Here is a 57,671-nt window from a genome sequence, read left to right as displayed (position 1 = left end):
TCTGTTCGATGCATCGCTTGCTGAACTGGGACAGGAATTCCGCTGCGAGTACGTGTACAAGGCAGCCATTGCCAACCGCATTGTCTTCGGCAGGCATAGCCCTCGCACCTCCAGCATGAGCATCGAGCTCGGCGTCGCTGGTTCCATCATCGATGTGGCCGTTTTCAACGGAACTTCGACGGCCTACGAGGTCAAGACCGAATACGACAGCCATCGACGATTGAACACGCAAACACCTGCGTATCTTCGAGCCTTCGATAGCGTCTACGTGGTGACACATCCAGACCTCGCCCGGCGCTATGCATCACTGGTCGACGAACGTGTGGGCATCCTTTGCCTTACCGACAAGGGCAGCCTCCGAGAGGTGCGTAAGTCCGTCCGTGACATTTCTCGCATTGAGACCGCGGTCGTCTTCCGCATGCTGCGCCGTCAAGAGTACATGGACGCGGTTCACAAACACTTCGGGCCTCAGCCAGCAATGCCCAATGGGCGTCTCCATCAGCATTACGAGCAGCTCTTCTGCCGCCTGACTAGTCCGCAAGCGCACAAGGTACTCGTCTCCACCATGCGTGCGCGCACGACTGACGAAGATTCGGTGGCGTTCGTTTCCTCCCTGCCGCAGAGCCTGCGCGTATTGGCGTACGAGACGCCGCTTTCACGATCTAAGCGACAGCGCCTTTTGGATGCGCTTGCCGAATCAATTTAGCCCCATTACATTTACTCCTAACTATTAAATTTCGTAACGGATACGAGATTGGGGGGGGCCATGTATTTCCCGTTTGTCTACGGGCGTCGTTCCGAATTCCTAGCCTTGCGCGCCATGCTGGACGACCATAGGTCGCTCAAGGCTCTGGTGCCGGTGATAGAGCCGGTCAAGCGCAATAGCTCAGACCTTGCTAGATGCATCAAGGAGTTCGGCAAGGCCGGCCAAACATTGGCAGTCATCCTCAACCCAGACAAGCATGAGCTGAAACCCAAAGGCGAGGCAAAAGCATGGCTCAAAGAGGTCCTGGAGGTCGTTGATGAGCACGATTCCATCTTGCCGACTTTCCGATGCGTATCAACTACGACGCTCGCCCATGTTTCGTCCTTCCGCAAGCGCTTTGCCGGGCGAAAGGTCGCACTAGCCTACTCAAGCCCGGCCTTGACTGACGCTGAGCTAAAGACGCTTGCCGACGATGCGAACGTGCGTTTCCACATCGTGTTGAACGAGAAGATGACCGTAGCTCAGCAGACGCTCCTGCCGTCTGCCAGGCGGGTTGACATCCGCGATTATTTCAACAAATTGGACCGCAACTCCGACTACGACGGCGCTGAGCTCTTCACCGACCGGTACAAGACGTTCAAACCCTCGTGGGTGGGGTTCGGCGACTATGCAGCCATTGGCTCGGCGTTCACGCCAGGTGGCGGTCAGCCTGCGGCCGTAGCGATTCACGCCGTCTACAAGCACAAGTCCAGCGACGTATGGATTGAGCACTTCGTGTCTGACGACACCGACAAGGATGTCGGGAGCACCGAAGACAAGTTCCTCCAGGCCGCCCGCAAGCTCGTGAAGGCTGCGAAGACCCGCCCCAAGGAATTCGGCACAAATTTCGCGCTAGACGGGTACGCCAATCACGTCGCAGCGAGCCATTTCCCCGGGCTCGGTACCAACAAGGTTCTGCAGCTAGAACATCACATCTGCCTGATGCTGGACCTACTTGACGGCACTCTCTAAAGTCGGCACGAGCCTTCTGGGACCAGCCGTCCAAATGGTATAGCTTTCCCGCAGCAAAGATATCCCATGTTTGCAACCCCTTCTTGCCGGAGGAGGTGTGAGCAGTGTCGCCACTCCCCACCTCTGTTGGAGAACGTGTTGCACTTAGTTTCCAAGCCGCGACTGGTTTACCGCGCCGTAGACGTACAGGCATCGGAACGTGTTCGGCGGCTAGCAAGTAACTCAAGCCGGCTCAGATGGCTGTCCCGGACTGTTCCGCAGGCTAGGTCTGTTATCGCTGCACAGCAGACATAGGCCGCTGATGTTCGAACGGCCGCAATGGGTCGGAAATGGACCTATTCAACCCAATCAAAGATCGATGCTCTGACCACTTGAAAGTATCCATCCAACCAGATTGACCGGCACATGCAAGCATGCCCCTTCAACCAACGGCCGCGTCCTTGTCAGCAGCCATGTGCAGACTATCCAGGTAATCCGCCCACACCTGCATCATCTTCCGGCGTTCGGCCAGGTGCACGGTGCGGTTGTAAGCCCGGCCCAGCGGGTCGCGCACCGCATGCGCCAACTGGTGCTCGATGTAGTCGGGGCGGAAGCCCAGCACCTCGTCCAGGATCGTGCGGGCCATCGCGCGGAAGCCGTGGCCGGTCATGGTGTCGCCGTCGAAGCCCAGGCTGCGCAGGGCGACGTTGACGGTGTTCTCGCTCATCGGCCGGCGCGGGCCGCGCACGCTGGGGAACACGTACTCACCGCGGCCGGTGAGCGGTTGCAGGTCGCGCAGGATGGCGATGGCCTGGGTCGCCAGCGGCACCAAGTGCGGCGTGCCGGTCTTGCTGACGGCGAACCGCCACTCGGCCGCGTCCAGGTCGATGTCAGCCCAGCGCGCGCGGCGCAGTTCGCCGGGGCGCACGAACACCAGCGGCGCCAGCCGGAGTGCGCCGGTCATGACAGGCGATCCTCGGTAGCAGTGCAGCGCGCGCAGCAGTTCGCCGACCTTGGTCGGCTCGGTCAGGCTGGCGAAGTGCCGTGTCTGCGGCTGCGTCAGCGCACCGACCAGGTCGTTGGCCGGATTGCGGTCGGCGCGACCGGTGGCGATGGCGTAGCGGAACACCAGCCCGGCCAGTGCGCGGGCACGATGCGCTGTCTCCACGGCACCGCGTCGCTCGATCTTGCGCAGTGCCGCGAGCAGCGTGGGAACGCTCACCTCGGCCACCGGCAGGCCACCGATGGCAGCAAGATCCTTCTCGACCATCCGGCGCTCGCGCTTGACCGAACCGGGGCTCAGGCCTTCCTTCGCCCGCTTGGCTAGCAACTCCGCAGCCACGACCGCAAAGGTGGTAGCGGCCTGCTCCTGCTTCGCGGCGCGTTCGGTGCGGGCGACCTGGGTCGGGTTGGCGCCACCCTTTACCAGCGCACGCAGCCGGTCGCGTTCGGCGCGCGCCTCCGCAAGCGACACGATCGGGTACTCGGCGATCGTGATCATGCTCGGCTTGCCGTCGTGGCGGTAGCGATAGCGCCAGACCTTCGCGCCAGTGGGGCGAACCTCGATGCACAGCCCGTTGGTATCGGCGATGCGGTAAGGGGTCGCACGGGGCTTCAGCCCGCGCAATTTGGTGTCGGTCAGCATGTGAGTCAGCCATTTGTGAGTCAGGAGGCCTTGAACACTCCGGCTGACTCACAGCCTGACTCACACCCCACCGGGATTCAACGGGACACCCTGGGACGCCAGGAACGAAAAACCCCCTGATTTCAGGGGGTTTTGGCACCACATGGGATTTCCTGGGACTTCAGCGTGGTGGGCCCACCAGGACTCGAACCTGGAACCAAAGGATTATGAGTCCTCTGCTCTAACCGTTGAGCTATAGGCCCGCGTAGGAACGCGAGTGTAGTGGAGCGGCGAGGACCGCGGCCAGACCGCGAAGCGTACAAAAACGAAGGCCCCGCGGATGGCGGGGCCTTCTCCAGGGCACGGCATGGGCCGGGCCGGTCACTCCAGGTCGAGGAAGCTGCGCAACTGCTCCGAGCGGCTGGGGTGGCGCAGCTTGCGCAGCGCCTTGGCCTCGATCTGGCGGATGCGCTCGCGGGTGACGTCGAACTGCTTGCCGACCTCTTCCAGGGTGTGGTCGGTGTTCATGTCGATGCCGAAGCGCATGCGCAGCACCTTGGCCTCACGCGGGGTCAGGCCGGCCAGGACGTCGCGCACCGTCTCCATCAGGTTGATGTTGGTGGTGGTGTCGATCGGGGACTCCACGTTGGTGTCCTCGATGAAGTCGCCCAGGTGGGAATCCTCGTCGTCGCCGATCGGGGTCTCCATGGAGATCGGCTCCTTGGCGATCTTCATGACCTTGCGGATCTTGTCCTCGGGCATGTCCATCTCCTTGGCCAGCTCCTCCGGCGTGGCCTCGCGGCCGTACTGCTGGAGCATCTGCCGGGAGATCCGGTTGAGCTTGTTGATCGTCTCGATCATGTGCACCGGGATGCGGATGGTGCGCGCCTGGTCGGCGATCGAGCGGGTGATCGCCTGGCGAATCCACCAGGTGGCGTAGGTCGAGAACTTGTAGCCACGGCGGTACTCGAACTTGTCCACGGCCTTCATCAGGCCGATGTTGCCCTCCTGGATCAGGTCCAGGAACTGCAGGCCGCGGTTGGTGTACTTCTTGGCGATGGAAATCACCAGGCGCAGGTTGGCCTCGACCATCTCCTTCTTGGCCTTGCGCGCCTTGGCCTCGCCATAGGCCATCTGCCGGCCGATCTCGCGGATGTCGGCCAGGTCCAGGTACATGGCCTGCTCGATGGCGATGGTGGCCTCCTGCTCGGCGACGATCTGGTCCTTGACGTCGCGCAGCGCCGAGGACCACTTCTGCTTGCGCTTGAGCACCTCGTCCACCCAGCCCAGGTTGACCTGGTTGCCGTCCCAGGCGCGGATGAAGTCCCGGCGTGGCATGCGCGCCACGGTGGTGGCCAGGTACAGGACGCGGCGCTCGTGGTCCTTGATCTGGCCCATCACGTCGCGCAGCTTGCGCACCAGCACGTCGGTCAGCGGCAGCGGCAGCTTGAAGGAGACGAACTGCTCGGCCATCTCCGCGCGCATCTTCACCACGTTCTTGGCCTGCGAGCCGGCCTTGGCATGGGCCTTCTTGAACTTGGCGTAGTCGGCGGCCATCTGCTCCATGCGCCGCGCCACTTCGGCCGGGTCCGGACCGGTGGGACCGGCCTCGGCCTCGTCGTCGGCAGCCTCTTCCTCCTCCTCTTCCTCGTCCGAGTCGGCGGCCGAGTCGGAATCGGTGGCATCGTCGTTGGCGGCGGCGGCCGGCTCCGGGGTCTCGTCGAGCTGGTCGTTGAAGCCGACCACCAGTTCGGCCAGCCGCTTCTTGCCGGCCTTGTGCAGCTCGTACTCTTCCAGCAGCAGCTCGATCGTCCACGGGAAGCTGCCCAGGGCGGCCTGGACCTGGCCCAGGCCTTCCTCGATGCGCTTGGCGATGGCGATCTCGCCCTCGCGGGTCAGCAGCTCGACCGTGCCCATCTCGCGCATGTACATGCGCACCGGGTCGGTGGTGCGGCCGCCTTCCGAATCCAGCGCGGTCAGCGCGGCGGCGGCTTCCTCGGCGGCGGTGTCGTCGATCTCGCGGTTGCCGGTGTTGCCGTCGTTGAGCAGCAGGGTCTCGGCATCGGGCGCGACTTCATGGACATCGATGCCCATGCCGTTGATCATGCCGATGATGTCTTCGATCTGCTCCGGGTCGACCATGTCGTCGGGCAGGTGGTCGTTGACCTCGGCATAGGTCAGGTAGCCCTGCTCCAGGCCCTTGCTGATGAGCTGTTTGATTTCGGATTGGGCTGGACGTTCGTTGGCCATCTGGGGGGCGCCACCGGCATTGAAAGGGTGAAGAGAACCTAGCATTATAACAGGCTGCCACTCTGGCGGCCCGCTAGTCCTTGTGGATCAACCACTTGCGGCGCTTTCCGTTCAGCCGGAATCAGGTCCGCAGGAGAAAGGTGACCGGGCCGTCGTTGACCAGGCCGATCACCATATGGGCGCCGAAGCGGCCGGTTTCCACCCTGCCGGGGCGTTCCTGGCGGCAGGCCCGCACCAGGTGGTTGAAGGTGGATTCAGCCTCTCCGGGCGGGGCGGCGGTGCTGAAGCCCGGGCGCATCCCGGCGCTGGTGTCGGCGGCCAGGGTGAACTGGCTGACGAGCAGCAGGCCGCCATCGACGTCGGTCAGCGAGCGATTCATCTTGCCCGCATCGTCGGCGAACACGCGGTAGCCCAGCAGCTTCTTCGCCATGCGCTGCACTTGCGGCGCATCGTCGCCCGGCTGCACGCCGACCAGGGCAAGCAGGCCGGGGCCGATCCGGCCGACGGTCTGGCCATCGACCTGCACCGAGGCCTGGGTCACGCGCTGGATCAGGGCGAGCATGGGCGGGGTTTCCGGCGGGCGGGCGCCCAGCATCGGCAACCGGTCGCGGCTTGTCACCTGCCTCCCCGGCACGATGCCTTCGCCGCCAAGGCGCCGCCCCCTGCATCGCCCCCAAGGACGCTCCTGCGCGCGCCGCAAGCCGACGCCGAGCGGGCCTGGCCGCGGCGGCGGGAGGCTAGACTGCCGGCCATGTCCGCGCATCGCAAAGCACGCCTGCTCGTCGCTGCCGCCTCGCTGCTGGGGCGCCTGCCCTGGCCCTGGCTGTACCGGCTGGGCGACGCCGTGGCCGCATTGTGGCGCTGGCGCGATGCGCGCGAGAGCCGGGTGGCACGGCGCAACCTGGAACTGGCCTTCCCCGCGCTGGACGCCCCCGCGCGCGATGCGCTGCATCGGCGCGTCCTGCGCACCACTGCCCGGCAGGCGCTGGAGACCCTGAAGCTGTGGACCCGCCCGCCGGCGGACAACCTCGGCCGGCTCCTGCGCGAGCGCCACGGCGAGGCGCTGTACGACGCCGCGCTGGCCGCCGGGCGCGGGGTGATCGTGGCCGCGCCGCACTTCGGCAACTGGGAGCTGCTGAACCAGTGGCTGGCCTCGCGCGGGCCGATCGCCATCGTCTACCGGCCGCCGGAATCGGCCACTGGCGACGCCTTCCTGCAGCGGGTGCGCGGCCTGGACAACGTGCGCCAGGTGCGCGCCGAGGGCGCGGCGGTGCGCCAGTTGTGGAAGACGCTCAAGGACGGCGGCGCGGTGGGCATCCTGCCCGACCAGCAGCCCAAGGCCGGCGACGGCGAGTTCGCGCCGTTCTTCGGCGTGCAGGCGCTGACCATGACCCTGCTCTCGCGCCTGGCCGAACGCACCGGCGCGCCGGTGCTGCTGGCCTGGTGCGAGCGCCTCGGCGACGGCCCCGGCTTCGCCCTGCACGTGGAACCGGCCCCGGCCGCGATCGCCGGACCGGACCTGCGGGCCGCGGTCGCCTGCCTCAGCGGCGAGGTCGAGCGCATCGCGCGGCGCGACCCGGCGCAGTACCAGTGGACCTACAAGCGCTACACGCTGCGCCCGCCGGACAGCGGCGAAACCAGCCCCTACGCGTGAGCCCCGGCGGCCGCGGGCACGCCGCCGCCGTCCTGCCCAAGCGGCGCGCGAACGCTTACGATCGGTCCTCTCCCGCCGCCAAGGCACGCCGTGTCCGATTCGCCGAATGCTCCCGTGGCGCCCCCGCCGCTGCCCGCGCCGCTCCCTGCGGGTCCTGGCTGGCAGCCGCTGCCGCGGCGCGGCGCGGCGCTGTACGCCGCCGGGCTGGCCATCGGCCTGGCGGTACCCGCCGGGCTCATGGCGGGCGTGCTGCTGGCGGCGCTGGCGGGACAGCCGCGGTTCCTGGCCGCGGCGCTGGTCGCGCTGGCCGGCCTGGCGCTGGGCGCGGCGATCGGCGTGGTGCGCCACCGCCGGATCGGCTGGAAGCTGGACGAGGACGGCTTCGCCACCCGCCGCGGCGGCCTGTGGCGGAGCGAGACGCTGGTGCCGGTCTCGCGCGTGCAGCACCTGGACCTCGAGCGCGGGCCGCTGGAACGGCGCCTGGGCCTGGCCACGCTGGTGGTGCATACCGCCGGCACGCGGATGGCGGCGGTGAAGCTGCCGCTGCTGGCGCTGGCCGATGCCGAGGCGCTGCGCACCCACCTGGCGCGCCAGGTCGAGATCGACGACGCGCTGTGACCGACGCCCGCGCCACGCCGCCGCCGGCCGAACAGCGGCTGCATCCGTGGTCGTGGCTGTTCGTGCTGCTGCAGCAACTCAGGCAGTTCGTGGTGCCGCTGCTGGTGCTGCTGTTCGCCGGCCGGCGCGGCGACGCGGGCGACTTCGCCGAGTGGGCGCCGCTGGTCGGCGTCGGCGTGCTGGTCATGGTCGCGGTGCTGCAGTACTTCACCTACCGCTACCGCATCGGCGACGACGGCATCAGCATCCGCAGCGGCCTGCTGCAACGGACCCAGCGCGAGATCCCGTTCGCGCGCATCCACAACGTGGCCCTGCACCAGACCCTGCTGCACCGGATCTTCGGCGTGGCCGAAGTACGGCTGGAAGCGGCCGGCGGGCAGAAGCCCGAGGCACAGATGCGGGTACTGGGCCTGGCCCAGGCACTGGCGCTGGAGCGCCGGGTGCGCCACCGCGGCACGGCGGCCGCCGCGGGCGGCGGCGCGGAGGCGGCGAGCCCGGCCGGCGACACCCTGCTGGCCCTGTCCACCGCCGAGGTCGTGCGCCTGGGACTGGTGTCCAACCGCGGCATGATCGTGTTCGCCGCCGCCTTCGGCCTGTTGTGGCAGGCGTTCCCCGAGCGCGCGGCGGCCGACTGGCTGCAGGGCTTCTTCCGCGAGGCGATGGGCTACGCGGGAACGCTGCACCTGGGCTGGATCGGCATGGCCGCCGCGGCGACGGCCACGGTGGGCGTGTTCCTGGCCCTGCTGCGGCTGCTGTCGGTGGCCCTGGCGCTGAGCCAGTACCACGGCTTCCGGCTCAGCGAGCAGCGGCGCCGGCTGACCGTGGAGCGCGGCCTGTTCGCGCGCCTGCGCACCAGCGTGCCGCCCCGGCGCATCCAGGCCTGGTTCCTGCAGGAGACGCTGCTGCACCGGTGGCTGGGCCGGCGCAGCCTGCGCATCGACACCGCCACCGGCGGCCGCGAGGACGACCCGCGCAAACTGCGCGAGCTGGCGCCGATCGCCCCGCCCGAGGCCTGCGACCGGTTGATCGCGCATCTGCTGACCGAGGCGGCCTGGCCGCCGCCTCGGTGGACGCCGGTGCCGCGCCGCTGCTGGTGGCGGCTGTTCGCCGGGGGCGTGCCGTGGAACCTGCTGCTGACCACCGCGCTGGCCTGGAACTTCGGCCCGTGGGGGCTGCTGGCCCTGCTGTGGCTGCCGTGGTCGGCCTACGCGGCCTGGCGCCAGGCCGGGCGGCTGGGCTACGCGATGGATGCGCGCCTGGTGGCGGTGCGCGGCGGCTGGTGGTCGCGCTGGTGGCGCCTGGCCGAGATCGACAAGCTGCAGGCGCTGCGCCTGCGGCGCTCGCCGCTGGACCGCTGGCTGGGCACCGCCAGCCTGTGGCTGGACACCGCCGGCGCCGGGGCGATGTCGCCGCCGCTGTGCATCCGCTTCCTGCCCCAGGCGCAGGCGCGGGCGCTGTACGCGCAACTGGGACGGATGCTGGCGGCCCGGCGGCTGCGCTGGTGAAAGCCGCCGTAGGCGCCCGCCCTCGCCTGCCCGGAACGGCACCGCCGCGCACCGCCGCAGGCGCCACGGGCGCGGGCTACCGGCCCCAGTACCCCAGCTCGCGGCGGATCTGCAGCGCGCGCCAGCGCGCCGAAAGCGGCTTGCGCGCCAGAGGGCCGAGCGTGCCGGCCAGCAGCGCCTCGGTCGCCTCGATCACGCGTCCGGAAGAGCCGCCGTCGCGATAGGGGTGGATCGCGTCGGCATAGGCGGCGAGGGCCGCACGCAGTTCCGGCGCCGGGTCGAACGCGCGCTCCAGCATCCGCGGCAGCCGCGCCGGGTCGTCGAAGTCGAGCATGTGCGGCTTCGGCGCTCGGTTGCGGAAGGTGACCACCGGCTTGCGCTGGACCACGAACTCGGACACCACCGAGGTGGTATCGGCCAGCAGCACGTCGGCCGCGCGCTGGGCGGTGACCAGTCGCTCGGGTTCGATGAAGGCCGCGTTCGGCCCGGCCAGCGCGCGGTAGCGCTCGAACAGTTCCGGCGGGCACTTGGGATGCAGGGTCAGCAGCCAGTAGCGGCCGCCCTCGGCGACCTGCGCGGCGATGGCTTCCAGCAGGTGCGGCGCCGCGCTCAGGCGCTCGGTGAAGGTGGAGGCGAACATGGCCACCGGCCGCGCGCCGGCCGGTGCGCGCAGCGCCGCGGACGCGCCGCCGTCGTCGCGGAACAGCGGGTCCAGCTTCGGCCAGCCGGTCTGGACCACGGCGAAGTGGCGCAGCTTCCGCGACAGTTCCTGGAACGGCGCGGTCGTCGCCGGGCCCTGGGTGCAGTACAGGTCGAACAGGCCGCGCACGCGGAAATGGCCGCGGCCGTCGGCGCGCTTCTCCACGTTGAAGCCATGGAACAACTGGACCTTGGCCCCGCCCGCGAAGGTCGGCACCTCGTTGGATGCGCTGAACACCGCGCGCGGCCGCAATGCCGCCGCGCCGCGCGCGTCGACCGCGCGCACCGGCGCCGGCAGCGCCAGCCCCGCCGCGCCGCCGGCCAACAGCGCATGAACGCGGTCGCCGCGCGCGTGCAAGGCGTCGGCCAACGGCTGCAGAATGGGCAGCCCATACCTTTCGGTCGCAAACAGCAGGTAGTCCGCCATCGCCTCGTCCGCGCTCCCGTCGTCCTGTGCGTCACGTGCCGGCGCAGTGCCGCTTTCGGCCTGCATTATCGCGTTCAACGAGGCCGACCGCATCGGCGACTGCCTGGCATCGCTGTCTTTCTGCGACGAGATCGTGGTGGTGGACTCCGGCTCCACGGACGCCACGGTGCGCATCGCCGAGGCGATGGGCGCGCGGGTGCTGCAGCGACCGTTCGACGGGTTCCGCAGCCAGAAGCACTTCGCCGTCGAGCAGGCCGCCCACGACTGGGTACTGTGCCTGGATGCGGACGAGCGGGTGGGGGCGCAGTTGCATGCCTCGATCCAGGCGGCGCGCGCGGCCGGCTTCGACGGCGCGGCCGGCTACCGCTTCGCCCGGCTGTCGGACTACTTCGGACGCTTTCTGCGCCATGGCAACGCGTACCCGGACCGGGTGCTGCGCCTGTTCGACCGCCGCCGCGGCGGCTGGCGCGGCCAGCGCGAGGTCCACGAGGCGGTGAGCCTGGACGGCCCGGTCCGGCCACTGGCCGGCGACCTGATCCACTACCCCTACCGCTCGCTGGAACAGCAGGTGGCCAAGACCCAGCGCTATGCGCGGATGATGGCCGAGCACGAGTTCGCGCGCGGCCGGCGGGCGCGCTGGAGCAAGCTGGTGCTGGCCCCGGCCTGGCGCTTCTGGCGCGGCTACCTGCTGCGCGGCGGGTTCCTCGACGGCTGGCGCGGCCTGGTCTACGCCTACATGCGCGCCAACTACGTGCGGCAGAAGGCGATCATGCTGTGGCTGCTGCAGTACGGGCAGGCGGTGGCCGAACCGCCGCCCGCCGGCGACCCGCCGGCGTAGCGGCCGGGCAAGAGGCGGCGGCCCTGCCGGCCGGCCACTCCCGGGTTGCCGTGCTGTCGCCGATCGAATCGCTCCTATCAAGCGCATCCGCGCGTCCCGCCTTTACCTCTGGGAGCCGGGTACGGCCGGCGACCGCCATGCCGCCCGGACCGTCATTTCGAGGTTCAGCGCGGCGGCGCGGCCAGCTCCCGCTGGTCGAGGTAGCCATCGCCATCGGCGTCCTGGCGGTGGAAGCGCGCGGCCAGGCGCTGGCGATGCGCCTCCAGGGTGATCGGCGCGCCCTTGCCGCCGGGCTGCTCGGCCGGCGACAGCACGCCATTGCCGTCGCGGTCCATGCGCGCGAAGGCGTAGCCCATCCAGGCCAGGTATTCGTCCAGGGAGACGCGGCCGTCGCCGTCGGCGTCCATCCTTGCCAGGTAGTCGCCGGTGCGCTCGACCTGGGCATGGGCCGCCCACGGCCAGCACGGCAGCAGCGCCGCCAGCAACACGGCGGCGTACCAGGCGCCCGCCGGCCGCGCCGGCACAGGCGCGCGCGTACCGGCCATGGGCCACGGCGCGACGGCGCGCGCGCCATGGGCCGGAGGCATGGCCTGCTCCGCCGCCGTCGACATCGAAGGCCCGCGCCGGGTAGCGGCCGGTGGCGCTCCCGCCGGGCCGCCCTCCACGCCCGCCATGGACGCCCGAAGCCGCATCAGTGCGCCAGCGCGTAGCCCTTCAGGCGCATGGAGTATTCCTGCAGCGCGCGGATGCCGCTGGCCTCGGCCTCGTGGCACCAGGCCTGCAACTGGCGCAGGCGCTCGGCCGCGTCGTGGCTGCGCGCCTCCAGCAGCGCGGCCAGGCGCGCGCGGTGCTCCACCAGCGACTGGATGCGCGGCCGCTGCGCCACCCAGGCGCGCAACTGTTCGCGCGCGTCCGGCCCGAGCCAGCGGCCGTCGTCCACCAGTCCCTTGCGCATGCGCCGCGGCAGCAACTGGCGCAGCCGGGCGCCGGCCGCGGCCGCCTCCTCGCGCAGCGCCGGCACCAGCACGTTGCGCTGGTAGTCGGTCATGGCCAGGAAGCGGTGCGAGAGCAGCGCGCGCAGGGTCTCGGTGTCCGGCACGGCGATGTTGGGGCGGATGTCCAGGCTGGGCGCCACCCGCAGCACCCGGGCCAGGCCGAGCTTCTCCAGGCCCTTGATCGCGGCCCAGCCGATGTCCAGCTCCCAGCGCCGCATCGAGAAGCGCGCCGAACTCGGGAACGCGTGGTGGTTGTTGTGCAGCTCCTCGCCGCCGATCCATACCGCCCACGGCGTCAGGTTGGTCGAGGTGTCGGCCGACTCGAAGTTGCGGTAGCCCCACCAGTGGCCCAGGCCGTTGACCACGCCGGCCGCCCAGAACGGGATCCACGCCATCTGGATCGCCCACAGCGCGACGCCGGGCAGGCCGAACAGGCCGAAATTCACGAACAGCAGCACGCTCGGGCCGAGGTTGGCGTGCGGGGTGTAGAGGCGGCGCTCGATCCAGTCGTCCGGCGCGCCCTTGCCGTACTGGTCGATCGCGGCGCGGTCGGCGCGCGCCTCGCGGTACAGCTCCACGCCTTCCCAGAACACCTTGGCGATGCCGCGGGTCTGCGGGCTGTGCGGGTCCTCCTCGGTCTCCACCTTGGCGTGGTGCTTGCGATGGATGGCCACCCACTCGCGGGTGATCATCGAGGTGGTCAGCCAGGTCCAGAAGCGGAAGAAGTGGCTGACCGCCGGATGGAAGTCCACGCCCCGGTGCGCCTGGCTGCGGTGCAGGTACAGGGTCACCGCGAAGATGGTCAACTGGGTGAACACCAGCAGCACCGCCAGCAGGCCGAGCCAGCCCAGGCCGGTCACGCCGGAGGTGAGGAAGTGGAGCAGTGCGTCGGGCATGGCCGGATGACTCGCGAAGGGCGGAATCCGCCGGCACGCCACCGCGCCGGCGTAGGGACATGATGGGGCCTGATCCGGCAAACTTCACCTGCCGCCGCGCACGGCGTTCATCCGGGGCGCGGTCTTCACAGGAAATCCCCGCGCATGCCACCCCCTTCCCTTCCGGACGCGCCGGACGCCGGGCGTCCACCCCTGATCGAACTGGACCGCGCCAGCGTCGTCCGCGGCCAGGTCCGCGTCCTGCACGAACTCTCCCTGCGCATCGAGCAGGGCCAGCACACCGCCCTGCTCGGCCCCAACGGCTGCGGCAAGTCCACCCTGATCAAGCTGATCACCCGCGAGCTGTACCCGCTGGCCCGCGCCGACGGCACGCCGGCGGTGCGCCTGTTCGGCCAGGCGCGCTGGCACGTGGACCGGCTGCGCTCGCAACTGGGCATCGTCACCGGCGACTTCGGCGCCAACCTGGCGGCCATGTACGAGCTGAGCGTCGAGGACGCGGTGCTCAGCGGGCTGTTCGCCAGTTTCGTCGTCCCGCCGTCGCGCGAGGTCACCGACGAGCAGCGCGAACGCGCGGTCGAGGCGCTGGAGCGTGCGCACGCGCTGCCGCTTCGCGGCCGGCTGTACGCCGAGCTGTCCACCGGCGAGGCGCGCCGGGTGCTGATCGCGCGCGCGCTGGTCAACCGGCCGCAGGCGCTGCTGCTGGACGAGCCGAGCACCGGCCTGGACCTGGTGGCGCGCGGCCGCCTGCTCGCCACCCTCGACGCGCTGGCCCGGCAGGACGTCACCCTGGTGCTGGTGACCCACCACATCGAGGAGATCGTCCCGCAGATCGGCCGCGTGGTCCTGATGCAGGGCGGGCGGGTGCTGGCCGACGGCCCGCGCGAGGCGATCCTCACCGGCGCGCGCCTGTCGCGGGCCTTCGACGGGCCGGTCAAGGTGTGGCGGGAAACCGGCCCGCAGGGGCAGGCCCACTACCTGGCCGCCGCCGGCTGAGCGCGCCATGCCCGAACTGCCCGAAGTCGAGACCACCCGCCGCGGCCTGGCCCCGCACGTGGAGGGCCGCCGCGTCGCGGGCGTGGTCCTGCGCCGCCCGGACCTGCGCTGGCCGATCCCGGCGGAGATCGCGCGCGACCTGCCCGGCCGGCGCATCGCCGCGGTCCGGCGCCGGGCCAAGTACCTGCTGCTGGACACCGACGAGGGCGACAGCGCGCTGCTGCACCTGGGCATGTCCGGCATGCTGCGGGTGCTGCCCGCCGATACCCCGGTGGGCGCGCACGACCACGTGGACCTGGCCCTGGACTCCGGCCGGGTGCTGCGCTTCACCGACCCGCGCCGCTTCGGCTGCCTGCTCTGGCAGCCGGCCGGCAGCGAGCACGAACTGCTGCGCGGCCTCGGCCCCGAGCCGCTGTCGGACGCCTTCGACGGCGACTGGCTGTTCGCCCGCAGCCGCGGCCGCAGCGCGCCGGTGAAGACGTTCCTGATGGACCAGAAGATCGTGGTCGGGGTGGGCAACATCTACGCCGCGGAGAGCCTGTTCCGCGCCGGCATCTCGCCGCTGCGCGCGGCCGGCAAGGTCTCGCGCACCCGCTACACCGCCCTGGCCGAGGCGGCGCGCGCGATCCTGCGCCATGCCATCGCCCGCGGCGGCACCACCTTGCGCGACTTCCTCAGCCCGGACGGCGCGCCGGGCTACTTCGAGCAGGAGCTGTCGGTCTACGGCCGCGGCGGCCTGCCCTGCCCGGCCTGCGGCGCGACGCTGCGCGAGGCCAGCATCGGCCAGCGCGCCAGCGTGTGGTGCCCGCGCTGCCAGCGCTGAGGGGTGCGGCCGGCGCTCGCCGTCCATGCCGGCTCCATGGCGCCGCGCTTTTTGCAGGAGCCGACTCAGCCGGCGACGGGGCCTGGGGCCAGAGGGATCGGCGTGCACGCATGGCGGTCGCCGACCGAAGCCGGCCCCTGCAAGGGTCGGGCGTCGCCCGCCCTCCCGCCGCCGCGGCGACTGAACCGACACCGCTCTCCAGTGCCACGCCTCTACGGGCCGCCGGGCGGGAATGCTTAAGATGGCGCGCGACCCGTCCCGACCGCCTTCGCCCATGCACCGACGCCAGTTCCTGACCCGCGCCGCCGCCGCGCTTGCCGCCGCCGGCCTGCCCCTGCCGCTGCTGGAGGCCGCCGCCTCGCCGGTGCCGTTGGGCCGGCGCCATCCGTTCGACTACGCCTGGCTCAAGGGCCATGCCCGCGCCCTGGCCGGCCGCGACTACGCGCCGCGCAGCGACGTGCTGCCCGCGCCCGTGGCCTCGCTCACCTGGGACCAGTACCAGTCGATCGGCTTCCGCCAGGACCACGCGCTGTGGGCCGACCTGCCGGAGGCGCGCTTCCAGGCCAGGTTCTTCCACCTGGGGCTGTACTTCAAGCGGCCGGTACGGATGTTCGAGATCGCCGGCGGCCAGGCCCAGGAACTGGCCTACGACCCGGCGATGTTCGACTACGGCCGCAGCGGCGTGCCCGGCAGGCGCCTGCCGAAGGACCTGGGCTTCGCCGGCTTCCGCCTGAACTCTCCCGACGACCTGCAGCGCGACTGGGCCGCGTTCCTGGGCGCGAGCTACTTCCGCGCGGTGGGGTCGAGCATGCAGTACGGCCTGTCCGCGCGCGGGCTGGCGATCGACACCGGCATGCCGCAGCCGGAGGAATTCCCCGACTTCACCGCGTTCTGGCTGGAACGGCCGGCACCGGGCTCGCAGACGCTGGTGGTGTACGCGCTGCTGGACTCGCCCAGCGTCGCCGGCGCCTACCGCTTCGCCATCACCCGCGGCGAGCCGCTGGTGATGGACGTCGACGCGGCGCTGTACCCGCGCACGCGGATCGAGCGCCTGGGCATCGCCCCGTGCACCAGCATGTACCAGGCCGGCGAGAACGACCGCCGCATGGGCTGGGACTGGCGCCCGGAGATCCACGACAGCGACGGCCTGTCCATGCACACCGGCAGCGGCGAATGGATCTGGCGCCCGCTGGGCAACCCGCAGCACCTGCGCTTCAACGCCTTCGCCGACGCCGACCCGCGCGGCTTCGGCCTGCTCCAGCGCGACCGCGACTTCGGCCACTACCAGGACGACGGCGTGTTCTACGAGAAGCGCCCGAGCCTGTGGGTGGAACCCAAGCACGGCTGGGGCCGGGGTACGGTGCAACTGGTCGAGATCCCGACCGTGGACGAGACCTTCGACAACATCGTCGCCTACTGGAACCCGGAGGCGAAGCCGCAGGCCGGGCAGGAGCTGTTGTTCGGCTACCGCCTGTTCTGGGGCGAACAGGCGCCGGCGCGGCCGCCGCTGGCCGAGTGCGTGGCCACCCGCACCGGCCTGGGCGGAGTGGTCGGGCAGAAGCGCGAGTATTTCTCCTGGCGCTTCGCGGTGGATTTCGCCGGCGGCGAGCTGGCCGCGCGGGTCGCGTCCGGCACCGCGGTCGAGGCGGTGGTCGAGGCAGGCCGCGGCCGGGTGGAGACGGTCTCCGCGCGCCCGCTGCATGCCATCGACGGCTACCGCGCGATGTTCGACGTGGTCCCGCCGGACGACTCCACCGCCCAGCTCGACCTGCGCCTGTACCTACGCAGCGGCGGCCGCGCGCTCACCGAGACCTGGCTGTACCAGTGGAACCCGCCGCCGCCGGCGCAGCGCACGCTGTACTGAGGCCCGCCCATCGCCTTTATCCGAAAACGGACACGCTGCGATCTTCCCGCAGGAGCCGGCTTCAGTCGGCGGCAGCCTCCGGGGCCAAGAAGAAAATAGTGCGCAGGCGCATCCGCCACCGGCCGGAACCGGCGCCTACATGTCCCACTGCAGCGACAACCGCAGCCGGCGTCCGGGCGCCTCCAGGCCGATGACCTCCTCGTCGCGAGCGTCGGTCGCGTTGTCCAGCGCCAGCAGCACGATGGCCCGTCCCCAGTGCCGGCGCAACGCCAGGTCGAGCGTGGTCGCCGGCTCCAGCCAGCGGTCGCCGGTGGGGATGGATGAATCGAAGCGGCGCCCGAGATGATGCAGCCACAGGGACAGCTCGTGCCGGCCGTCCAACGGCACCGCCAGCTCCGCGCCGGCCTGCAGCCGCGGCCGATGGCGCAGCCTGATGCCATCGAGCGGATCGCGCACCCGCATCCAGGCGCCGTCCAAGCTCAGTCGCCAGTCGTTGTCGAAGTGGTGCCGGGTGCGCCATTCCAGGCCCTCGGCCTCGATCCGCGCACGGTTGACCAGCCGCGGCGGCGGCCCGCCGTCGAAATCCACCAGGTCGCGGTAGCGCGCGGCGAACAACGTCAACCGGCTCGGCCAGGCCGCATCGTCGGCGTTGGCGTAGTACAGCTCGCGCTGCTCGGCGCGCTCGGGCCGCAGCCCGGGGTTGCCGACCAGCGGATGGCCCAGGGCGTAGAAGCTGGGCGGCTTGGAACTGCGCGAGAACGAGGCGCCCCAGTGCGCGCCGTCCGCGCCCGCGCGACGCTGCAGCGACAGCATCGGGTGGGTGGCGCTGCCGGTACCGGCGCCGGCGTCGTGGCGGCGCTCGTGGCGCAGCCCGCCCTGCGCGGTCCAGGGGCCGTGCCGCCAGCGCAGTTCGGCGAAGGCGGCGTCGGTGCGGCGTTGCATCGCGAAGGCGGTCGGCAACTGGAAGAAGCCGAAGTCGATCCGGCCGTCGTAGCGGCCGCGCTCGCGCTGGTGCAGCACCCCGGCGCCGAGCCCGCCGCCGGCGCCCAGCGGCAGCCGCCAGGTGGCCTGCAGCTCGTCGCGGCGATAGTCGGTGCGCGCCGCCAGCGCCGGCAACCCGGCCGGGTCGCGCAGGCCGCCGGCCACCCCCGGCGAGCTGTCCTCGCCCCGGCGCGAGAACGTCGCCCACTGCGCCTCCACGGTGCCGGCGGCCGGCCGGAATTCGCCCATCAGGGAGAACTGGCGGGTGGTCGCGCTGCGCGCGTCCAGCTCGCGCAGCACCGCATGGCGCGGGCCGCCGCTGTCGTCGGGAAAGCCGCGGCCCCGGCTGTCGCCGTAGCGAAATGCCGCGCGCAGCGACAGCGCCTGGCCCAGTTCGCGCGCCCAGCCCGCGTCGAAGGCGCGCACGCCCTGGAAACCGCGGCGGCCATCGCCGTCCTCGCGGTCGCTGGCGGCGATGCGCCAGCCCTGGCCGGACAGGCCCGCCCGGACCGCGCGCAGGCCGTCGCCGCCGGCCGCGATGCCGGCCGAGGCGCCCTCGGCCGGGCGCCGGGTGAAGACGTGGACCAGCCCGGCCACCGCCTCGGCATGGGCCACACTGGCGTTGCCGCGGACGATCTCGATGCGCTCGATCTCTTCCAGGGCCAGGGTGTTCAGGTCCACCGCGCTGCCGCGCGAGGACAGCGGATCGTTCTGGCGCACGTGGTCCACGAGCACGACCACGTGGCTGGGGTCGGCGCCGCGCAGGTACAGCGCGCCGTAGCCGCCGCCGCGCGCGCTGCGGTCCACCATCAGGCCCGCCTGGCCGGCCAGCACCTCGGCCAGGCTGCGGCCGCGCCAGGCCTCCAGGTCTTCCCGGCGCAGCACGGTCACGTTCTGGCTGGCCTCGATGGCCGCGGTGGGCAGCACCGTCGCGGTGACCCGCACCTCGTCCAGGTCGTGGGCCGGGAAGACGGCCGGCTCCGGCGGTTCCTGTGCCGGGAGCGCACCGGCGGCGAAGGACAGGACGATCGCGGCGGCCGCGCGCCAAGCGGCGCTGGAAGGGCGCGCGCCGGCCCCGCGCATCGTGTCCAAGGGCAGGCCAGGCTCCGGCGGGGTGCCGGTACCGATCTGGCCGCAGGCCGCAACGCCCCCCCCTCCGCCTGCGGCCGGGCTGTTGCCGCCGCCACGGCAAGCCTGCGGCGCCCGCCGCCCGCGCCCTGCGTCGCCGGCATTCACGGCAACGGCGCCTGCTGCGCTTCGATCGCGCCCTCGTCGCGCATCACCTTCTTGAACTCCTTGCGGCTGACCGAGACGTAGCGCTCGTTGCCGCCGATCTCCACCTGCGGGCCGTCGCGCACCGCCCGGCCCTGTGCGTCCACGCGCACGTTCATGGTCGCCTTGCTGCCGCTGTGGCAGATGGTCTTGATCTCCTGCAGTTCGTCGGCCCAGGCCAGCAGGTACTGGCTGCCCTCGAACAGCTCGCCGCGGAAATCGGTGCGCAGGCCATAGCACAGCACCGGGATGCCCAGCCGGTCCACCACCTCGCTCAACTGCCACACCTGCGCGCGGCTCAGGAACTGGGCCTCGTCCACCAGCACGCAGTGCAGCGGCCCGTGCGCGGCCAGGTCGGCGTCCACCCGCCGCTCCAGGTCGGTGTCGCGGTCGAAGGCGGTGCCCTGCGCGCGCAGGCCGATGCGCGAAGCGACCATACCGCCGCCGCCGCGGTGATCCAGGCGCGGGGTCAGGATCAAGGTGCGCATGCCGCGCTCGCGGTAGTTGTGCGCCGATTGCAGCAAGGTGGTGGTCTTGCCGGCGTTCATCGCCGAATAGTAGAAGTAGAGCTTGGCCATGCGCGGATTCTAATGCCGCCGCCGCACCTGCCGCCTGTGCGCCCCGGAAATCCCGTCACGGCCGGGCCGGGTAGAATGCACGCCCGTCCGGCCTGCCTTTCGCGACCTTGCTCAATTCCCCACAACGCGCCGCGGTGCTGCACGACCAGGGGCCGCTGCTGGTGCTGGCCGGCGCCGGCAGCGGCAAGACCCGGGTCATCGTCGAGAAGATCGCCCACCTGGTCGCGTCCGGGCGCTATCCGGCCCGGCGCATCGCCGCGATCACCTTCACCAACAAGTCGGCCCGGGAGATGCGCGAGCGCGTGGCCCGGCGCATCAAGGGCGAGGCGGCCGAAGGGCTGACCATCTGCACCTTCCACGCGCTGGGGCTGAGATTCCTGCAGATCGAGCACGCCGCCGCCGGCCTGAAGCGCGGCTTCTCCATCTTCGACGCCGACGACAGCGCCGCGCAGGTCAAGGACCTGATGCCGGGCGCCAAGCCCGACGCGGTGGACGATGCGAAGAACCTGGTCTCGCGCGCGAAGAACGCCGGCCTGTCGCCGGAGCAGGCGCTGGCCGCGGCGCGCTCCACCCGCGAGATGGAGGCGGCCCGGCTGTACGCCCGCTACCAGGCACGGCTGGCCGCCTTCAACGCGGTGGACTTCGACGACCTGATCCGGCTGCCGGTGCAGATCCTGGAGCAGGACGCGCAGATCGTGTCCGCCTGGCGCGAGCGCATCGGCTACCTGCTGGTGGACGAGTGCCAGGACACCAACGACGCCCAGTACCGCCTGCTCAAGGCCATCGCCGGCCCGCGCGGCAACTTCACCTGCGTGGGCGACGACGACCAGAGCATCTACGCCTGGCGCGGCGCCAACCCCGAGAACCTGCAGCAGATGGAGCGCGACTACCCCGCGCTGCGGGTGGTCAAGCTGGAGCAGAACTACCGCTGCTCCAACCGGGTGCTGCGCGCGGCCAACGCGCTGATCGCGCACAACCCGCACCAGCACCCGAAGAAGCTGTGGAGCGAGCAGGCCGACGGCGAGCGCATCCGCGTGTGGGAATGCCGCGACGGCGAGCACGAGGCCGAAAAGGTGGCCGCCGAGATATCCTTCCTGGGCACCAGCAAGCAGGTGCCGTGGAGCGAGTTCTGCATCCTGTTCCGCGGCAACCACCAGTCGCGGCCGCTGGAGAAAGCGCTGCAACTGCTGCGCGTGCCCTACCACCTCACCGGCGGCACCGCCTTCCTGGAACGGCAGGAGGTGAAAGACGCCCTGTCCTGGCTGCGGGTGATCGCCAACCCGGAGGACGATGCGGCCTTCCTGCGCGCGGTGCAGTCGCCCAGGCGCGAGGTCGGCGCCACCTCGCTGGCGAAGCTGGCCGAACTGGCCGCCGGCAGGCACATGCCGATGTCGCGCGCTGCGCAGTCGCTGGGCGCGCTGCAGCAGCTCCCGCCGCGCGCGGCCAACGGCCTGGGCGCGTTCAACGACATCATCGCCGACCTGCGCGGCCACGCCGGCCAGCTCAGCGCCGCCGACCTGGTGCGGCGGCTGGCCGACAAGTCCGGCCTGCTGGCCGACCTGCGCGGCCAGTGCAAGGACGAGGCCTCGTTCCAGCGCCGCCGCGCCAACCTGGACGAGCTGGCCGAATGGTTCGAGGGCGGCCCGCGCGGGGCCAGCGCCGGCGACCTGGCCGCGCAACTGGCGCTGCTGTCGCGCAACGACAAGGACGACGGCGGTAACCAGGTGCGGCTGATGAGCCTGCACGCGGCCAAGGGCCTGGAGTTCGGCTACGTGTTCATCGTCGGCTGCGAGGACGGCACCCTGCCCCACGAGGCCGCGCTGGAGGAAGGCTCGCTGGAGGAGGAGCGGCGCCTGATGTACGTGGGCATCACCCGGGCCAAGACCCAGTTGTGGCTGAGCTACAGCCGCCAGACCCAGCGCTTCCGCGAGAAGGTGCGGCTCAAGCCCAGCCGCTTCCTCGACGAGCTGCCGGCAGCCGAGCTGCAGCGCGACGGCGCCGACCCGGTGGCCGACGCCGCGCGCAGGAAGGAACGCGCCACGGCCAGCTTCGCCGCGATCCAGGCGCTGCTGGAGGATTGAGCCGCGCGGCAGCCGGGCGTCGCGGCCGGTGCCTGCACCGGCAAGCGGCCCTCAGTCCCACTCCATCACGTAACGCGCCGCGGCGGTCTGGCCCGGCCGCAGCATGCGCTCCGGCGCCAGGTTGAAACCGTCGGGCATGGCCGTCTGCGGCTCGACGCAGGTGGCGAAGGCCGGCTCGTCGTACACCACCCAGTCGCTGCACTCGGAATTCAGGCGGATGCGCTGCCCGCCGCGATGCACCACCACCTCGCGGCGGTTGACGAAGCAGTCGTCCCACGGGCCGGGGCGCAGTTCGCCCGGCGGCAGCACGGTGATGTTGCCGGCGTCGCGCGGGTACATCGCCTCGGGATGGAATTCCAGTCGCTCGGGCTTGCGGAACCACGGGTGCCAGCCCAGGGTCACCGGCATCGCCTGCCCGGTCGCGGTGGCCGAGAGGTCCATGACCAGCCGGCGCCCGTCCAGCTCGATGCGCTGGCGCGCGATGCCGCCGAACGGCCAGCGGTGGTCGCTGGGCATCGCCAGTTCCAGTTCCACGTGCCGCGGCGACTGCCCGGTCACCTGCCAGGGCATCAGGTAGCCGACGCCGTGGATGGCATGCGGCCCCAGGTTGGCCGGGAGCGCGTAGTCCCGGCCCTCGAACCGGAAGCGGCCGTCGCGGATGCGCCCGCACCACGGCACCATCGGGTAGGCGCCCCACGCGATCGCCGCGGTCGAGCCGTGTTCGCCGTGGCCGACGAGCTGCTCGATGCCGTCGCAGCGGATCTGGGCGATGCGCCCGCCCGCCGCCGGCGCGATGTCCACCGACAGCGCCCCGTCGGCCAGGGTCAGCAGCGGGCCGGGCGCCAGCGGCGAGGTGGGGTCGACGCCGGCCGCCGGCGCGTGGGCGTCACTGGCCATAGGGATGCAGGGTCTTGAAGCGGCCGTCGGCGTCGTAGTGCAGCTCGGCCACCTTGGCCGAGCGCAGGTGGGTGACGCCGCCGGAGAGGATGGCGTCGTGGTAGTACAGCCACCAGCGGCCTTCGAACTCGACGATGGAGTGGTGCGTGGTCCAGCCCACCACCGGGGTCAGGATCACGCCCTGGTACACGAACGGCCCATAGGGGTCGTCGCTGGTGGCGTAGCACAGCAGGTGGGTGTCGCCGGTGGAATAGGACAGGTAGTACCGGCCCTGGTACTTGTGCATCCACGGGCCTTCGAAATAGCGGCGGTCGTGGTCGCCGGCCCGCAGCGGTTCGCCGGCCTCGTCCACGATGAGCACCTCGCGCGGGGCCTCGGCGAACCGCTTCATGTCCGCGCTCAGGCGCGCCACCTTCGGGCCGAGCGCCGGCTCGTCGTCGGCTGGCTCCTCGTGCGCGGCGTCGTAGCGGTTGTCGCGGTACTTCTGCAGTTGCCCGCCCCAGATGCCGCCGAAGTACATGTAGTGCTCGCCGTCGTCGTCGGCGAACACCGCCGGGTCGATCGAGTAGCTGCCGGCGATGGGCTCGGGCTCGGCCGCGAACGGGCCTTCCGGGCGGTCGCCCACCGCCACGCCGATCTGGAAGATGCCGTCGGCGCGCTTGGCCGGGAAGTACAGGTAGTACTTGCCGTCCTTGGTGGCCGCGTCCGGGGCCCACATCTGCCCGGCGGCCCAGGGCACGTCCTTCACGTGCAGGGCCAGCCCGCAGTCGACCGCGGGCGACTGCGGCGAGTCCTGGCGCAGGACGTGGTAGTCCTGCATCTGGAAGTGGCCGCCGTCGTCGTCGAAGGCCACGCCGCCCTCGACGTCGTGCGAGGGGTAGACGTAGACCTTGCCCTCGAACACGTGCGCCGACGGGTCGGCGGTATAGATGTGGGTGACCAGCGGCTTGGAGATGGCCTTGTCGGCCAATGCCTTCAGGTCGGCTTCGGTGTATTCCTGGTCTGCCATGTGGGGTACTCCGTTTGCTTGGCCAGGGGTCAGGCGGGCTGGCCGGCGCGACGCTCGGCCAGTTCGCGTTCGATTCGCGATTCCATCGGCTTGTTGATCTTGTAGAAGAACAGCAGGCAGGCGGCGATCAGGAACGGGATCGAGCAGTACACGCTCACCGCCAGGCGGATGCCGGCCACCGCCTCCGGCGACTGCGCCTCCAGGTTGGCGTCGTATGCGTGGTGGGCGAGGATGCCGGCCACCAGCGCGCCGCCCACGCTCAGGCCCACCTTCAGCCCGCACAGGATGGCCGAGAAGATGATGGCGGTGGCGCGGCGGTTGTTCTTCCACTCCGAGTAGTCGGCCACGTCGGCCACCATCGCCCACAGCAGCGGGATGGTGATGCCGTAGAAGAAGCCGTGCAGGATCTGGGCACCGAACACCAGGCCGATGCGGTCCGGCGGAAACAGGTAGAAGGCGAGCATGAACAGCGTGGCGATGAACAGGAACACGCCGTAGACGTCGCGCTTGCCGAAGCGGTCGGCCAGCTTCTTGGAAAAGCCGATGCCCACGATCATGAAGATGATGCCGCCGGCATTGAACAGGCTGAAGGCCGAGGTGGTCGCGTCCTCCGGCCACTGGAACCCGGTCAGGCCGATGCCGGTGAGCAGCGAATTCAGGCCCGCGATGAGGCCGTTGAAGCCCACGTCCTGGAGGAACCCGGCCATCGCCGCCTCGTCCAGGTAGTACTGGAAGTAGTAGACATAGGTGCCGCCCTTCAAAGACAGGGTGGTGAACACGAGGATGGTCACCAGCAGTACCACCACCCACGGCCGGTTGCGGCCCAGGTCGGCCAGGTCCTGGCGGATGCTGGACTTCTGCTCCTGCGTCGGCACCACGCGCTCGCGAGTGGTGGAGAAGGTGATCAGGAAGAACACCGTGCCGACCGCCGCGAACAGCAGCATCGTGTTGTGGAAGCCCTGCACCCGGTCGCCGTCGCCCAGGATCAGCACCAGCGGCAGCAGCAGCGACTGCACCACCAACTGGGCCACCATCACCGCCACGAAGCGGTACGACGACAGGCTGTTGCGCTGGGCCATGTTGCCGGTGAGCACGCCGCTGAGCGCCGAATACGGGAGGTTGTTGGCCGCGTACACCAGCACCAGCAAGGTGTAGGTGGCGGCCGCGTAGAAGACCTTGCCGCGCTCGCCCAGGTCCGGCGTGCTGAAGGCCAGCAGGGCCAGGACGCCGAACGGCACCGCCGTCCACAGGATCCACGGCCGGAATTTGCCCCAGCGGGTATTGGTGCGGTCCGCCAGCACCGCCACCAGCGGGGTGAACACGAACGCGCCCAGCAGGCCGACGACGAAGATGATCGTGGCCGCGGTGCCGGCGGGGATGCGGTAGATGTCCGTGTAGAAGAACGCCAGGAACGTCACCAGCGTCTGGAAGATCAGGTTGGCCGCCAGGTCGCCCAGGCTGTAGCCCACCTTCTCCACTACGGTCAGTCTTTCGGTATTCGCGTTCATTAGCGCCCCACTCCCCTGTTCGCTGGTTGCGTGTCCGGCATGGGACACCCCTCAAAACCACGGCCCGCCCGGTACGATGTACCGGAACGGGCCGCGGGTGTCACCTGGTGATCGCATCGGCTCAGAAGCTGCCGCGGACTCCCAGCATAACGGTCACGCCCGGCTCGTAGATATCGCCCGGGACGTTCTTGAACGACAGGTAGTTGCGGATCGGCTCGTCGGTGATGTTGATCACGTTGAGCGTCAACTGCGGCTTGGTCGGCAGGTTGCGGAAGCTGTAGCTGGCCGACAGGTCGAGCTGGCCGCGGTCTTCGCCGAAGAACTGGCCGTAGACGATGCCGCCCTCGTTGTTGCCCCTCGCGCGCTGGGCCGAACCCTCGGTCCAGTTGTAGGACAGGCGCACCGCCGCGTCGTTCTTCTCCCAGTACAGGGTCGCGTTCCACATCACCGGGGCGATGCCGAACAGGTTGCCCGCCAACTGGTCCGCTTCCTGGCCGACCGGCTTGAGGTCGATGTGGGTGTAGTTGGCCATGAAGCCCAGGCCGTCGAACACGAAGTTCAGCGGCTGCACCCAGATCGCCTCCCAACCGCGGATGTCCAGGGTGGCGTCGGCGTTGACCTGCTGGCGCACGCCGATCAAGGCGTCCTGGCCGCCGTTGGCTTCCAGCGCGGCGCGCTGGCCGTCGGTCAGCGCGCTGAGCGGGATGCCCAGGCGGCTGAACGGAATCCGGTTGATGCCCTCGTAGGTGTAGCCCTCGATCCGCTTGTTGAACAGGCTCAACGCCAGCATGCCCTCGTTGCCGGTGTACCACTCCGCGCCGAAGTCGAAGTTGGTGGACAGGTACGGCGACAGGTTCGGGTTGCCCTGGTTGGCGATCTCCGCCGACGGATCGGAGAAGGTAGTCGCCGGCAGCATCGAACGCGGGTTCGGGCGGGTCAGGGTACGCGAGGCGGCCATGCGCAGGACCACGTCGTCGGCCACGTCCCATGCCGCGCTGAACGACGGCAGCCACTCGTTGTACGTGCCGTCCAGCTCCTGCCACACGCGCTCGCCGCCCAGGGACACCGGGCCGCTGATGGTCTGGTCGGTGTCGATCCAGCGCAGGCCGGCGTTGAAGCGCAGCTCGCGGTTCCAGATCTCGTTGGTGCCGTTGAACTCGATGTAGGCCGCCAGGTTCTTCTCCTCGACGCCGCCGGAAGCGGCACCGACCGAGGCCGAGGTGTTGGACTCGGGCGCGTTGGCGAAGTAGGTGGCGTAGTCGGTGTCCCTCATGAACGCGGCGTAGTCGGCGGTGATGAAGCCGTACGGGCCCGGGCGCAGGTAGGACGCGAGCTGGCTGTCGGACAGGGTGGCCAGGACGTTGGTCTGCCAGGCGCCGCTGTTGTCGAAGCCGACGATGGTGCGGCGGAAGTTGTCGTACGCCACGCCGACCTTGACGTTGTTGCGGTCGTCGCCGAACTGCAGGTCGGCGCGCAGGCGGCCGGCCTCGGTGACGCGCTTCTCGTTGTTGAGGTTGACGCGGCCGCCCGCCCAGCTCCAGCCGGCGTTCGGGTCGTTGAGGTCCAGTCCACCGGTGGTCCAGGTGGGCTGCCCGTTGTTGGTGTACTCGAGCGTGGTGAACGGCGAGGTGACCAGGATGGTCGGGGACTCGCGGAAGAACCAGCTACGGCTCCAGGTGCCCTGCACGTCCAGGCGCACGTCCTGGGCGTCGCCGAACCAGAAGGTGGCGCCCGGGTTCACGTTCCAGTACTGCACCTCGTCGCGGTACGGGCGCGCCTCCAGGAAGAACTGGGCATTGGTCAGCGTGGCGCTGGTGACCACGTTGTTGCTGTCCAGTTGCATGTCCAGCGGGATGAAGCCGCTGGGGCCGAAGGTGCGGCCGACCAGGTTCATGTCGATGCGGCTGTTGCTGTACTCGGCGGTGGAGTACATCGCATCCAGGTAGAAGTGCATGGTGTCGCTGGGACGCCATTCGACCGAGCCGATCACCGCGTCGCGGTCGCGCTCGCCGGACATGTCCACCGGACGGCCCAGGCGCGGGAACAGCGCCTCGGTGATCTGGCCGATGCCCAGGCCCGGGTTCTGCGCCATCAGCCAGTCGGCGTCGATTACGTCCCCCGGTGTCAATCCGGCCGCGATGGTGGAGGCATTGTTGGGCACGGTGTCCGGCATCTGCAGGCTGCCGCCGCCGCCCGGGTTGCACGAGGCCGGCCTGTTGGTCAGCGAGGTGCCGATACCGCACTGGACTTCGTTCAGGCCCGGGTTCATCCAGCCCACCGACTCCCAGCCGCGCACGGACAGCTTGGTGCGCACCGAGGACACACCCAGCAGGGCGCCGAAGGTGCCTTCGTCGTTGGTCCAGCTACCGATCAGCGAACCGCGCGGGCTGATCTTCTCGCCGATGCTGTTGTGGTCCAGTTGCGCGGCGTAGCTGACGTGGGTGCCGGGGTTGTCGAACGGGCGCACGCTGCGCATGTCGACCACGCCGGAGATGCCGCCCTCGGGCAGGCTGGCCTGCGGCGACTTGTACACCGTCAGCTTGTTGAAGAACTCGGTGGGGAACAGGTTCAGGTCCACCTCGCGGTTCTGGTTGCCGCGATTGAGGCCGATCGAAGCGGTGTAGGCATCGCCGCCGTTGATCAGGGTCTTGGTGAAGCTGCTGGGCAGGCCGCGGATGGCCACGTTCAGGCCTTCGCCGTTGACGTCGCGATCGAGCTGGATGCCGGGGATGCGGTTGAGCGACTCGGCGATGTTCAGGTCCGGGAACTTGCCGATGTCCTCGGAGAAGATCGAGTCGGTGAAACCGGTAGCATCGCGCTTGGCTTCGGTCGAGTACTGCAGGCTCTGGCGGAAACCGCGTACCGTCACGGTATCCAGTTGCACCGCCTCTTCTCCGGCGGTCTGCGGTGCGGCTTCCTGTGCGAATACCGCGCCGCTGGCCATGGCCAGGCACAGCATGCCCAGCGCACGCGACAGTTCTGTCTTGCAAAGATTCTTCTTCACCGTTCTCCCTCCCAATTCAGGTGACGGTTCCGCAGGCCGGAATGGCCGGCGGAGTGGACTATGTGTGAGTGGTGCTTCTCGTCGCTTTCTTGTTGTTGCTTTTGCTTTCTGCTTTTTGTCGTGCTGCTTTTTTTGTGGCTTGTTGCGGCGTCGCTGCTGTTGCGGCAAGCGATGGGTCACCGGGACCCGACCCGCCATATGCGGCAGGCCGCCGGATGGTAGCGCTCTCAATCGCGGCTGCGCAAGCGGCCTGGAGCGCATCGCATCCATGCTGCACCGCATCGCGGAAATCGGCGTTTTACCCGGGGAATCGAGGGATATCGAATGACAGCGCTGCCATTCCACAAACGCCCGCCGGGTATCCCTGGCCGTGACCTTCCGGCTGTGCTAATGATAGCGATATCAACCAAACAGCCGCAGGCGTGGGGAGGCACCGTCATGCTGCAATGCAAGAACGCCGCTTGGATGCTGCAAAGCAGCACGCCGCGCCGCGCCGGGAGCCGCGGATGAGCGCGGCCCCGGTCCCCGCCACCGGCCGCGTCGGCGGCTACCGCTGGCGCATCTGCGCACTGCTGCTGGCGGCCACCACCATCAACTACATCGACCGGCAGGTCCTGGGCGTGCTGGCGCCGTTCCTGCAGGACGAGATCGGCTGGAACGAAATCGAGTACGGCTACATCGTCACCGCCTTCCAGGCCGCCTACGCGATCGGCCTGCTGTGCACCGGCGCGATCATCGACAAGCTGGGCACCCGCCTGGGCTACGCCATCGCCATCAGCATCTGGAGCCTGGCGGCGATGGGCCATTCGCTGGCCGCCACCGTCGGCGGCTTCATGCTGGCGCGCTTCATGCTGGGCCTGGGCGAGGCCGGCAACTTCCCCGCCGCGCTCAAGACCGTGGCCGAGTGGTTCCCGCGCCGCGAGCGCGCGCTGGCCACCGGTATCTTCAATTCCGGCTCCAACATCGGCGCCATCGTCGCCCCGCTGCTGGTGCCGGTGATCGCGGTGACTTGGGGCTGGCAGGCCGCGTTCCTGTTCACCGGCGTGCTCAGCGCCACCTGGCTGGTCACCTGGCTGGTGCTCTACCGCACCCCGGAGGAACAGCCCAAGCTGTCGGCCGCCGAGCTGGCGCACATCCGCAGCGATCCGGCCGAACCATCGGTCAAGGTGCCGTGGCTGCAGATCCTGCGCCACCGCCAGGCCTGGACCTTCGTCGCCGCCAAGTTCCTCACCGATCCGATCTGGTGGTTCTTCCTGTTCTGGCTGCCCAAGTTCCTGCATGCCGAGTACGGGCTGAGCCTGCTGGGCCTGGGCCTGCCGCTGGTGATCATCTTCCTGGCCGCCGACGTGGGCAGCATCGGCGGCGGCTGGCTGGCCGGGCGCCTGATCAAGCGCGGCTGGAGCGTCAACCGCGCGCGCAAGGGCGCCATGCTGGTGTGCGGGCTGTGCGTGGTACCCATCATCTTCGCCGCGCGCGCGGACAACATGTGGGTGGCGGTGGCGCTGATCGGCCTGGCCACCGCAGGACACCAGGGCTGGTCGGCGAACGTGCTGACCCTGCCGTCGGACATGTTCCCGCGCCAGGCCGTGGCCTCGGTCGTCGGCCTGGGCGGCTTCGCCGGCGCGGTCGGCGGCATGCTGATCGCCACCTTCACCGGCTTCCTGCTGGAGACCACCGGCAGCTACGTGCCGGTGTTCCTGATGGCCAGCTCGGCGTACCTGTTCGCGCTGGCGGTGGTGCACCTGCTGTCGCCCAAGCTGGCGCCGGCGCAACTGGAAACCCCGCGTGCGCAGGCATGACCTGCGCGCACCGCTCCACGGAGAAGACAGTCACGCACGACATGCCCGCCGCGCGCGGCGGGTGTCCGTGCCCCTCCCTGCACGGGCGGCAGGCGCCGTGCTGACCCGCGCGCCGCCGCGCGCAGCGACGGCAGGCGACGGCAACGCCGCGACGGCCTTCCACGCGTGGGCCGCGTTCACTGCGCCGCCGCGGGCGCCCGCGGCCCTGACCGGCACCGGCGGCTTTCCCGGTATCGCGCGCGGCACCGGCCATCGCGCCACGCCGGCAGGCCCGCGCCGCTGAACCCTTGCGACGCCGCGACCCGCACCGGCGGGCGCGGCGGCTCCTTGCGGGCGACGCCCTGCCGCGCTGTGGCACGGCATCGTCTTCATCCACAATCCGATCCACGCATCCGCAGTAGCTCATCGCCATGAACGCCCAAGCCAAACCGCTGGTCCTGCACGAGGACCGCCTGTTCCCGTCCGACCCGACCCAGCGCACCATCGCCCGGCGCCTGTATGCGCACGTGGCACGGCTGCCCATCGTCAGCCCGCACGGGCATACCGATCCGGCCTGGTTCGCCGGCAACGAGGCCTTCGCCAACGCCACCGAACTGCTGCTGGTGCCCGACCACTACGTGTTCCGCATGCTCTACAGCCAGGGCGTGCCGCTGGACGCGCTGGGCATTCCGCGCGCCGACGGCTCGCGCGCGCAGGTCGATCCGCGCGCGGCCTGGCAGGTGTTCGCCCGCAACGTCCACCTGTTCCGCGGCACGCCCTCGTCGATGTGGCTGGACCATGTCTTCCACGAGGTGTTCGGCCTGCGCCAGCGGCTGGACGCGGGCACCGCCGACACCTACTACGACACCATCACCCAGGCGCTGCAGACGCCCGGCTTCCGCCCGCGCGCGCTGTTCGAGCGCTTCGGCATCGAGGTGATCGCCACCACCGAGGGGCCGCTGGACGACCTGGCCCACCACGCCGCGATCCGCGACAGCGGCTGGAAGGGCAAGGTGGTCACCGCCTACCGGCCGGACCCGGTGGTGGACCCGGAGCACGAGCAGTTCACCGGCGCGCTGCGCCGCTTCGGTGAGATCACCGGCGAGGACGTGTACGACTGGGACGGCTACCTGCGCGCGCATCGCCAGCGCCGCGCCTTCTTCAAGTCGATGGGCGCCACCTCGACCGACCACGGTCACCCCAGTTGCGCCACCGCCGACCTGCCGCCGGCGCAGGCCCGGGCCCTGTTCGCGAAGATCGTCTCCGGCGCCTTCGACGCCGCCGATGCCGAGCTGTTCCGCGCCCAGGTGCTGACCGAAATGGCCGGGATGAGCCTGGACGACGGCCTGGTGATGCAGATCCATCCCGGCTGCTTCCGCAACCACAACCGTGGCCTGTTCGAGCGCTACGGCCGCGACAAGGGCGCCGACATCCCGCTGCGCACCGAATACGTGCGCGCGCTCAAGCCGCTGCTGGACCGCTACGGCAACGAGCCCACGTTCAGGCTGATCCTGTTCACCCTGGACGAGAGCACCTACGCACGCGAGCTGGGCCCGCTGGCCGGGCACTGGCCGTGCCTGTTCCTCGGACCGGCCTGGTGGTTCCACGATTCGCCCGAGGGCATGTGGCGCTTCCGCGAGCAGACCCTGAGCACCGCCGGCTTCTACAACACCGTCGGCTTCAACGACGACACCCGCGCCTTCCTCTCGATCCCGGCGCGCCACGACGTGGCCCGCCGCATCGACTGCGCGGTGCTGGCCAGGCTGGCGGCCGAGCACCGCATCGACGAGGACGAGGCCGCCGAAGTGGCGGCCGACCTCGCCTACCGCCTGCCCAAGGAGGCCTATCGGCTATGAGCCTGCGCATCGTGTTGTTGCTGGGGCTGGCGGCCCTGGCGCCGGCGTTCGCCGCCGAGCCCGCCGCCGCGCGCGAGCGCATCCGCCTGGACGACGGCTGGCGCTTCCACCGCGGCGACCCGCCGGGCGTGGACGGCCGCCTGGACTACGACGCGCGCCCGGAAGTGGTCCGCAGCGCCGACGGCAAGGTCGCCGACGCGCGGCCGGACGACGCGGTGAAGGTGCAGGCCGGCCGCACCGTGCTCAAGCCGTGGATCCTGCCCACCGCCAACCCGCTGCTGCCGCCGGACAAGCGCCACCGGCGGCCGGAAGGCGATCCTCCGGGCGGCGACGTGGCGTTCCTGCGGGCCGACTTCGACGACAGCGGCTGGGAACCGGTGGCGCTGCCGCACGACTGGGCCATCGCCGGGCCGTTCATCGTCGAAGGCCCCTACGGCGGCATGGGACGCCTGCCCAGTTGGGGCATCGGCTGGTACCGGCGCGCGCTCGACATCTCCGCCGAAGAAGGCGGCCGCTCGGTGTTCCTCGATCTGGACGGCGCGATGTCCTACGCCACGGTCTGGCTCAACGGCAACCTGGTCGGCGGCTGGCCCTACGGCTACAACTCCTGGCGCGTGGACCTGACCCCCTACGTGCGGTTCGGCGGCCGCAACCAGCTCGCCATCCGCCTGGACAACCCGCCCGAGTCGGCGCGCTGGTATCCCGGCGGCGGCCTGTACCGCGACGTGTGGCTGACCGTGGCCGATCCGGTGCACGTGGCGCAATGGGGCACCTACGTCGCCACGCCCGAGGTCTCCGAGCGCGCGGCCACCGTGCACCTGCGCGTGCGGATCGACAACGCCTCCGATGCCGTGGCGCGCACCCGGGTGGAAACCGAGTTCTTCGCGCTCGATGCCTCCGGCGCGGCGACGGGCACGGCGGTGGCGCGGATCCCGCCGCTCACCGTGGACGTGGTGGCCGGCGGCAGCACCACGGTCGCCTCGGGCGCGCGCATCGACCATCCGCGCCTGTGGGGCCCGCCGCCGGGCCAGCGGCCCAACCGCTACGTGGCGGTCACCACCCTGGCCCGCGAGGGCCGCGTGATCGACCGCTACCACACCCGCTTCGGCATCCGCGACGTGCGGTGGGACCCGGACCGCGGCGTGGTGGTCAACGGCGAGCACGTCCCGCTGCGCGGCGTGAACCAGCACCACGACCTGGGCGCGCTGGGCGCGGCGTTCAACGTGCGCGCGGCCGAGCGGCAACTGGAGATCCTGCGCGGCATGGGCGTCAACGCGATCCGCATGGCGCACAACCCGCCCGACCCGCAGTTGCTGGAACTGACCGACCGCATGGGGTTCCTGGTGGTCGACGAGATGTTCGATTCCTGGGAGAAGAAGAAGACCCCGCTCGACTTCCACCTGGTCTTCCCGGATTGGCACGAGGCCGACCTGCGCGCGATGATCCGCCGCGACCGCAACCACCCCTCGGTGATCCTGTGGAGCGTGGGCAACGAGGTCGGCGAGCAGTACGACGGCGAAGAAGGCGCGGCCATCGGCCGGCGCCTGGCCGCCATCGCCCACGAGGAGGACCCGACCCGCCCGACCACCGCGTCGATGAACTGGGCCAAGGCGGACATGCCCTTCCCCGCCGCCTTCGACGTGATCAACCTCAACTACCAGGGCGAGGGCATCCGCCAGGAGCCCGAGTTCGAGGGCACCGAGCGCATCCGCACGCCGCCGTCGTACCCGGCGTTCCGCGCCGCGTTCCCGGACAAGGTGATCTTCGGCAGCGAGACCGCCTCGGCCTTCAGCAGCCGCGGCATCTACCTGTTCCCGGTCTCGCCGCTGGCCAGCGCGCCGGTGCGCGACGGGCAGGGCGGCGATTCGTCCCTGCGCCAGGTCAGCGGCTACGAATTGCACGCGGTGGATTTCGGCTCCAGCGCGGACAAGGTGTTCGCCACCCTCGACCGGCACCCCTACGTGGCCGGCGAGTTTGTCTGGAACGGCTTCGACTACCTGGGCGAGCCGACCCCGTATTACGACTCGCGCAGTTCCTACAGCGGCATCGTCGACCTGGCCGGCTTCCCCAAGGACCGCTACTTCCTCTACCAGTCGCGCTGGCGACCGGACCTGCCGATGGCGCACATCCTGCCGCACTGGACGTGGCCCGGCCGCGAGGGCCAGGTCACGCCGGTGCACGTGTTCACCTCCGGCGACGAGGCCGAGCTGTTCGTCAACGGCGTCTCCCAGGGCAGGAAGAGGAAGGGCCCGTACGAGTACCGCCTGCGCTGGGACGCGGTGAAGTACCGGCCCGGCGAGCTGCGCGTGCAGGCCTGGCGCGGCGGCCAGCCGTGGGCCGACGCGGCCGTGCGCACCGCCGGCGCACCGGCCAGGCTGGACGCCGTGGCGGACCGCGACCGGATCGCCGGCGACGGGCGCGACCTGTCCTTCGTGACGGTGCGGGTGCTGGACGCGGACGGGCGGCCCGTGCCGACCGCCGCCAACCGCATCCGCTTCAGCGTCGAGGGCCCGGCCGAGATCGTCGCCACCGACAACGGCGACTCCACCGACATGACCGCCTTCCCGTCGCACGAACGCGCCGCGTTCAGCGGCATGGCGCTGGTGATCGTGCGCGGTCTGCGCGGGCGGTCCGGCACCGCCACCTTGCGCGCGCAGTCCGATGCGCTCCAGGATGCCGCCGTGACCTTGCACGTCGGAAGCGGCCCGTAGCCCCGGACACATGACCAGGAGGCCCGCATGAAGCTCCCGCGATCGCTCGCCATCCTCCTGTGCCACGCGGCGCTTGCCGGCGTGGTGGCGCCCGTGGCCTCGCATGCGGCGCAGCCGGCCGAGCCGGCGCCCGCCCCGTACGTCAAGGACCCGCGCTACTGGCCGGCGCCGGTGATGGACACGGTGCCGCCGGCGCTGCCCGACTTCGCCGGCGAGCACGCGGTGCTGATCTTCTCCAAGACCAACGGCTTCCGCGACGACGCGCAGATCCAGGCGGCCAACGCCGCGCTTTCGGCGATGACAGCGGCGAAGGGCTGGGACGGCTTCGTCAGCGAGAACGCCGCGGTGTTCAACCCGCAGGCGCTGGCCAGGTTCGACGTCGTCGTCCTCAACAGCACCAGCGGCAACCTCTTCTCCGCCGACCAGCGCCAGGCGTTCCGCCGATGGATCGAGCAGGGCGGCGGGCTGGTGGCGCTGCACGGCGCCGGCGGCGACCCCCGCTACGACTGGGAATGGTACGTGGAGACCGTGCTCGGGGCGCAGTTCATCGGCCACACTTCCAAACCGAAACAGTTCCAGGACGCCGTGGTGCTGGTCGGCGACCGCGCGCACCCGGCGATGCGCGCATTGCCGGAACGCTGGCGGCGGCGGGACGAGTGGTACGCGTTCGACCGGGTTCCCTCCGGCCACGGCACCCGGGTCCTGGCGCGCCTGGACGAGGACAGCTACGCACCGGCGCCCGAGCAACGCATGGGCGACCATCCCATCGTGTGGACGCGCTGCATCGGGCAGGGCCGGGTCTTCTATTCCGCGCTCGGCCACGAGGCGCGGACCTACGCCGAGCCGTTGCACCTGCAGATGATCGACGGCGCGTTGTCCTGGGCGGCCAAGGCACGGCGCCATGGCTGCTCACAGCTCGAGGACTCACCATGACCAAGCATCGCATGACCCAGTTGACGGCCCTGGCGCTCCTGGCCGGGCTTGCATCCACCGGCCACGGCCAGGCGCCGGCCCCGGCCGATGCATCGACCGGCCAGCCGGCCGCAAGCGCCTCGCGCGCCAGCCTCAAGCAGGCCTATGCCGGGGACTTCCTGCTCGGCACCGCGGTCAACACCCGGATCGTCTCCGGCCAGGACGCGGCATCGCAGGCGCTGGTGCCGGCGCACTTCAACGCCATCACCGCCGAGAACGCGATGAAGGCCGAGGTGTTGAACCCGAGGCCGGGCGTGTACGACTTCGCCGATGCCGACGCCTTCGTCGAGTTCGGCCGGAAGCACGGCATGTTCATCGTCGGCCACACCCTGGTCTGGCACAACCAGACCCCGGACTGGTTCTTCGTCCGGGCCGACGGCACGCCGGTGGGCCGCCAGGCCCTGATCGAACGCATGCGCGAATACATCGAGAAGGTCGCCGGCCGCTACGCCGGGCGCATCCACGCCTGGGACGTGGTCAACGAGCAGATCGGCGAGGACGGCCAGTACCGCGATACCAAGTGGGTCGCGGGCATCGGCGACGGCGACGAACTGGTGCGCCAGGCGTTCCGCTTCGCCCACCAATACGCGCCGGACGCCGAGCTGTACTACAACGATTTCAACGCCTGGCGTCCGGAGAAGCGCGACGGCATCGTGCGCATGGTGAAGATGCTGCAGGCCCACGGCATCCGCATCGACGGCATCGGCATGCAGGGCCACTGGGGCCTGAACTACCCATCCACCGGCGACATCGAGGCGGCGATCGACGCGTACGCCGCGCTCGGGGTGAAGGTGATGATCACCGAGCTGGACGTGGACGTGCTGCCGCTGACCCGCGAAGGTCAGATCATCGGCACCGGCATGTCGCACCCGCAGTTCCAGTTGCCGGAGTTCAAGAAGTTCCTCGACCCGTACCGCGACGGCCTGCCGCCCCAGGTGCAGCGGCAGCTCGCCGACCGCTACGCCGAGTTGTTCCGCATCTTCCACGGCCGCCGCGACAAGCTGCACCGCGTCGCCGTCTGGGGCGTGGACGACGGCATGTCGTGGAAGAACGACTACCCGATCCCCGGCCGGACCAACTACACCCTGCTGTTCGACCGCCAGCGCGCACCCAAGCCGGCGCTGGAGGCGGTGCTGGGCGTGCCGGGGGAGTAAGGTCGCCACCGTGCCCGGCACGCGCCGGGCCGCCGCCGGCTCCACCGGCAAGATTACGATGGGAAGGTGAAGCGCGATGCGTCCATCCGCCTCTCTTGGCTGGCTGTTGCCGGCCCTGCTCACGTCCGCCGCCTGCAGCGGCCCCTCGCGCATGGGCCATGCGCCGGCACCCATGCCGCCGCCCGCGCGCCAGGCGGAGGTCGCCGGCGCGGAAGCCGCCTGGCTCGATGGCGCTGGCCGGCCGGCGCGGACCCGGCCGACGTGGGGACCCGGCTGGCGCAGGCCTTCGCCCATGCCGATCCGGCCGGCTCCACGCACTACAAGCTCGCCTGCGCCTGGTACGGGTCGCTGGCCGTGGCCGGCCTGCTGCACGACCGGGCGCTGCTGGACGCCCTGGTCGCGATGTATGCGCCGTACCGGGGCAGCCATGCCGAATTGCTCGCCGGCCCCGGGCACGTGGACGACAACGTGTTCGGCATCGTGCCGCTGGAGATCGCGCGGCAGGCAGGCAGCGCCGACCTGCTCGCCGAAGGCCTGCGCATCGCCGACCACCAGCGCGCGCGCATCGAAGCGCACAAGCGCTTCGCCATCGACGACATGTTCATGATCACCGCGCTGCAGGTGCAGGCCTGGCGCGCCTCCGGCGACCCGGAGTACCTGGATACGGCGGCGGCGGCGATGGTGGAATATCTCCACGCCCTGCAGCAGGACGACGGCCTGTTCTTCCACCACGCCGATTTCCGCCACAAGTGGGCGCGCGGCAACGGCTGGGTCGCGGCCGGCATGACCGAGCTGCTGCGCGAGCTGCCGCCGGACCACATCCACCACGCGGCCATCCGCGCCGGCTACGAGCGGATGATGCGCGGCCTCGTGGCCCGCCAGATCGCCAGCGGCGAGGACACGGGCCTGTGGAAGCAGATCGTCGACTCCGACGACCCGCGCAACTGGGCGGAAACCTCGGGCAGCGCCATGTTCGCCTACGCCCTGATCACCGGCGTGCGCAACGGCTGGCTGGACGCGGGTGCCTATGGACCCGCCGCGCGCGCCGGCTGGCTCGCGCTGGCCGGGCGGCTCACGCCGGACGGCGAACTGCGCGACGTGAGCATGTGGGCCTACAAGCCCGGCTCCCATCCCGGCGGGCCGGACCATGCGGGCGACGAGGAGAACTACTACTTCCAGCGCCCGCGCCTGACCGGCGACCAGCACGGGCAGGCGCCGATGCTGTGGGCCGCGGCGGCGTTGCTGCGCTAGGGCCGGGCAGCCGTCCTGCCGCACGGCCTGGAGAGGCCATGCCCGGCTCGTCAGGCGGCCTGGACTTTCCTCAACGAGGGATAGTCGGTATAGCCCTTGGACGTGCCGCCGAAATAGCTGGCGCGATCCGCCTCGTTCATGGGCGCACCGGTCTTCAGCCGGGCGACGAAGTCCGGATTCGCCAGCACCATCTGGCCATAGGCTTCCAGGTCGGCCAGCCCCGACGCCACGTCGGTGCCGATGTCCGCGCGCGGGCGTCCCGGCCGGTTCAGGACCAGCATTCCCTTCCAAAGCTTGCGGATGTCGGCCAGCAGCGATTCGTCGCCGTTGTGCACGACGTGCGCGTAGGCCAGCCCCAGCCCGTCCAGTTCGGCGACCAGATGGCGGTACAGGCCGGGGCCCTCGGCGCCTTCGTCGATGCCCCACAGCGTCGTCCCGGGCGACAGGCGGATCGCCGTCCGCTCCGCGCCGATCTCGCCGGCGATGGCGGCGGCGACCTCGATGGCGAGGCGGGCGCGGTTCTCGATGGAGCCGCCATACGCGTCGGTGCGCGCATTGGCGCTGGGTGCGAAGAACTGCTGGATCAGGTAGGCGTTCGCACCATGGATCTCCACGCCGTCGGCACCGGCCTCGATCGCCCGGCGTGCCGCATGGCGGAAGTCCTGGACGGTCTGGCGCACCTCCGCGGTGGCCAGGGCGCGCGGCACGGGGATGTCCTGCATCCCCGAGGCGGTGAACATGCCCGCGCCCGGTGCGATGGCCGAAGGCGCGACGCCCGGGCGCCGGTGCGGGGTGTTGTCCGGGTGCGACATGCGCCCGGCGTGCATGAGCTGGACGAACACATGGCCGCCCTTGGCATGCACGGCATCGGTGATCCTCCTCCAGCCGGCGACGTGCGCATCGGTGTAGATGCCCGGCGTGGCGAGGTAGCCCTGTCCGTCGGCGGAGGGCTGGGTGCCTTCGGTGACGATCAGGCCGACGCTGGCGCGCTGGGCGTAGTACTCGGCGGCCGGCTCGCCCGGGGTGCCGTCGAACTGCGCCCGGGAACGGGTCATCGGCGCCATGACCAGGCGGTTCTGCAGAGTGTGCCGGCCGAGGCGGACAGGATCGAACAGTCTATTCACGATGGTTTCCTTCGGTAGCGGAGCGGCGGGTCCGAGGCGGCCATGGGGACCGGTTGCGGTGGGGTCGCTCGGGGGTTTCCTGGCGCCGGCCTCTGCCTCTCTGGGGGAGGCATCATCATCGTGCGCTCCCGCGCCAGGATAAAGATGGTAATTTGCATAACATTGATCCATGCATGGAGCAATCGCGGTGCACGCGCTCAACGACATCGCCCTGTTCGTGGAGGTGGTCAAGGCCCAGGGCTTTCGCAAGGCGGCCGACGCGATGGGGATGCCGAACTCCACCTTGTCGCGGCGGATCGGCGCGCTGGAAAAGGAGATCGGGCTGCGCCTGCTGCATCGCACGACGCGCAAGATCGAACTGACCGAAGCCGGCCGGATCTATTTCGAGCGGTGCAGGCGCATCGTCGACGAGGCCCGGCTGGCACACGAGCAACTCGGCCAGATGCTCGAGCAGCCCAGCGGCGTGCTGCGCGCTTCGGCGCCGGTGGACTTCGCGACCACCTACCTGGCGCCGTTGATCGCCGAGTTCGCCGGCCTCTATCCCGGCATTGACTTCGATCTCGACCTCGCCCCGAGACGGGTCGATCTCGTCAGCGAGCCGTTCGACGTGGCGATCCGCCTGGGGGAATCCAGGGACTCGCAACTCATCGCGCGCAAGCTGACCTCGCTCGCGCCGCGCCTCTATGCCTCGCCCGGCTACCTGGAGCGATCGGGCGAGCCGGTCAGGCCCGCCGACCTGGAAAGACACGCGTGCCTGACCGTCCTGAAGGCGGACACCTGGACGTTGCACGACGGCAGGCGCAGTGTCGCGGTGCCGGTGGGCGGACGGTTCACCCTCAACAACGTCGGCATGATCCGCCGCCTGGCCACGCTCGACATGGGCATCCTCCTGCTGCAGGAGGAGGTCGTCGCCGACGAGCTTTCCAGCGGGAAGCTGCGCAGGATCATGCCCGCATGGCAAGGCACGCCGATGCCGGTCTACGCCATGACCGAAACCCGGCTGCTGCCGGCGAAGACGCAGCGCTTCATCGAGTTCCTCAGCGCGCGGCTTGCGCGGAAGTGACGATGCGGCCCCGGTGGGCGCGCCGTCCGCCGCAGGCCGCCTAGGCGATCGCCAGGTCCAGCAGCAGCACCCCGCCCAGGCCGATGATCGAGATGGTGGTCTCCATCACCGTCCACGACACGAAGGTCTGCTTCATCGACAGGTTGAAGAACTCCTTGAACATCCAGAACGCGGAGTCGTTGACGTGCGAGCCGAACACGCTGCCGGCGCCCACGGCCAGCACCATCAGTTCGGGCGAGGCGCCGGTAGTGGCGATCAGCGGGCCGACCACGCCGGCGGCGGTGATGACCGCCACGGTGGACGAGCCGATCATCACCCGCAGCAGGGCGGTGGCCAGCCAGGCGAAGATCAGCGGCGGCATGTGCCAGGCCTCGCTCAGGGCGGCGATATGTGCGCCCACGCCACTGTCCACCAGCACCTGCTTGAACACCCCGCCGGCGGTGATGATCAGCACGATCACCGCGATGCCGGAGATGGCGGCGTTGAGCCAGCGCGTCTGCGTCCCCAGGTCCACCCCGCGACGATGCGCGAGCCAGTAGAACGCCATCAGGGTGGACAGCAGCAACGCCACGGTGGGGTTGCCCAGGAACAGCAGCGCGCTGCGCAGCGCGCCCTCGGGCATCAGCCCGTCCGCCAGCACCGACAGCCCGATCAGCAGCACCGGCGACAGCGCGATCAGGAACGAGGCCGACGTGCCCGGGAGTTCCTTGTGCTCGGTGCTGGAGGAGAACAGGTCCAGCATCGGCGGGTTGATGCCCTGCATGCGCCGACCGAGGAACGGCCCGGCGATGATCACCGCGGGGATGGCCATGAGGATGCCGTACACCAGGGTCATGCCCATGTCCGCGCCGAACGCGTTGACCAGGATCACCGGGCCCGGGTGCGGTGGCAGGAAGCAGTGGGTGGTGCTGAGCGAGGCGACCGTGGGGATGGCCAGGTACAGGATCGGCAGCCCCGTCCTGCGCGCCAGCGAGAAGATCAGCGGCACCAGGATGATGAAGCCGGCGTTGAAGTAGAGCGGGATGCCGACCAGGAAGCCGGTGAGCAGCAGCGCCCACTGGATGTTCCTCTCGCCGAAGCGCGCGATCAGGACGTTGGCGATCTTCTGCGCGGCGCCGCTTTCCTCCAGCACCTTGCCCAGGATCGCGCCCAGCACGATCACCAGGGCCAAGCCGGCCAGGGTACTGCCGACTCCATTGTCGATGGTCTTGAGCAGCTCCTGCGGCGACATGCCCAGCGCCAGCCCCATCGGGATCGCCACGATCAGCAGCGACAGGAACGGACTGAGCTTGCGTGCGGTAAGGAATATCTGCAGCGCGATCGCTGCTGCGATGATCAGGAACATGGTCATGGCGATCGCCCTCCCCGGCGATGGCGTTGCTACTGGTCTGAGTTGGTCGGGGCGAAGCGGGGCCCGCGCGCGGCGGCGGTGGGGACGTGCGGCCCGGGATACGCCCCGGGCCGCGAGCGGCGATGATGCGGAGTCCGGCGCATCAGGACGGGTCTCCCGTGTCTTCGCCCGCAACGCGGCCGTGCGGTCGTGCCAGCGCGTCACGGCCGGCGCGCAGCACCTCGACGATCCGGTCCACGTCGTACACGCAGCCGCCCCAGGCTCCACCGCTGGCCTCCTGCAGCGCGGCCCACAGCCGGGTGTCGGCCGGCAGGCGCGGGTGCGCGGCGATGCCCGGGTGCGGCGCGCGCGCGGCCAGCAGCGCGGCGGCCGTGGCCGCCTGCAGCGGCGCGTCCGGGTCGGTGCCGATGAAGTCGATGCGGCCTTCCAGCCGGGTACGGTCGATCTCGATGCGCACCACGTCGCCGTCGCGCAGGCGCCCGATCGGGCCGCCGGCCAGCGCCTCGGGGCCGACGTGGCCGATGCAGGCGCCGGTGGACACGCCGGAGAAGCGCGCGTCGGTGATCACCGCCACGTGCTTGCCCCAGGGCAGGTGCTTGAGCGCGGAGGTGAGCTGGTAGGTCTCCTCCATGCCGGTACCGGCCGGGCCGCAGCCGGCCAGCACCACGATGTCGCCGGCCACCACCGCGTCGGCGCCCTTGGCCTTGATCGCGCGGATCGCGTCGCGCTCGGTGGCGAACACGCGCGCACGCCCGGTGTGGCGGTATACGTTGTCCGCGTCGACCACGCCGGGATCGATCGAGGTGGCCTTGATCACCGAGCCTTCCGGGGCGAGGTTGCCGCGCGGGAACACCAGGGCGCTGGTCAGCCCCGCCGCGCGCGCGGCATCCGGGCCCATGATGACGTTGTCCGGGTCCACGCCATCCAGTTCGCGCAGGCGTTCGCGGGCGATGCGGCGCGCGTCGCTGCGTTCCCACCAGTCGAGGTTGTCGCCCAGCGCGCGCCCGCTGACGGTGGGCACGTCCAGGTGCAGCAGGCCCATCGCGCGCAGGTGCAGCATCACCTCGGGCACGCCGCCGGCCATGAACACCTGCACGGTGGGATGGTGGCGCGGGCCGTTGGGCAGCGCGTCCACCAGGCGCGGGGTGGCGCGGTTGGCGGCGATCCAGTCCTCGACCGTCGGCCGCTGCACGCCAGCCGCGTGCGCGATGGCCGGCACGTGCAGCAGCAGGTTGGTGGAGCCGCCGAAGGCGGCGTGCACCACCAGCGCGTTCTCCACCGCCTCGCGGGTGAGGATCGCCGACAGCGCCGTGCCCTGCCCGGCCAGGCGCATCAGCGCCAGCGCGGAACGCCGCGCGATGTCCAGCCACGCCGGTTCGCCCGAGGGCGCCAGCGCGCTGTGCGGCAACGCGATGCCCAGCGCCTCGGCGATCACCTGCGAGGTGGCCGCGGTGCCCAGGAACTGGCAGCCGCCGCCGGGCGAGCCGCAAGCCTTGCAGCCCATCTCCGCCGCATGCTGCAGGTCGATCAGGCCATGCGCGAAGCGTGCGCCGATGGTCTGCACCAGCGCGGTGTCCTCGGCGCCGCGCGCCGGCAGGGTGACGCCGCCGGGCACGATGACCCCGGGCAGGTCGGCGCAGCCGGCCAGGGCCAGCATCGTCGCCGGCAGGCCCTTGTCGCAGGTGGCCACCCCCAGCACGCCGCGGCGCGAAGGCAGCGAGCGGATCAGGCGCCGCATGGTCACCGCCGCATCGTTGCGGTACGGCAGACTGTCGAACATGCCGGTGGTGCCCTGGGTGCGGCCGTCGCACGGGTCCGAGCACATCACCGAGAACGGCAGGCCGCCGTGCGCGGCGAAGGTCTCGGCCGCCGCGCGCACCATGCGGTCGATCTCCCAGTGGCCGGTGTGCAGGCCCAGGGCGACCGGCTGCCCGTCCGCCGCGCGCAGCCCGCCCTGGGTGCTGACGATCAGGTAGGGATCGCGCGCCACTTCCGAGGCGCGCCAGCCCATGCCCGCGTTCTGGGTCATGCCGAACAGGTGGCCGCTGGGCGCCTCGCGCAGGGTGCGCGCGTCGATCGGCAGGCTCCCGGACGGGCCCTCGCCGCAGGTGCGGGTGGCGGCCAGCGCCGAGCCGTCGCCGAGGATGGCATCGAGGCCGGGCCCGGGCGCGCTCATCGCCGCGCTCCTTCCGCCCTGCCCATCCCCGCCGCCTCGCGGTCGGGCCTGCGTCCGTCGCCGGCGTTCATCGCACCGGGTTCTCCAGCACCAGGCCGTCGATGCCGATGCGCACCACGTCGCCGGAGCGCAGGGTGAAGTCCTCGCCTGGCACGATGCCGGTGCCGGTGAACAGGAACGCGCCCTGCGGGAACGCCAGTTCCCGGAACAGGTAGTCGGCCAGTTCCTGCAGGCCGCGCTTGATCTGCGAGGTGCGGGTGGCGCCGGAGAACACCGCCGCCCCCGCGCGCTCGATCTCCAGCGAGATCGGCAGGTCGGCCATGGCCGCGGCCGCGCACAGGCGGATGCCGGGACCGAGCGCGCAGGCGCCGTCGTAGACCTTGGCCTGCGGCAGGTACAGCGGATTCTCGCCCTCGATGCTGCGCGAGGAGACGTCGTTGCCGACGGTGTAGCCGCGGATCTGGCCGGCCGTGTCCAGCAGCAGCGCCAGTTCCGGCTCGGGCACGTCCCAGGCGCTGTCGGCGCGCACGCGGATGCCGGCGCCATGGCCGGCCACGCGCCAGCCGCTGGCCTTGAAGAACAGTTCCGGGCGCGGCGCGGCGTAGACCTTCTGGTACACGTCGGCACTCTGCGATTCGGCCTCGCGCGCCATGCGGCTGCTCAGGTAGGTCACGCCGCTGGCCCAGGCCTCCTGCGCGTCCTCGATGGGTGCCAGCAGCGGCGCCTGCGCCGGCTCGCCGCGCGGCAGCGCCTCCAGTTCCGCCCACGCTTGCGCGGCGGGCAGGCCGAGCCAGGCGGACAGGCCGAAGCCGGCCGGCAGGTAGCGGCCGTCCAGCGCCCAGCGGGGTCCGTCGGCGGTGGCGTGGCGGGTGAGGTACGCGGTCATGGCGGGCTCCCGGAGGCGAAGGGATGGGATGGGTGCGGGCTAGCGGGACTCGGCGCCGGCCAGGGCCCGCGCCACCGCCGCCGGCGTGGCGTCGCCGAGGGTGGCATAGGCCCGGCGCAGGGCGTCGGCGAAGCGCGCATCGGCCGACAGCGGCGCGAACACCGCGTCCAGCCGCAGGAAGGCGTCCACGTCGCGCGCGGCATCCGCGTCGGCGGAGTGGTCGATGCCGGCCAGCGTCTCGGCCAGGGGGTCGACCAGCGCCACGTCGCGCCGCGCCTGGCGGCGGACGAAGTGCATCCAGCCGGCCACGGGCAGGCACAGGCGATCGATGGAGCGACCGGCGGCCAGCGCATCGGCGAGGGTGCCGAGCAGGCGCACCGGCAGCTTCTGCGAGCCGTCCCAGGCGATCTGCAGCAGCAGGTGGCGGATGGCGGGGTTGCGGAAGCGCGCCAGGATCGCGTCGACGTAGGCGTCCGGGTCGAAGCCCTGCGGCAGCGCCAGCGAGGGCGCGATGTCCTCGCGCATCAGCCGCTCGACGAAGCCGGCCAGCGCCGGTTCGCGCATGGCGTCGGCCACGGTCTCGATCTCCATCAGCGCGCCGAGGTAGGCCAGGGCCGAGTGCGGCGCGTTGAGCAGGCGCAGCTTGGCCCGGTCGTAGCCGGCGATGTCGCCGCTGAGGGTCACGCCCACCCGCTCCAGGGGCGGGCGGCCGTTGCGGAAGTCGTCCTCCACCACCCACTGGGTATAGGGCTCGCGCTGCACGGGCCAGGCGTCGGCCACGCCCAGGCCCATGGCGACCTGCGCGCGCAGGGCGTCGTCGGTGGCCGGGGTGATGCTGTCCACCATCGAGCGCGGGAAGGCCGCCTCGCGCTCGATCCAGGCGGCCAGTTCCGGGTCCAGCCGGCGCGTGTAGTCCAGCACCGCGCGGCGCAGGCGGCCGCCGTTGTCGGCCAGGTTGTCGCAACTGAGCACGGTGTACGGCGCCAGGCCGCGATCGCGGCGCAGGCGCAGGCCGGCGGCCAGCCAGCCGATGGCGCTGACCGGTACGTCCGGCGTGGCCAGGTCGCGGACGATGTCCGGGTGCGAGGCGTCCACGCCGTCGGCGGACAGGCAATAGCCTTTCTCGGTGATGGTCAGGGTGACCAGGCGCACCTGCGGGTCGGCCAGGCGCTCCAGCACGGCATGGCCCTCGTCGCGCGCGCACAGCACTTCGCGGATCGCGCCGATCACGCGCAACTGCGGGGCCTGGCCCAGCAGCGCCAGGGTGTACAGCCCGTCCTGCGGACGCAGGGCGTCGCGCACGCCGGCGCTGTGCAGGGACACCGCGCTGATCGCCCAGTCCGGATCGGACCCGAGCAGCGCGTCGATGTACGCGGCCTGGTGGGCGCGGTGGAAGGCGCCGGGGCCGAAGTGGACGATGCCGATGCGGGTACCGGCACGGTCGTAGTCCGGCACCGCCACCTCCTGTGGCAGGTCCGCCAGGGTGGCGGCGGACAGGCGGCGGGAGTCGGGAACGGCCGGAGAAATCATCGGAATCCTGCAATCGGTGGCGGTGGAAGCGGCCTGCGCGTCCTCCGCGGAATGGACGGCCCGGGTGGACCGGCTGGAGCGAGGCATCGGCGAAGCCGGCGGCCTGGGAGACCCGCCGGCTTCGCCGCGCCTCTCCCCGGCCCCTCCCCGGAGAGAGGGGAGGGACCGGGGGTGGAACGGGGGATCAATCGTCCTTGGTCGGAATGACGGTGAAGGCGGAGCGCGCGCGGATGTCCGCGCTCGACGCACCCACCTGGACCTCGTAGCGGCCCGGGTCGACCGCGTAGGCGCCGGCGGCCTCGTCGTAGATGCGCAGGTCCTTCTCCGGCACCAGGGTGAAGCTCAGGGTGCGCTCCTCGCCCGGCTGCAGGTGCACGCGCTGGAAGCCGCGCAGTTCCTTCAGCGCGCGCGTGCGCGCCGGCTGCAGCGGGTGCAGGTACACCTGCACCACCTCGTCGCCGGCACGCTTGCCGACGTTGCGCACCTTGACCGATACCTGCAGCGCTTCCTTGGCGCCCACGCGGCTGCGGCCCAGCTTCAGCCCGGAATAGCCGAAGCGGGTGTACGACAGGCCATGGCCGAACGGAAACAGCGGCTCGCCTTCGAAGTAGCGGTAGGTGCGGCCGGCCATGGCGTAGTCGTCGAACGCCGGCAGCGTCTCGTCGGCCTTGTAGAAGGTCACCGGCAGGCGGCCGGCCGGATTGGCGTCGCCGAACAGGACGTCGGCCACCGCATTGCCGCCGCGCTGGCCGGGATACCACGCCACCAGCACGGCCGGCAGGTTCTGCCGGGCCCAGTCCACCGCCAGCGCCGAGCCGGTGGTCAGCACCAGCACCACCGGCTTGCCGGTGGCGTGCAGCGCTTCGAGCAGCTTGCGCTGGGTGGCCGGCAGGCGGGTATCGGTGCGGTCGCCGCCGGCGAAGCCGGGATAGTCGACCTTCATCTCCTCGCCTTCCACGTCGCCGGTCAAGCCGCCGACGAAGACCACCACGTCCGCCCAGCGCGCGGCCTCCAGCGCCGTCTCGAACGGCGGGCGGGCGCCGGGCAGGTCCCAGGCCAGGCGCACGCTGGCGTCGCGCTCGTCCTCGTAGTACTCCAGCCTGACCTCGTAGGCGCGGCCGCCTTCCAGGTCCAGGGTGACGCTGTCGGCGCGCAGGCGCTCGGCGTCCTCCCAGTGGTCCAGCACCAGCCTGCCGTCCAGGTACAGGCGGAAGCCGTCGTTGGCCGCGGCCTCGATCCGGTAGCTGCCCGATACCGGCGGCAGCAACTGGCCGGTCCAGCGGATGCTGAACCCGTCGTTGGGCACGGCGTTGTCCGGGCCGGCCTCGCCCCGCGCCATCAGGTTGTCGGTGGGCGAGCCGCGGTCCCAGCGGAAGCCGATCTGCGCGTCCACCCGCACCAGCACCGGCGTGCCGGACAGGTCCTTGTTGCGGAAGTACTCGCCGCGCAGGCCGCGCTCGGCGGAATCGGCGGACGGGCGCAGGTACTGCGGCTCGACCAGCGGCGTGGCCGATGGGTCGTCGCGGCCCTCGACCAGGTCGGCGCCGCGCGCGTAGACCACCTCCGCGTCCGGCAGCGCCTGGCGGATGCCGGCCAGCACCGTCACCGGCGCGGCCGGGGTGCCGTAGTAGTTGCCCAGCAGGGCCATGGTGTCGTCGGCGGTCGGGCCGATCACCGCGATGCGGCGGGTGTCGCGCGACAGCGGCAGCACGCCGTCGTTCTTCAGCAGCACGATCGATGCCTGCGCCATCTTCCGCGCCAGTGCGTCGTGCCCGGGCGACTGGTTGACCGAGTACGGGATCTGCGCCCAGCGCACCTGCTCGGGCGGGTCGAACATGCCCAGCCTCATGCGCGCGGTGAACAGCCGGGTCGCCGCCGCGTCGACCTCGGCCTCGGGCAGCAGCCCCTTGCGCACCGCCACCGGGATGGAGTCGGCATAGGTGTCGCCGCAATCCAGTTGGGTGCCGTGCTTCACCGCCAGCGCGGCGGCCTCCTCGGGCGTGGCGACGATCTTGTGGTTCTTCCAGATGTCCACGACCGCCCAGCAGTCGGACAGCACGTAGCCCTCGAAGCCCCACTGGCCGCGCAGGATGTCCTGGGTCAGGAACGTGCTGGCGCTGGCCGACTCCCCGTAGACGCGGTTGTAGGCGCCCATCACCGCATACACGTCGGCCTCCTTCACCAGCGTCTCGAATGCCGGCAGGTAGGTCTCCCACAGGTCGCGCCTGGAGGGGTGCGCGTCGAAGGTGTGGCGGTCGGCTTCCGGGCCGCTGTGCACGGCGAAGTGCTTGGCGGTGGCATCGAGCTTGCGGTACTTGGGGTCGTCGCCCTGCAGGCCGCGTACGAAGGACACGCCCATGCGCGCGGTCAGGTACGGGTCCTCGCCGTAGGTCTCCTGGCCGCGGCCCCAGCGCGGGTCGCGGAAGATGTTGATGTTGGGCGACCAGAAGGTCAGGCCCTGGTAGCGGCCGTGCTCGCCGCGGCGCAGGAACTCGTGGTGCTTGGCCCGGGCCTCGTCGCTGATCGCGTTGGCCACCTGGTCCATCAGCGGGACGTCGAACGAGGCGGCCATGCCGATGGCCTGCGGGAACACGGTGGCCGAGCCGGCGCGGGCCACGCCGTGCAGCGCCTCGTTCCACCAGTCGTAGGCCGGCACGCCCAGGCGCTCGATGGCCGGCGAATCGTTCTGCATCTGCGCGGCCTTCTCCTCCAGCGTCATCTGCGCGACCAGCGCGGCGGCGCGGTCCTCGAAGCTGCGCGAGGTATCCAGCCAGGCCCGTTCCGCATCGGCCGCCTGCGCCGGAAGCGCGGCCAGCAGGGCCAGCGCGCACCAGCGGGCCAGCGGTTGGCGGCGGCGCGCCGTGGCCGATCGCGCCGGGTCGATGTTCGCGGGTATCGACTGCATGTTCCGTTCCTCCACGAGGGTCAGTGCCTGGCGCGCTCGTCGCGCGCATACGGGCCGATGGTCGCGCCCACGAAACCGCCGGCGACGTCGGTGCTGAGGAGGGTGGCGTCGTCGTCGCGCACCAGCCATTGCCAGCCCTCGCCGTCGGCATCGAAACCGAACGAATACGCGCCCTCGTCGCCGGCGATCCGCAGCTTCAGGTCGCGGCCCGCGGGCACGACGACGCTGCGGCTGGCCACCACGGCGGCCGGGGCGTCGCCGCCGCGCTTTTCGAGGAACAGCTCCGCCTCCGCACCCACCCGGCGCACGCCGAGGAAGTACCAGTGGGCCTCGTTCTGGAACGCGGCCAGCCCGGCGGCGCTGCCGGCGGCCGGCAGTTCCAGCGCGGCGCTGGCCTCGAACACCAGGTGCTGCTGGCGGCGCGCCAGGAACGAGGGGTTGCGCAGCGTGTCCAGGCCCTCGGCCAGCGGACGGAGGGTCAGCCTGCCCGCCTGCGCGGACAGGTCCGCCCACGGCTGCCTGGGCACGCGCACAAACATCCACTCCTTGCCCAGCTCCGGCGCGTCGAAGTCGTCGCGCCAGGTGAAGTTGCCGGTGGACGGGGCCTGCTCGGCCGGCCGCTTCATGAAGGAGGGCCCGGGCAACACGTAGGGAATGGCCTGCCCGGGCGGCAGGATGCTCGGCCAGCCGTCGTCCCAGGTCACCGGCAGCAGGAAGGTCTCGCGGCCGGTGTTGTAGTGGTCCACGCCGTAGTTGCGGCTGGCCAGGAACAGCGCCCACCAGCTTCCGTCCGGGCCCTGCACCAGGTCGGCGTGGCCGGCATTGGTCACCGGCAGCGCGCGTGCCGGGTCGAGGTCGCGCTGGGTCAGGACCGGGTTGCGCGCATGCGGAACGTACGGGCCCCAGACCTGGCGGCTGCGCAGCACCACCTGCGAGTGCTGCGGCCCGGTGCCGCCCTCGGCGTTGGACAGGTAGTACCAGCCGTCGACCTTGTACAGGTGCGGGCCCTCGATCCAGATCGGGTTCTCCTCCGGCTTCACGCCGCCGTCGACCAGCACCTTGCGCGGGCCGAACGGCTCGCCCTTGGCGATGTCGATCTCCTGCAGCCAGATCGCGCGGTGGCCGTCGTAGCGCGGCACGCCCTGCGGCTCGTCGTTGTTGAGGATGTAGACCCTGCCGTCGTCGTCGAAGAACAGCGACGGGTCGATGCCGCCGATGCCCGGCAGCCACACCGGGTCGGACCACGGGCCGGCCGGGTCGGTGGCGGTGGCGATGAAGTTGCCGCCGCTGTCCACCGCGGTGTTGGCCACGTAGAAGGTGCCGCCGCGGTATTCGATCGCCGGGGCGAACACGCCGCGCGAGACACGCAGCCCGTCGAAGTCCAGTTGCGAGGGCCGGTCGATCACGTTGCCCACCTGCTTCCAGTGGACCAGGTCCTCGCTCTCGAACACCGGGATGCCCGGGAAGTAGGTGAAGGTGGAGTTCACCATGTAGAACTTGCCGCGCGCGGCCACCACGCTGGGGTCGGAATGGAAGCCGGCCAGGACCGGGTTGCGGAAGCTGCCCGGAGGCAGCTCCGCCTCGAAGGCGCGGTCGCGGCCGGTGTACTCGAACCAGTCGAAGCTGGCGGCCGCCGCGGCATCGGCCGTATCGGCCGGCGCGGTGCCCTGCTGCCCGTCCCCGCCGGCGCAGGCGGCCAGCAGCAGCGATGCCAGCAACGGCCCCAGGATGCCCCATCGCGGCGCGCGCGCGGGGCCGGCCCGCGGCGAAGGCGCGGGTGCGGCGTCTTCGCTTCCGCGGCCGCGCGGGAACGACGGGGCCGGCATGCTCGGGCGCGCCATGCTGTCCTTCCTCACCAGTTCCACATCGCGCCGTCTTCCAGGCGCGCGATGGGCAGTTGCTTGGGCGCGTACGGATACCTGGCCGCCAGCTTCTCGTCGATGTCCACGCCGATGCCCGGGGTGTCGCCCACGTGCAGGCGGCCGGCACGCAGCACGTAGTCGTGCGGGAACACCGCATCGGTCTCCTCGGTGTGGAACATGTACTCCTGGATGCCGAAGTTCGGCACCCAGGTATCGAAGTGCAGGGCCGCGCCCATGGTCACCGGCGACAGGTCGGTGGCGCCGTGGAAGCCGGTGCGCACCTGGTACAGGGCGGCGAAGTCGGCCAGCCGGCGCAGGTGGGTGATGCCGCCGCCGTGGACGATGGTGGCGCGGATGTAGTCGATGAGCTGGTTCTCGATGAGGTACTTGCAGTCCCAGATCGAGTTGAACACCTCGCCCACCGCCAGCGCGGTGACCGAGTGCTTGCGGATCAGCTCGAACGAGGCCTGGTTCTCGGCCGGGGTGGCGTCCTCCAGCCAGAACAGGCGGTACGGCTCCAGGCTCCGGGCCAGGCGCGCGGCCTCGATGGGCGTGAGCCGGTGGTGCACGTCGTGCAGCAGCTCCACGTCATTGCCGTGGTCGGCGCGCAGTTGCTCGAACAGCCGGGGCACCGTCTCCAGGTAGCGCGGCGTGTTCCACACCGTCTCCAGCGGCAGCTCGCTCTCGGCCGGCTCGTAGCCCTTGGCGTTGGAGATGCCGTAGGCCTTCTTCACCCCCGGCACGCCGCACTGCGCGCGCACGGCCAGGAAGCCCTGCTCGATGAACTTGCCGACCGCATCGCTGGCCTCGGCGATGTCGCGGCCGTTGGCGTGGCCGTAGACCAGCGCGCCCTCGCGCGAGCGCCCGCCCAGCAACTGGTAGACCGGCAGCCCGGCCATCTTGCCGAGGATGTCCCACAGGGCCACGTCGACCGCGGCGATCGCGCTCATGGTCACCGGCCCGCGGCGCCAGTATGCGCCGCGGTAGAGGAACTGCCAGATGTCCTCGATGCGGCCGGCGTCGCGCCCGATCAGGTTGGGCACCACGTGGTCCTGCAGGTAGGAGGCCACCGCCAGCTCGCGGCCGTTGAGGGTGGCGTCGCCCAGGCCGTACACGCCCGAGCGGGTGGTGATCTTCAAGGTAACGAAGTTGCGGCCCGGGCAGGTGACGATGACCCTGGCCTCGACGATCTCGCGATCGCCGCTGGAGCCGTGGACGGTGGTTTCGGTGGGGGCTGCTTGGGCGTTCATCGTGCGTGGTCGTCGTAGGGCATGGGGGAAAGGGGGATCTGGAACGGGCCGGCGGGCATGCCGGGGCCGTCGCCGTTGGCGTCGAAGAGCGTGCAGGTGGGGCTATCGCCCCAGCAGTAGCGCACACGGGTGGCCTGATGCGCGTCGGGCGCCTGCAGGGTGACGCGGTTGTGCCAGACCTGCGCCTGGGCGTAGTGGCAGGAGCCGGCCGCCTCGCCGCAAAGCTCGAAGCCGATCGGCCCCGGTGCGCCATAGGCCACCAGTGCGCCCTCCACGTCGCCGAAGGACACCACCACCGCCTCGCCGTTGCGGCCGGCGGCCAGCGGGACCGGCCCCGAGGCCGGCAGCGCCTGGCCGTACGCCACGTGCCGCGCCGCGCGCGCCAGGCGGCGCCCGAGTTCCTGCTTGTTGGTGGGGTGGATGTCGTAGGCGTCGCCGATGTCGATCGCCACCACCAGCCCGGTATCGGAATCCTCCGTGGCCACCTGGCGCTGGGCCTCGCGAAGCTGCGCCCAGCCACTCTCGGTCGGCGCGGACGGACGGGCGCCGTAGTTGGCCAGTTGCACCACCAGCAGCGGCAGACCGGCGCCGAAGCGCTCGCGCCAGTCGCGGCGCAAAGTGCGCAGCAGGTCGGCGTAGAGTTCCGGCTCGCCGGTGTTGGATTCGCCCTGGTACCACAGCGCGCCGCGCAGGCCGTAGCGCCCCAGCGGGGCGATCATGCCGTTGTACAGCGTGGACAGGCCGGCCGCGCTCTGCCACGGCGCGCGCGGCGGCGAGCCGACCTCGGCCGGCACGATGCGGTACTGCCACTGCGCCTCCAGCGGCACGCTGCTGCCGTCGGCCAGGTGCAGCGCATGCTGCGAGGCCGGGCCCGACAGGCCGCCGTCGCGGTAGGTGTCCAGCACGTTGACCACGACCTCGTTGCGGCCCTCGCGCAGCAGGCCGGCCGGCAGCCGGTACTCGCGCCCGCCGCCGGCGCCGTAGGTGCTGCCCACGCCCTGCCCGTTCACCCAGGTCATGTCGATCTCGTCGGCCGGGCCCAGCGCCAGCACGGCGCCCTGCGCCGCCTGCGCGGCGCTCAGGGTCACGCCGGTGCGATACCAGACCATGCCGTCGAACGCGGCCAGTTCCGGCACGCCCCAGCGTTCCCAGGCGCCCAGTTGCTCCGGTGCGGCGCGCCACTGCGAGCCCTGGTCCGCGTCCCACGGGGTGTCGCCGGCGGCGACGGCAGGACGGCCGGACCACCAGCGCTGCCAGAACCGGCCCCAGTCGCCGACCGCGTCCATCGGCTCGGCGGCATAGCGTTCCAGGATGTCCAGCTCGCCCGCGTAGCGGCCCAGCGTGCGCAGCGCCGGGGCGCCGATCCAGGCCTCGATCCGCGAGCCGCCCCATGCGGCGTTGATCAGGCCCATCGGCACGTCCACGGTCTTCTGCAGTTCGCGCGCGAAGAAGTAGCAGGCGGCGGAGAAGTCGCGCACCGATTCGGGATCGACCGCCCGCCACTGCACCGGCGTGGAGAAGGTGGCCTGGGGAGCGACGCCGGACACCTGCGGCACCGCGAGCAGGCGGATGCGGTCGTTGCCGGCGCCGGCGATCTCCGCGCGCGCGTCCAGCGAGCGCCATACCTGCAGTTCCATGTTCGACTGGCCCGAGCACAGCCACACGTCGCCGACCAGCACGTCGGCCACCGTCTGCCTGGCCTGGCCGGCGGCGGCGCTGAGGGTGTAGGGGCCGCCGGCCTTCAGCGCCGGCAACGTCGCCTCCCAGCGGCCGTCGCCGTCGGCGCGCGCGCTGGCGCGCTTGCCGGCGAGTTCGACCTGCACGGTCTGGCCCGGCGGCGCCAGGCCCCACACGCGCAACGGCTGGTCGCGCTGCAGCACCGCGTGGTCCTGGAACAAGGCGTGCAGCAGCGGTGCGGTCCCGGCCGCCTGCGCGGCGACGGCCGGCGGCAGCCACGGCGCGGCGGCCATCAGCACCAGGGCCAGGCGGCGTGAGAAGCGCGAGGCGCTCTTGGACGATGCGTGGCTCATTTCCCATCTCCCGGCGCGAACGGAAACTGCAGCGACTCGTAGTATTCCAGCGTGTGCGGCGGCGGCGCCTCGCCCTTGGGCAGCGGCCGCTTCGAGAAGGTCTGGAAGTAGGCGATGCTGGCGTCGCGCCACCACTGCGCTTCCTTCTCCTGGATCGCCAGGAACACCGCGACCTGGCGGTGGCGTTCGGCGTCGACCTGGCCGGCCAGGCCGTCCCAGGTGCGGCGCATCGACTTCACGTAGTCCACGCCGCGGCCGTAGCGCAGCACCAGCTCGTCCCACAGCGTGCGGCCCGATGCCATGCGGTGGTCCCAGGGCACGTGGTGGAACCACAGCAGGAACTCCTCGGGCACCGTGGCGAGGTCGCCGAACTGCCGCGCCACCGGGGCCGCGTACTGCGCCACCGCATCGCTGCCGCCGGCACTGCGGTCGAAGCCGATGCCGTTGCGGTCGGCACGGTGGTAGTACACCGAGGTCCAGTCCGCGCGCGGGCCGCCGGCCACCCACGGGCCCGGCCCGTAGTGGTGGCCGCGGCCCATCAGATGGTGCAGCCCCAGCGGGGTCATGTAGTCCACCACCGCCTCGCGCGAGCCCATCATCATGTCCACCACCGGCGCGACGAAGGCCGGGTCGGTGGAGAAGGTCATCCGCACCCAGTCCTGCGCGATCTCGCGCGAGCCGGCGTCCGGGTCCCAGGCCAGGCGCCCGTAGGCGTACCAGTTGGCCTGGTCGAAGTGCGAGCCGCTCCAGTTGCGGTCCACGCCGATGTTGGCCACCCCGGCCATGCCGGTCAGCGCGTGTCCCTCCAGGGTGCCGTCCACCACCTTGGCCACGGTCGAGCCCGGCCCGCGCGCATGGGTGTCGGCCCGCAGCGCTTCCTCGTACATCGGCGCCAGGTAGGCCAGGTGGGTGGCGAAGCCCAGGTACTCCTTGGTGATCTGGAACTCCATCATCAGCGGCGTCTTCGGCATCGCGCCGAACAGCGGATGGAAGGGTTCGCGCGGCTGGAAATCGATCGCGCCGTTCTTCACCTGCACCAGCACGTTGTCGGCGAACGTGCCGTCGTAGGGCACGAACTCGGTGTACGCCTGCTTGGCGCGGTCGTCCGGCTCCTCGTGCGAGTAGACGAAGGCGCGCCACATCACGATGCCGCCGTGCGGGGCCACCGCTTCGGCCAGCATGTTGGCGCCGTCGGCGTGCGAGCGGCCGTAGTCCTGCGGGCCGGGCTGCCCCTCGGAATTGGCCTTGACCAGGAAGCCGCCGAAGTCGGGGATCAGCGCGTAGATCTCGTCGGCCTTGGCCTTCCACCAGCGGCGCACCGCCGGATCCAGCGGGTCGGCGGTCTTCAGGCCGCCGATCTCGATGGGGGCGCTGAAGCGGGCGCTGAGGTACACCTTGATGCCGTAGGGACGGAACACGCCGGCCAGTGCGCGGGTCTTGTCCAGGTACATCGGCGTCAGCGCCTGGGCGCTGGTGTTGACGTTGTTGAGCACCGTGCCGTTGATGCCGATGGAGGCGTTGGCGCGGGCGTAGTCGGTATAGCGCGGGTCCAACCAGTCCGGCAGCCGGTGCCAGTCCCAGATCGACTCGCCGGCATAGCCGCGCTCGACATGGCGGTCCAGGTTGTCCCAGTGGTTGAGGACGCGGATCTTGACCTTCGGGGACTCGCGCAGGTCAAGAGAAGACAGGGATTGTCCCGTCTGCGCCAGGCGCAGGAAATGGAAGGCGCCGTACAGGACGCCGATGTCCTGGTTGGCGGCGATCACCGTGGCCGCATGTCCACCGATGCGCACGCTGCGGATCAGGTAACCCTCCTCGCCCAGCCCGGCCAGGTCCAGCTCCAGGCCGGCCACCAGCGGCGAGGATGCCGGCGTGCCCAGCACCAGGGCGCCATCGCGGTCGACCTTCTCGATCAGCGCCGGGCGCGTGCCCAGCAGGCCGCCCAGCCCGCGCAGCAATTCGTCGCGGGCCGCGCCCTGGGCGGGCGTGGACGCGGGCGCGGCAAGCGCCGGCACCGCAGCGGCGGCGCTGTGCGCCTGGTCGAGCGGGCGATAGCGCAGCCATACGTCGTAGCCGTCCTCGGCCAGCGCGGACGGCGACGCCAGCAGCGCCACCGGCAGCATCGCCAGCGCGGCGGCGGCGGCGATGCAACGGCACCACATGCCGCGCCCGGCCCCGGCGCGGCCGCCGTTTCCAGCGGTGCGACCGGCGGCGGCGGGTTCGCCGATGGTGGAAGTTATCGATATCATGCTTGCCTCTCGTATGCCTTTCCCGGAGCCGCTTTCCGGGTGTTCATCAGCGGCGTGGGCGGCCAGAATCCATCCGTCGCGGTCCTCGAACCGCCGCCGGTCAACCGGAGAAAACCATCTTGGGGACCACCACCAAGTCGGCGCGACGCAAGAGCCGCGCGATCACGATTCACGAGGTCGCCGCCCTTGCCCAGGTGTCGCCGATGACGGTGTCGCGCGTGATCAACGGCAACGCCAACGTGCGCGAAAGCACCCGCGAGCAGGTCATGCGCGCGGTGCAGGAGCTGGACTACACCCCCAACCTGGCCGCGCGCTCGCTGGCCGCCGCGCAAGGCACCCGGATCGCGCTGATCTACACCAACCCGTCCGGCGCCTACCTCAGCGAGCTGCTGGTCGGTGCGCTGCGCGGCGCGGCGCGCACCGCGGTGCAACTGGTGGTCGACAGTTGGGACGGCCTCAACGCCGAGGCCGAGCGCAACGCCGCCCGCGCGCTGGCGCGCAGCGTGGCCGGCGTGCTGCTGCCGCCGCCGTTGTGCGAATCGCGCGCGGTGATTTCCGAACTGGTCGGCGCCGGCGTGCCGGTGGTGGCCCTGGCCTCGGCGCACTTCGGCGACGACATCTCGCACGTGCGCATCGACGATTTCCGCGCCAGCAAGGAAATGACCGAACACCTGCTCGCGCTCGGCCACACCCGCATCGGCTACATCAAGGGACATCCCAACCAGACCGCCAGCGGACGCCGCTACGAGGGATTCCAGGCGGCGCTGGCCGAGGCTGGCATCGCCCTGGAAAGCGGCCTGGTCCAGCAGGGCCACTTCACCTACCGCTCCGGCCTGGACGCGGCCGAGAAGCTGCTGGCGCGCAAGAAACCGCCCACCGCGATCTTCGCCAGCAACGACGACATGGCCGCCGCGGCCGTCTCGGTGGCGCACCGCCACGGGCTGGAAGTCCCGCGCGACCTGTCGGTGGTCGGCTACGACGACACCTCCGCGGCGACCACGGTATGGCCCGAGCTGACCACCATCCGCCAGCCCATCGCCTCCATGTCCGACTCGGCCATGGACATCCTGCTGCGCAGCATCCGCCGCAAGGAGAAGGACGTGCGCACGGTGGTCGACCACGTGGTCACCCACCAGCTCATCCAGCGCGCCTCGGTCGCCCCGCCCGCCGCAGCCGGTGGCTGAGCGCGGGTGCGGTCGCCACGCCAGGGCCATGCTCACCCCTCCATCTGTTCGAGCTTGATGCCCTTGGTCTCGCGCACGAAGCGCAGGACGAAGAACACCGACACCACCGCCGCCACCAGGTACAGGG

At 71.0% G+C, this 57,671-nt stretch carries 41 protein-coding genes and 1 tRNA gene (1 of these 42 running past the window's edge); 19 read left to right on the top strand and 23 right to left on the bottom strand.

All coding sequences use genetic code 11. The features are described 5' to 3' along the window. Together HNR76_RS13840 and HNR76_RS13835 are read left to right on the top strand one after the other, a co-directional pair. Positions 1-706: the 3' portion of a sce7726 family protein gene (locus tag HNR76_RS13840; RefSeq protein ID WP_162311834.1), read on the top strand. 170 nt of this gene lie to the left of the window's left edge; the window shows 706 of its 876 coding nt (coding positions 171-876); the start codon falls outside the window, past its left edge; its stop codon occupies positions 704-706. A gap of 60 nt (positions 707-766) precedes the next feature. Then, positions 767-1,717: a sce7725 family protein gene (locus HNR76_RS13835; RefSeq protein ID WP_162311833.1), complete on the top strand. Its 951-nt coding sequence runs from the start codon at positions 767-769 to the stop codon at positions 1,715-1,717. 421 nt (positions 1,718-2,138) lie between these two features. Here the strand turns inward: HNR76_RS13835 and HNR76_RS13830 are convergent, their stop codons facing one another. The 4 genes from HNR76_RS13830 to dtd all read right to left on the bottom strand — a co-directional run bounded on the left by HNR76_RS13830 (position 2,139) and on the right by dtd (position 6,132). After that, the gene (locus tag HNR76_RS13830; RefSeq protein WP_162311832.1) at positions 2,139-3,341 is read right to left on the bottom strand and encodes a tyrosine-type recombinase/integrase; all 1,203 of its coding nucleotides are present in this window, start codon (positions 3,339-3,341) and stop codon (positions 2,139-2,141) included. Positions 3,342-3,507: 166 nt separating this feature from the next. Then, positions 3,508-3,583: transfer RNA gene (locus HNR76_RS13825), tRNA-Ile, on the bottom strand. A 118-nt stretch (positions 3,584-3,701) separates the two neighbouring features. After that, the gene (gene rpoD / locus HNR76_RS13820; RefSeq protein ID WP_162311831.1) at positions 3,702-5,570 is read right to left on the bottom strand and encodes an RNA polymerase sigma factor RpoD; all 1,869 of its coding nucleotides are present in this window, start codon (positions 5,568-5,570) and stop codon (positions 3,702-3,704) included. Positions 5,571-5,691: 121 nt separating this feature from the next. After that, complete coding sequence (dtd, locus tag HNR76_RS13815) at positions 5,692-6,132, bottom strand: D-aminoacyl-tRNA deacylase (RefSeq protein ID WP_162311830.1); 441 nt, start codon at positions 6,130-6,132, stop codon at positions 5,692-5,694. A 189-nt stretch (positions 6,133-6,321) separates the two neighbouring features. Here dtd and HNR76_RS13810 point away from each other — a divergent pair, with 189 nt between their 5' ends. The 3 genes from HNR76_RS13810 to HNR76_RS13800 all read left to right on the top strand — a co-directional run bounded on the left by HNR76_RS13810 (position 6,322) and on the right by HNR76_RS13800 (position 9,347). After that, on the top strand, positions 6,322-7,224 hold the full coding sequence (locus HNR76_RS13810; protein ID WP_162311829.1) for a lauroyl acyltransferase: 903 nt from the start codon (positions 6,322-6,324) through the stop codon (positions 7,222-7,224). A gap of 114 nt (positions 7,225-7,338) precedes the next feature. After that, positions 7,339-7,842 (top strand): PH domain-containing protein, encoded by a 504-nt coding sequence (locus tag HNR76_RS13805; protein ID WP_249065691.1) that lies wholly within the window; start codon positions 7,339-7,341, stop codon positions 7,840-7,842. After that, positions 7,839-9,347 carry a PH domain-containing protein gene (locus HNR76_RS13800; protein WP_162311827.1) on the top strand — a complete coding sequence of 503 codons (1,509 nt, stop codon included), beginning with the start codon at positions 7,839-7,841 and terminating at the stop codon, positions 9,345-9,347. The genes HNR76_RS13805 and HNR76_RS13800 overlap by 4 nt, the downstream gene beginning before the upstream one ends. Positions 9,348-9,423: 76 nt before the next feature. Here the strand turns inward: HNR76_RS13800 and HNR76_RS13795 are convergent, their stop codons facing one another. Then, a complete protein-coding gene (locus HNR76_RS13795) occupies positions 9,424-10,473 on the bottom strand; it encodes a glycosyltransferase family protein (protein ID WP_162311864.1) in 1,050 nt (349 codons plus the stop codon). A gap of 46 nt (positions 10,474-10,519) precedes the next feature. On the opposite strand from HNR76_RS13795, the gene HNR76_RS13790 reads away from it, so the two are divergent. Next, entirely contained in the window at positions 10,520-11,311 is a 792-nt protein-coding gene (locus HNR76_RS13790) for a glycosyltransferase family 2 protein (RefSeq protein ID WP_162311826.1), read from the top strand. A 164-nt stretch (positions 11,312-11,475) separates the two neighbouring features. Here HNR76_RS13790 and HNR76_RS13785 read toward each other — a convergent pair whose 3' ends face one another. Together HNR76_RS13785 and HNR76_RS13780 are read right to left on the bottom strand one after the other, a co-directional pair. Then, the gene (locus tag HNR76_RS13785) at positions 11,476-11,856 is read right to left on the bottom strand and encodes an EF-hand domain-containing protein (protein ID WP_162311863.1); all 381 of its coding nucleotides are present in this window, start codon (positions 11,854-11,856) and stop codon (positions 11,476-11,478) included. A gap of 146 nt (positions 11,857-12,002) precedes the next feature. Beyond that, the gene (locus HNR76_RS13780; protein ID WP_162311825.1) at positions 12,003-13,202 is read right to left on the bottom strand and encodes a DesA family fatty acid desaturase; all 1,200 of its coding nucleotides are present in this window, start codon (positions 13,200-13,202) and stop codon (positions 12,003-12,005) included. A gap of 144 nt (positions 13,203-13,346) precedes the next feature. Between HNR76_RS13780 and HNR76_RS13775 the strand changes: the two genes are divergently transcribed. The 3 genes from HNR76_RS13775 (at position 13,347) to HNR76_RS13765 (ending at position 16,882) form a co-directional block, all read left to right on the top strand. Next, complete coding sequence (locus tag HNR76_RS13775) at positions 13,347-14,195, top strand: ABC transporter ATP-binding protein (protein ID WP_162311824.1); 849 nt, start codon at positions 13,347-13,349, stop codon at positions 14,193-14,195. Positions 14,196-14,202: 7 nt separating this feature from the next. Next, positions 14,203-15,018 (top strand): bifunctional DNA-formamidopyrimidine glycosylase/DNA-(apurinic or apyrimidinic site) lyase, encoded by an 816-nt coding sequence (gene mutM / locus HNR76_RS13770; protein ID WP_162311823.1) that lies wholly within the window; start codon positions 14,203-14,205, stop codon positions 15,016-15,018. A gap of 274 nt (positions 15,019-15,292) precedes the next feature. Further along, on the top strand, positions 15,293-16,882 hold the full coding sequence (locus HNR76_RS13765; protein WP_162311822.1) for an OpgD/OpgG family glucan biosynthesis protein: 1,590 nt from the start codon (positions 15,293-15,295) through the stop codon (positions 16,880-16,882). Positions 16,883-17,017: 135 nt separating this feature from the next. Here the strand turns inward: HNR76_RS13765 and HNR76_RS13760 are convergent, their stop codons facing one another. Both HNR76_RS13760 and HNR76_RS13755 read right to left on the bottom strand, forming a co-directional pair. Continuing rightward, complete coding sequence (locus HNR76_RS13760) at positions 17,018-18,946, bottom strand: TonB-dependent receptor plug domain-containing protein (RefSeq protein WP_246429159.1); 1,929 nt, start codon at positions 18,944-18,946, stop codon at positions 17,018-17,020. Between the two features lie 149 nt (positions 18,947-19,095). Continuing rightward, positions 19,096-19,713, bottom strand: a complete 618-nt coding sequence (locus HNR76_RS13755) for a thymidine kinase (protein WP_162311820.1) — start codon at positions 19,711-19,713, stop codon at positions 19,096-19,098. A gap of 107 nt (positions 19,714-19,820) precedes the next feature. Here HNR76_RS13755 and HNR76_RS13750 point away from each other — a divergent pair, with 107 nt between their 5' ends. Beyond that, positions 19,821-21,794, top strand: coding sequence for a UvrD-helicase domain-containing protein (locus HNR76_RS13750; protein WP_162311819.1), 1,974 nt, complete (start codon positions 19,821-19,823; stop codon positions 21,792-21,794). 51 nt (positions 21,795-21,845) lie between these two features. On the opposite strand, the gene HNR76_RS13745 is transcribed toward HNR76_RS13750, so the two are convergent. The 4 genes from HNR76_RS13745 to HNR76_RS13730 all read right to left on the bottom strand — a co-directional run bounded on the left by HNR76_RS13745 (position 21,846) and on the right by HNR76_RS13730 (position 28,212). After that, on the bottom strand, positions 21,846-22,691 hold the full coding sequence (locus HNR76_RS13745) for an aldose 1-epimerase (protein ID WP_162311818.1): 846 nt from the start codon (positions 22,689-22,691) through the stop codon (positions 21,846-21,848). Continuing rightward, complete coding sequence (locus HNR76_RS13740) at positions 22,681-23,700, bottom strand: glycoside hydrolase family 43 protein (RefSeq protein WP_162311817.1); 1,020 nt, start codon at positions 23,698-23,700, stop codon at positions 22,681-22,683. Before HNR76_RS13740 ends, HNR76_RS13745 begins: the two co-directional genes overlap by 11 nt. A gap of 29 nt (positions 23,701-23,729) precedes the next feature. Next, complete coding sequence (locus tag HNR76_RS13735; protein ID WP_162311816.1) at positions 23,730-25,208, bottom strand: MFS transporter; 1,479 nt, start codon at positions 25,206-25,208, stop codon at positions 23,730-23,732. A gap of 121 nt (positions 25,209-25,329) precedes the next feature. Then, complete coding sequence (locus HNR76_RS13730) at positions 25,330-28,212, bottom strand: TonB-dependent receptor (protein WP_162311815.1); 2,883 nt, start codon at positions 28,210-28,212, stop codon at positions 25,330-25,332. Positions 28,213-28,718: 506 nt separating this feature from the next. Here HNR76_RS13730 and HNR76_RS13725 point away from each other — a divergent pair. From HNR76_RS13725 to HNR76_RS13695, 7 genes are all read left to right on the top strand, one after another. After that, a complete protein-coding gene (locus HNR76_RS13725; RefSeq protein WP_162311814.1) occupies positions 28,719-30,011 on the top strand; it encodes an MFS transporter in 1,293 nt (430 codons plus the stop codon). A 97-nt stretch (positions 30,012-30,108) separates the two neighbouring features. Further along, the gene (locus HNR76_RS13720; RefSeq protein ID WP_162311813.1) at positions 30,109-30,294 is read left to right on the top strand and encodes a hypothetical protein; all 186 of its coding nucleotides are present in this window, start codon (positions 30,109-30,111) and stop codon (positions 30,292-30,294) included. A 127-nt stretch (positions 30,295-30,421) separates the two neighbouring features. Continuing rightward, complete coding sequence (gene uxaC, locus HNR76_RS13715) at positions 30,422-31,846, top strand: glucuronate isomerase (protein ID WP_162311812.1); 1,425 nt, start codon at positions 30,422-30,424, stop codon at positions 31,844-31,846. Then, positions 31,843-34,557 carry a beta-galactosidase GalB gene (gene galB / locus HNR76_RS13710; protein WP_162311811.1) on the top strand — a complete coding sequence of 905 codons (2,715 nt, stop codon included), beginning with the start codon at positions 31,843-31,845 and terminating at the stop codon, positions 34,555-34,557. The genes uxaC and galB overlap by 4 nt, the downstream gene beginning before the upstream one ends. A 27-nt stretch (positions 34,558-34,584) precedes the next feature. Next, positions 34,585-35,490, top strand: coding sequence for a ThuA domain-containing protein (locus HNR76_RS13705; RefSeq protein ID WP_162311810.1), 906 nt, complete (start codon positions 34,585-34,587; stop codon positions 35,488-35,490). Continuing rightward, positions 35,487-36,683 carry an endo-1,4-beta-xylanase gene (locus HNR76_RS13700; protein WP_211373185.1) on the top strand — a complete coding sequence of 399 codons (1,197 nt, stop codon included), beginning with the start codon at positions 35,487-35,489 and terminating at the stop codon, positions 36,681-36,683. The genes HNR76_RS13705 and HNR76_RS13700 overlap by 4 nt, the downstream gene beginning before the upstream one ends. Positions 36,684-36,944: 261 nt before the next feature. Continuing rightward, complete coding sequence (locus tag HNR76_RS13695) at positions 36,945-37,934, top strand: glycoside hydrolase family 88/105 protein (RefSeq protein WP_162311809.1); 990 nt, start codon at positions 36,945-36,947, stop codon at positions 37,932-37,934. A 50-nt stretch (positions 37,935-37,984) separates the two neighbouring features. On the opposite strand, the gene HNR76_RS13690 is transcribed toward HNR76_RS13695, so the two are convergent. Beyond that, positions 37,985-39,058, bottom strand: a complete 1,074-nt coding sequence (locus HNR76_RS13690; protein WP_162311808.1) for an alkene reductase — start codon at positions 39,056-39,058, stop codon at positions 37,985-37,987. Between the two features lie 187 nt (positions 39,059-39,245). Here HNR76_RS13690 and HNR76_RS13685 point away from each other — a divergent pair, with 187 nt between their 5' ends. Next, positions 39,246-40,121, top strand: coding sequence for a LysR family transcriptional regulator (locus HNR76_RS13685; protein ID WP_249065690.1), 876 nt, complete (start codon positions 39,246-39,248; stop codon positions 40,119-40,121). Between the two features lie 40 nt (positions 40,122-40,161). Here HNR76_RS13685 and HNR76_RS13680 read toward each other — a convergent pair whose 3' ends face one another. From HNR76_RS13680 to HNR76_RS13640, 9 genes are all read right to left on the bottom strand, one after another. Beyond that, the gene (locus HNR76_RS13680) at positions 40,162-41,472 is read right to left on the bottom strand and encodes a GntT/GntP/DsdX family permease (RefSeq protein WP_162311806.1); all 1,311 of its coding nucleotides are present in this window, start codon (positions 41,470-41,472) and stop codon (positions 40,162-40,164) included. 142 nt (positions 41,473-41,614) lie between these two features. After that, positions 41,615-43,648 (bottom strand): YjhG/YagF family D-xylonate dehydratase, encoded by a 2,034-nt coding sequence (locus tag HNR76_RS13675; RefSeq protein WP_162311805.1) that lies wholly within the window; start codon positions 43,646-43,648, stop codon positions 41,615-41,617. Between the two features lie 67 nt (positions 43,649-43,715). Then, positions 43,716-44,534 carry a fumarylacetoacetate hydrolase family protein gene (locus HNR76_RS13670; protein ID WP_162311804.1) on the bottom strand — a complete coding sequence of 273 codons (819 nt, stop codon included), beginning with the start codon at positions 44,532-44,534 and terminating at the stop codon, positions 43,716-43,718. A gap of 39 nt (positions 44,535-44,573) precedes the next feature. Next, entirely contained in the window at positions 44,574-46,064 is a 1,491-nt protein-coding gene (locus HNR76_RS13665; protein WP_162311803.1) for a mannitol dehydrogenase family protein, read from the bottom strand. 184 nt (positions 46,065-46,248) lie between these two features. Next, complete coding sequence (locus HNR76_RS13660) at positions 46,249-48,969, bottom strand: beta-glucosidase (protein WP_162311802.1); 2,721 nt, start codon at positions 48,967-48,969, stop codon at positions 46,249-46,251. Positions 48,970-48,989: 20 nt separating this feature from the next. After that, positions 48,990-50,699: a glycoside hydrolase family 43 protein gene (locus HNR76_RS13655; protein ID WP_425501820.1), complete on the bottom strand. Its 1,710-nt coding sequence runs from the start codon at positions 50,697-50,699 to the stop codon at positions 48,990-48,992. A 122-nt stretch (positions 50,700-50,821) separates the two neighbouring features. Further along, a complete protein-coding gene (gene manD / locus HNR76_RS13650) occupies positions 50,822-52,081 on the bottom strand; it encodes a D-mannonate dehydratase ManD (RefSeq protein WP_162311801.1) in 1,260 nt (419 codons plus the stop codon). Then, positions 52,078-54,111 carry a sialate O-acetylesterase gene (locus tag HNR76_RS13645; protein WP_162311800.1) on the bottom strand — a complete coding sequence of 678 codons (2,034 nt, stop codon included), beginning with the start codon at positions 54,109-54,111 and terminating at the stop codon, positions 52,078-52,080. The genes manD and HNR76_RS13645 overlap by 4 nt, the downstream gene beginning before the upstream one ends. Beyond that, positions 54,108-56,273 carry an alpha-glucuronidase family glycosyl hydrolase gene (locus HNR76_RS13640; RefSeq protein WP_162311860.1) on the bottom strand — a complete coding sequence of 722 codons (2,166 nt, stop codon included), beginning with the start codon at positions 56,271-56,273 and terminating at the stop codon, positions 54,108-54,110. Before HNR76_RS13640 ends, HNR76_RS13645 begins: the two co-directional genes overlap by 4 nt. Positions 56,274-56,479: 206 nt before the next feature. On the opposite strand from HNR76_RS13640, the gene HNR76_RS13635 reads away from it, so the two are divergent. Continuing rightward, positions 56,480-57,544: a LacI family DNA-binding transcriptional regulator gene (locus tag HNR76_RS13635; RefSeq protein ID WP_162311799.1), complete on the top strand. Its 1,065-nt coding sequence runs from the start codon at positions 56,480-56,482 to the stop codon at positions 57,542-57,544. Positions 57,545-57,671 lie beyond the last annotated feature (127 nt).

The organism is Pseudoxanthomonas broegbernensis (assembly GCF_014202435.1).
GTDB lineage: Bacteria > Pseudomonadota > Gammaproteobacteria > Xanthomonadales > Xanthomonadaceae > Pseudoxanthomonas > Pseudoxanthomonas broegbernensis.
The sequence above is the reverse complement of the archived record's forward strand: the minus strand, read 5'-3'. Positions and strand labels throughout refer to the sequence as shown.

Coding starts and splice junctions, on each gene's coding strand:
- HNR76_RS13835 (WP_162311833.1), top strand. CDS start 767: ATGTATTTCCCGTTTGTCTACGGGCGTCGTTCCGAATTCCTAGCCTTG.
- HNR76_RS13830 (WP_162311832.1), bottom strand. CDS start 3,341: ATGCTGACCGACACCAAATTGCGCGGGCTGAAGCCCCGTGCGACCCCT.
- rpoD (WP_162311831.1), bottom strand. CDS start 5,570: ATGGCCAACGAACGTCCAGCCCAATCCGAAATCAAACAGCTCATCAGC.
- dtd (WP_162311830.1), bottom strand. CDS start 6,132: ATGCTCGCCCTGATCCAGCGCGTGACCCAGGCCTCGGTGCAGGTCGAT.
- HNR76_RS13810 (WP_162311829.1), top strand. CDS start 6,322: ATGTCCGCGCATCGCAAAGCACGCCTGCTCGTCGCTGCCGCCTCGCTG.
- HNR76_RS13795 (WP_162311864.1), bottom strand. CDS start 10,473: ATGGCGGACTACCTGCTGTTTGCGACCGAAAGGTATGGGCTGCCCATT.
- HNR76_RS13785 (WP_162311863.1), bottom strand. CDS start 11,856: ATGGCCGGTACGCGCGCGCCTGTGCCGGCGCGGCCGGCGGGCGCCTGG.
- HNR76_RS13780 (WP_162311825.1), bottom strand. CDS start 13,202: ATGCCCGACGCACTGCTCCACTTCCTCACCTCCGGCGTGACCGGCCTG.
- HNR76_RS13775 (WP_162311824.1), top strand. CDS start 13,347: ATGCCACCCCCTTCCCTTCCGGACGCGCCGGACGCCGGGCGTCCACCC.
- mutM (WP_162311823.1), top strand. CDS start 14,203: ATGCCCGAACTGCCCGAAGTCGAGACCACCCGCCGCGGCCTGGCCCCG.
- HNR76_RS13765 (WP_162311822.1), top strand. CDS start 15,293: ATGCACCGACGCCAGTTCCTGACCCGCGCCGCCGCCGCGCTTGCCGCC.
- HNR76_RS13760 (WP_246429159.1), bottom strand. CDS start 18,946: ATGCGCGGGGCCGGCGCGCGCCCTTCCAGCGCCGCTTGGCGCGCGGCC.
- HNR76_RS13755 (WP_162311820.1), bottom strand. CDS start 19,713: ATGGCCAAGCTCTACTTCTACTATTCGGCGATGAACGCCGGCAAGACC.
- HNR76_RS13745 (WP_162311818.1), bottom strand. CDS start 22,691: ATGGCCAGTGACGCCCACGCGCCGGCGGCCGGCGTCGACCCCACCTCG.
- HNR76_RS13740 (WP_162311817.1), bottom strand. CDS start 23,700: ATGGCAGACCAGGAATACACCGAAGCCGACCTGAAGGCATTGGCCGAC.
- HNR76_RS13735 (WP_162311816.1), bottom strand. CDS start 25,208: ATGAACGCGAATACCGAAAGACTGACCGTAGTGGAGAAGGTGGGCTAC.
- HNR76_RS13725 (WP_162311814.1), top strand. CDS start 28,719: ATGAGCGCGGCCCCGGTCCCCGCCACCGGCCGCGTCGGCGGCTACCGC.
- uxaC (WP_162311812.1), top strand. CDS start 30,422: ATGAACGCCCAAGCCAAACCGCTGGTCCTGCACGAGGACCGCCTGTTC.
- galB (WP_162311811.1), top strand. CDS start 31,843: ATGAGCCTGCGCATCGTGTTGTTGCTGGGGCTGGCGGCCCTGGCGCCG.
- HNR76_RS13705 (WP_162311810.1), top strand. CDS start 34,585: ATGAAGCTCCCGCGATCGCTCGCCATCCTCCTGTGCCACGCGGCGCTT.
- HNR76_RS13700 (WP_211373185.1), top strand. CDS start 35,487: ATGACCAAGCATCGCATGACCCAGTTGACGGCCCTGGCGCTCCTGGCC.
- HNR76_RS13680 (WP_162311806.1), bottom strand. CDS start 41,472: ATGACCATGTTCCTGATCATCGCAGCAGCGATCGCGCTGCAGATATTC.
- HNR76_RS13675 (WP_162311805.1), bottom strand. CDS start 43,648: ATGAGCGCGCCCGGGCCCGGCCTCGATGCCATCCTCGGCGACGGCTCG.
- HNR76_RS13670 (WP_162311804.1), bottom strand. CDS start 44,534: ATGACCGCGTACCTCACCCGCCACGCCACCGCCGACGGACCCCGCTGG.
- HNR76_RS13665 (WP_162311803.1), bottom strand. CDS start 46,064: ATGATTTCTCCGGCCGTTCCCGACTCCCGCCGCCTGTCCGCCGCCACC.
- HNR76_RS13660 (WP_162311802.1), bottom strand. CDS start 48,969: ATGCAGTCGATACCCGCGAACATCGACCCGGCGCGATCGGCCACGGCG.
- manD (WP_162311801.1), bottom strand. CDS start 52,081: ATGAACGCCCAAGCAGCCCCCACCGAAACCACCGTCCACGGCTCCAGC.
- HNR76_RS13645 (WP_162311800.1), bottom strand. CDS start 54,111: ATGAGCCACGCATCGTCCAAGAGCGCCTCGCGCTTCTCACGCCGCCTG.
- HNR76_RS13640 (WP_162311860.1), bottom strand. CDS start 56,273: ATGTGGTGCCGTTGCATCGCCGCCGCCGCCGCGCTGGCGATGCTGCCG.